Origin of the sequence: Paraburkholderia sp. DHOC27 (genome assembly GCF_003429005.1) — a bacterium.
Lineage (GTDB): Bacteria > Pseudomonadota > Gammaproteobacteria > Burkholderiales > Burkholderiaceae > Paraburkholderia.
This window is the reverse complement of sequence record NZ_QVQV01000013.1, coordinates 109,755-151,574: the sequence shown is the minus strand read 5'-3', so window position 1 is coordinate 151,574 and position 41,820 is coordinate 109,755. Positions and strand designations below refer to the sequence as shown.

Annotated in this window: 40 protein-coding genes and 1 pseudogene; 25 read left to right on the top strand and 16 right to left on the bottom strand. The window is 62.1% G+C overall.

What is annotated here, in order from left to right:
- Positions 1 to 267: 267 nt before the first annotated feature.
- A complete protein-coding gene (locus D0B32_RS31020) occupies positions 268 to 1,044 on the bottom strand; it encodes an enoyl-CoA hydratase (RefSeq protein WP_117338132.1) in 777 nt (258 codons plus the stop codon).
- Between the two features lie 135 nt (positions 1,045 to 1,179).
- Between D0B32_RS31020 and paaN the strand changes: the two genes are divergently transcribed.
- From paaN to paaK, 4 genes are all read left to right on the top strand, one after another.
- A complete protein-coding gene (gene paaN, locus D0B32_RS31015) occupies positions 1,180 to 2,880 on the top strand; it encodes a phenylacetic acid degradation protein PaaN (protein WP_117338131.1) in 1,701 nt (566 codons plus the stop codon).
- A 235-nt stretch (positions 2,881 to 3,115) separates the two neighbouring features.
- The gene (gene paaG, locus D0B32_RS31010) at positions 3,116 to 3,907 is read left to right on the top strand and encodes a 2-(1,2-epoxy-1,2-dihydrophenyl)acetyl-CoA isomerase PaaG (protein WP_117338130.1); all 792 of its coding nucleotides are present in this window, start codon (positions 3,116 to 3,118) and stop codon (positions 3,905 to 3,907) included.
- Between the two features lies 1 nt (position 3,908).
- A complete protein-coding gene (gene paaI / locus D0B32_RS31005; RefSeq protein WP_181969961.1) occupies positions 3,909 to 4,370 on the top strand; it encodes a hydroxyphenylacetyl-CoA thioesterase PaaI in 462 nt (153 codons plus the stop codon).
- Positions 4,371 to 4,474: 104 nt separating this feature from the next.
- A complete protein-coding gene (gene paaK / locus D0B32_RS31000) occupies positions 4,475 to 5,779 on the top strand; it encodes a phenylacetate--CoA ligase PaaK (RefSeq protein ID WP_117338129.1) in 1,305 nt (434 codons plus the stop codon).
- 78 nt (positions 5,780 to 5,857) lie between these two features.
- On the opposite strand, the gene D0B32_RS30995 is transcribed toward paaK, so the two are convergent.
- Positions 5,858 to 7,087, bottom strand: coding sequence for a murein transglycosylase A (locus tag D0B32_RS30995; protein ID WP_117338128.1), 1,230 nt, complete (start codon positions 7,085 to 7,087; stop codon positions 5,858 to 5,860).
- Between the two features lie 110 nt (positions 7,088 to 7,197).
- On the bottom strand, positions 7,198 to 7,572 hold the full coding sequence (gene apaG, locus D0B32_RS30990) for a Co2+/Mg2+ efflux protein ApaG (RefSeq protein WP_117338127.1): 375 nt from the start codon (positions 7,570 to 7,572) through the stop codon (positions 7,198 to 7,200).
- Between the two features lie 209 nt (positions 7,573 to 7,781).
- Here apaG and rpe point away from each other — a divergent pair, with 209 nt between their 5' ends.
- From rpe to D0B32_RS30950, 8 genes are all read left to right on the top strand, one after another.
- Positions 7,782 to 8,471, top strand: a complete 690-nt coding sequence (rpe, locus tag D0B32_RS30985; RefSeq protein ID WP_117338126.1) for a ribulose-phosphate 3-epimerase — start codon at positions 7,782 to 7,784, stop codon at positions 8,469 to 8,471.
- Positions 8,468 to 9,202: a phosphoglycolate phosphatase gene (locus tag D0B32_RS30980; RefSeq protein WP_117338125.1), complete on the top strand. Its 735-nt coding sequence runs from the start codon at positions 8,468 to 8,470 to the stop codon at positions 9,200 to 9,202. The genes rpe and D0B32_RS30980 overlap by 4 nt, the downstream gene beginning before the upstream one ends.
- Positions 9,203 to 9,575: 373 nt before the next feature.
- The gene (gene trpE, locus D0B32_RS30975; RefSeq protein ID WP_117338124.1) at positions 9,576 to 11,069 is read left to right on the top strand and encodes an anthranilate synthase component I; all 1,494 of its coding nucleotides are present in this window, start codon (positions 9,576 to 9,578) and stop codon (positions 11,067 to 11,069) included.
- 13 nt (positions 11,070 to 11,082) lie between these two features.
- A complete protein-coding gene (locus tag D0B32_RS30970; RefSeq protein WP_117338123.1) occupies positions 11,083 to 11,676 on the top strand; it encodes an aminodeoxychorismate/anthranilate synthase component II in 594 nt (197 codons plus the stop codon).
- 17 nt (positions 11,677 to 11,693) lie between these two features.
- Positions 11,694 to 12,725, top strand: coding sequence for an anthranilate phosphoribosyltransferase (trpD, locus tag D0B32_RS30965; protein ID WP_117338122.1), 1,032 nt, complete (start codon positions 11,694 to 11,696; stop codon positions 12,723 to 12,725).
- Positions 12,726 to 12,743: 18 nt separating this feature from the next.
- Positions 12,744 to 13,529: an indole-3-glycerol phosphate synthase TrpC gene (gene trpC, locus D0B32_RS30960; RefSeq protein WP_117338121.1), complete on the top strand. Its 786-nt coding sequence runs from the start codon at positions 12,744 to 12,746 to the stop codon at positions 13,527 to 13,529.
- Between the two features lie 22 nt (positions 13,530 to 13,551).
- Complete coding sequence (locus tag D0B32_RS30955; protein WP_117338120.1) at positions 13,552 to 14,178, top strand: CYTH domain-containing protein; 627 nt, start codon at positions 13,552 to 13,554, stop codon at positions 14,176 to 14,178.
- Between the two features lie 93 nt (positions 14,179 to 14,271).
- Entirely contained in the window at positions 14,272 to 15,111 is an 840-nt protein-coding gene (locus tag D0B32_RS30950) for a uracil-DNA glycosylase (RefSeq protein WP_117338119.1), read from the top strand.
- Positions 15,112 to 15,284: 173 nt separating this feature from the next.
- Here D0B32_RS30950 and D0B32_RS30945 read toward each other — a convergent pair whose 3' ends face one another.
- From D0B32_RS30945 to D0B32_RS30930, 4 genes are all read right to left on the bottom strand, one after another.
- Positions 15,285 to 15,881 carry an FMN-dependent NADH-azoreductase gene (locus tag D0B32_RS30945; RefSeq protein WP_117338118.1) on the bottom strand — a complete coding sequence of 199 codons (597 nt, stop codon included), beginning with the start codon at positions 15,879 to 15,881 and terminating at the stop codon, positions 15,285 to 15,287.
- A gap of 185 nt (positions 15,882 to 16,066) precedes the next feature.
- Complete coding sequence (locus D0B32_RS30940; RefSeq protein ID WP_117338117.1) at positions 16,067 to 17,857, bottom strand: M61 family metallopeptidase; 1,791 nt, start codon at positions 17,855 to 17,857, stop codon at positions 16,067 to 16,069.
- Between the two features lie 87 nt (positions 17,858 to 17,944).
- Entirely contained in the window at positions 17,945 to 18,673 is a 729-nt protein-coding gene (locus D0B32_RS30935; protein ID WP_117338116.1) for a DsbC family protein, read from the bottom strand.
- Positions 18,674 to 18,796: 123 nt separating this feature from the next.
- The gene (locus D0B32_RS30930; protein ID WP_117338115.1) at positions 18,797 to 19,969 is read right to left on the bottom strand and encodes a UbiH/UbiF family hydroxylase; all 1,173 of its coding nucleotides are present in this window, start codon (positions 19,967 to 19,969) and stop codon (positions 18,797 to 18,799) included.
- Positions 19,970 to 20,366: 397 nt separating this feature from the next.
- Between D0B32_RS30930 and ychF the strand changes: the two genes are divergently transcribed.
- From ychF to D0B32_RS30910, 4 genes are all read left to right on the top strand, one after another.
- The gene (gene ychF, locus D0B32_RS30925) at positions 20,367 to 21,461 is read left to right on the top strand and encodes a redox-regulated ATPase YchF (RefSeq protein WP_117338114.1); all 1,095 of its coding nucleotides are present in this window, start codon (positions 20,367 to 20,369) and stop codon (positions 21,459 to 21,461) included.
- A 199-nt stretch (positions 21,462 to 21,660) separates the two neighbouring features.
- Entirely contained in the window at positions 21,661 to 22,554 is an 894-nt protein-coding gene (locus D0B32_RS30920; RefSeq protein WP_117338113.1) for a LysR family transcriptional regulator, read from the top strand.
- Positions 22,555 to 22,701: 147 nt separating this feature from the next.
- On the top strand, positions 22,702 to 23,553 hold the full coding sequence (locus D0B32_RS30915) for an oxidoreductase (protein ID WP_117338112.1): 852 nt from the start codon (positions 22,702 to 22,704) through the stop codon (positions 23,551 to 23,553).
- Between the two features lie 246 nt (positions 23,554 to 23,799).
- Complete coding sequence (locus tag D0B32_RS30910) at positions 23,800 to 24,564, top strand: Crp/Fnr family transcriptional regulator (protein ID WP_117338111.1); 765 nt, start codon at positions 23,800 to 23,802, stop codon at positions 24,562 to 24,564.
- Here the strand turns inward: D0B32_RS30910 and D0B32_RS30905 are convergent.
- Complete coding sequence (locus D0B32_RS30905) at positions 24,539 to 25,195, bottom strand: aspartate/glutamate racemase family protein (protein WP_117338110.1); 657 nt, start codon at positions 25,193 to 25,195, stop codon at positions 24,539 to 24,541. The two genes, D0B32_RS30910 and D0B32_RS30905, sit on opposite strands and share 26 nt — an antisense overlap.
- Before the next feature lie 100 nt (positions 25,196 to 25,295).
- Positions 25,296 to 25,544, bottom strand: a pseudogene (locus tag D0B32_RS30900) (D-xylose ABC transporter ATP-binding protein); the annotation flags it as partial.
- 251 nt (positions 25,545 to 25,795) lie between these two features.
- On the opposite strand from D0B32_RS30900, the gene D0B32_RS32400 reads away from it, so the two are divergent.
- Both D0B32_RS32400 and D0B32_RS30895 read left to right on the top strand, forming a co-directional pair.
- Positions 25,796 to 26,245: a hypothetical protein gene (locus D0B32_RS32400; RefSeq protein WP_147329592.1), complete on the top strand. Its 450-nt coding sequence runs from the start codon at positions 25,796 to 25,798 to the stop codon at positions 26,243 to 26,245.
- A complete protein-coding gene (locus tag D0B32_RS30895) occupies positions 26,246 to 27,001 on the top strand; it encodes a hypothetical protein (protein WP_117338109.1) in 756 nt (251 codons plus the stop codon).
- A gap of 503 nt (positions 27,002 to 27,504) precedes the next feature.
- On the opposite strand, the gene D0B32_RS30885 is transcribed toward D0B32_RS30895, so the two are convergent.
- Together D0B32_RS30885 and D0B32_RS30875 are read right to left on the bottom strand one after the other, a co-directional pair.
- Positions 27,505 to 27,954, bottom strand: coding sequence for a hypothetical protein (locus D0B32_RS30885; RefSeq protein ID WP_117338107.1), 450 nt, complete (start codon positions 27,952 to 27,954; stop codon positions 27,505 to 27,507).
- A gap of 324 nt (positions 27,955 to 28,278) precedes the next feature.
- Entirely contained in the window at positions 28,279 to 28,662 is a 384-nt protein-coding gene (locus D0B32_RS30875; protein WP_117338105.1) for a hypothetical protein, read from the bottom strand.
- A gap of 321 nt (positions 28,663 to 28,983) precedes the next feature.
- Between D0B32_RS30875 and D0B32_RS30870 the strand changes: the two genes are divergently transcribed.
- A complete protein-coding gene (locus tag D0B32_RS30870) occupies positions 28,984 to 29,877 on the top strand; it encodes an NAD(P)-dependent oxidoreductase (protein WP_117338104.1) in 894 nt (297 codons plus the stop codon).
- 113 nt (positions 29,878 to 29,990) lie between these two features.
- Here D0B32_RS30870 and D0B32_RS30865 read toward each other — a convergent pair whose 3' ends face one another.
- Positions 29,991 to 30,959: a glycerophosphodiester phosphodiesterase family protein gene (locus D0B32_RS30865; RefSeq protein WP_117338103.1), complete on the bottom strand. Its 969-nt coding sequence runs from the start codon at positions 30,957 to 30,959 to the stop codon at positions 29,991 to 29,993.
- A gap of 208 nt (positions 30,960 to 31,167) precedes the next feature.
- Here D0B32_RS30865 and D0B32_RS30860 point away from each other — a divergent pair, with 208 nt between their 5' ends.
- The 4 genes from D0B32_RS30860 (at position 31,168) to D0B32_RS30845 (ending at position 36,120) form a co-directional block, all read left to right on the top strand.
- Entirely contained in the window at positions 31,168 to 31,437 is a 270-nt protein-coding gene (locus tag D0B32_RS30860) for a DUF3761 domain-containing protein (protein WP_117338102.1), read from the top strand.
- 272 nt (positions 31,438 to 31,709) lie between these two features.
- On the top strand, positions 31,710 to 33,374 hold the full coding sequence (gene ettA, locus D0B32_RS30855) for an energy-dependent translational throttle protein EttA (RefSeq protein WP_117338147.1): 1,665 nt from the start codon (positions 31,710 to 31,712) through the stop codon (positions 33,372 to 33,374).
- A gap of 241 nt (positions 33,375 to 33,615) precedes the next feature.
- On the top strand, positions 33,616 to 34,743 hold the full coding sequence (locus tag D0B32_RS30850; protein WP_117338101.1) for a DUF748 domain-containing protein: 1,128 nt from the start codon (positions 33,616 to 33,618) through the stop codon (positions 34,741 to 34,743).
- 75 nt (positions 34,744 to 34,818) lie between these two features.
- On the top strand, positions 34,819 to 36,120 hold the full coding sequence (locus tag D0B32_RS30845) for an MFS transporter (RefSeq protein ID WP_117338100.1): 1,302 nt from the start codon (positions 34,819 to 34,821) through the stop codon (positions 36,118 to 36,120).
- Positions 36,121 to 36,190: 70 nt separating this feature from the next.
- Here the strand turns inward: D0B32_RS30845 and D0B32_RS30840 are convergent, their stop codons facing one another.
- From D0B32_RS30840 to D0B32_RS30825, 4 genes are read right to left on the bottom strand one after another with little or no spacing between them, the layout of a single operon-like run.
- The gene (locus D0B32_RS30840; RefSeq protein ID WP_117338099.1) at positions 36,191 to 36,814 is read right to left on the bottom strand and encodes an HAD family hydrolase; all 624 of its coding nucleotides are present in this window, start codon (positions 36,812 to 36,814) and stop codon (positions 36,191 to 36,193) included.
- Positions 36,811 to 37,359 (bottom strand): isochorismatase family protein, encoded by a 549-nt coding sequence (locus tag D0B32_RS30835; RefSeq protein ID WP_117338098.1) that lies wholly within the window; start codon positions 37,357 to 37,359, stop codon positions 36,811 to 36,813. The genes D0B32_RS30840 and D0B32_RS30835 overlap by 4 nt, the downstream gene beginning before the upstream one ends.
- Positions 37,360 to 37,380: 21 nt before the next feature.
- Positions 37,381 to 39,195, bottom strand: coding sequence for an aminopeptidase P family protein (locus D0B32_RS30830; protein WP_117338146.1), 1,815 nt, complete (start codon positions 39,193 to 39,195; stop codon positions 37,381 to 37,383).
- A gap of 20 nt (positions 39,196 to 39,215) precedes the next feature.
- Positions 39,216 to 39,470, bottom strand: coding sequence for a hypothetical protein (locus tag D0B32_RS30825; RefSeq protein ID WP_117338097.1), 255 nt, complete (start codon positions 39,468 to 39,470; stop codon positions 39,216 to 39,218).
- Between the two features lie 197 nt (positions 39,471 to 39,667).
- Between D0B32_RS30825 and D0B32_RS30820 the strand changes: the two genes are divergently transcribed.
- Both D0B32_RS30820 and hemA read left to right on the top strand, forming a co-directional pair.
- Positions 39,668 to 40,375 carry a response regulator transcription factor gene (locus D0B32_RS30820; protein WP_117338096.1) on the top strand — a complete coding sequence of 236 codons (708 nt, stop codon included), beginning with the start codon at positions 39,668 to 39,670 and terminating at the stop codon, positions 40,373 to 40,375.
- Between the two features lie 74 nt (positions 40,376 to 40,449).
- Entirely contained in the window at positions 40,450 to 41,736 is a 1,287-nt protein-coding gene (gene hemA, locus D0B32_RS30815) for a glutamyl-tRNA reductase (RefSeq protein WP_117338095.1), read from the top strand.
- The last annotated feature ends 84 nt before the right edge of the window (positions 41,737 to 41,820 follow it).

Here is a 41,820-nt window from a genome sequence, read left to right as displayed (position 1 = left end):
CCGCATTCACCACCGAAACCGCGCCAACTTCACCACCCCGGCACCGCTTCGTTCTGCGTCGCTGCATCAGCAGCAGAGAAACGAGATTATGAAGAACTTCCGCTTGATCGTCAACAGGTTTTTTTAACTTCCTGAACCCGCCCGATCCGCTGCAAGCCTTGCCACTGCTGGCTCTCCCGCCTCCCGCGCCCGGTTGCCCGAAGCGCGAAAGACCGAGATTCTAGCGAGCCGGGAAGCGCTGCGCAAGCGTTATTTTGGCGACACCATCTACCGATGTTTGAACACGGGTTTGCGCTTTTCGATGAAGGCCGCCATCCCCTCTTTCTGGTCCTCGGTGGCAAACAGCGAATGGAACAGGCGGCGCTCGAACTGCACGCCTTCAGCGAGGGTCGTCTCGTACGCTCTATTGACCGACTCCTTCACCATCATCACGGCGGGCAACGGGAACTCCGCGATCGTTGTCGCGGCGGCTACGGCTTCTTCAAGCAACGAGGCAGCCGGGATCACGCGTGACACCAGCCCCGCGCGCTCCGCTTCTGCAGCATCCATGAAGCGGGCGGTAAGACACATGTCCATCGCCTTGGCCTTGGACACCGCGCGCGGCAACCGCTGCGTTCCGCCAGCCCCGGGCATTACGCCGAGCTTGATCTCCGGCTGGCCGAACTTCGCCGTGTCGGCTGCGAAAATAATGTCGCACATCATCGCCAGTTCGCAGCCGCCACCCAGCGCAAAGCCTGCCACCGCCGCGATGACCGGCTTACGGATCGAGCGCACGATTTCCCAGTTGCGCGTGATGTAGTCGCCCTTGTACACATCCATATAGGTGTACGTGGCCATCATTCCGATATCCGCCCCCGCGGCAAACGCCTTCTCGCTGCCCGTGATGACGATCGCGCCAATGCCGTCGTCCTTATCAAAAGCGCGCAACGCGTCGCCGAGTTCGTCCATCAGCGCATCGTTGAGCGCATTCAATGCCTTCGGGCGATTAAGCGTGATCAGCCCTACCCGCCCGCGGGTCTCGACCAGAAGATTCTCGTAAGCCATGCAGCCTCCTTGGTATGAAGAAAAGGCGTGCGAAAACACTTCGCACTGCCGTCTCGATAATGCTAACATTTCCCAACCAACCGGTCGGTCAATTATTCGGCAAGGTTTCCCTCAACCCTCAGCATCCCTTCCGCCATGACACATCCGTTATTTTCCCAGCACGAAGACACGTTGCAAAAGGCGCTCGCCGCAATTGAAACCCGCGGCTACTGGAGCCCCTTCGCTGAAATGCCCAGTCCGAAAGTGTACGGGGAAACCGCCAACGCGGACGGCGAGGCGGCCTTCAAAGCGCACCTGGACAAGCCCTTCAACCTGGACCAGCCCTCCTCCGGCGAAACAGTCGGTGCGGAGACGTCGCCGTTCGGTTTTCCCCTTGGAATCCGCTATCCCAAATCCGACCCGAACGCCCTGCTCGCCGCCGCGGCCCACGCACAGACCAGCTGGCGGGGCGCCGGACCCAAGGCGTGGATTGGCGTTTGCCTCGAAATTCTTGCGCGCGTGAATCGCGCCAGTTTCGAGATCGGCTACAGCGTGATGCACACCACCGGCCAGGCCTTCATGATGGCGTTTCAGGCAGGTGGTCCGCACGCCCAGGACCGCGCGCTAGAAGCGGTGGTCTACGCATGGGACCAGTTGCGCCGCATCCCCGCTGATGCGCATTGGGAAAAGCCGCAAGGCAAGAATCCGCCACTGGCGATGCAGAAGCGCTATACGGTCGTCCCGCGCGGCACGGGCCTCGTACTGGGTTGCTGCACCTTTCCGACGTGGAACGGCTACCCTGGTCTATTCGCCGACCTGGCCACGGGCAACACGGTCATCGTCAAACCCCACCCCGGCGCGATCTTGCCTCTCGCCATTACCGTGCGCATCGCTCGCGATGTCCTGCGTGAAGCCGGCTTCGATCCCAATGTGGTCACCCTGCTCGCCACCAACCCGAACGACGGCGCGCTCGTCCAGGACATTGCTCTACGCCCGGAAATCAAGCTGATCGACTTCACCGGCAGCACGCAAAACGGCACATGGCTCGAGCGCCATGCCCACCAGGCCCAGGTGTACGCGGAAAAAGCCGGCGTCAACCAGATCGTGATTGACGCCGCCGCTGACATCAAAGCCGTCGCGCGGAACATTGCCTTTTCGCTGGCTCTGTATTCCGGCCAGATGTGCACCGCGCCGCAAAACATTTATGTCCCGCGCGACGGCATCCGCACCAGCGACGGCACTCTCAGCTTCGACGCTGTCGCTCAGGCAATCGCAGATGCTGTGAACAAACTTGTCGCCGACCCGGCCCGCGCCGTGGAATTGCTGGGTGCGATCCAGAACGACGGCGTCGTGCAGCGCATCGGCGAAGCGAACAAGCTTGGCCGTGTACTGGTCGAGAGTCGAACGCTCGAGCATCCGGCGTTCTCAGGCGCTCGCGTGCGCACACCGCTCGTCCTGCAACTGGACGCTGTCAGCGACGCAGCGCAGTTCACCAAGGAGTGGTTCGGTCCGATCTCGTTCGTCATTGCCACGGATTCCACCAAGCAGTCTCTCGAACTGGCCGGCAGCATCGCCGCGGAACACGGCGCGCTGACGCTCTCGGTGTATAGCGAAGACGACGCCGTCATTGAAGCTGCGCACGAGGCTTCGATCCGTGGCGGCGTTGCGCTCTCGATCAATCTGACAGGCGGCGTGTTCGTCAATCAGTCCGCGGCGTTCTCCGACTTTCATGGCACGGGCGCGAATCCCGCCGCGAATGCCGCGCTCGCTGACGCCGCTTTCGTGGCAAACCGCTTCCGGGTCGTTCAAAGCCGCGTTCATGTTGAACCAAAAGCGGCGCCCGTTGCAGTCGGCTGAAAGATATAGGCACCACAAGGCGATTCGTCCTATGCCATTTGGCCGAATGGAATGCGCGAATCGCCCCGGCTACCATGAGACATCGGAGCTGGCTTCGCGCCTCCTCCAGACTCTCAGGAATCCGACATGAATGCCCTTATCTGCGACGCCAGTTGCAATCCCTTCGGCCACGACGGCAATGCATTGAAACCCGGCAAAGTGCAAAGCCATCACCTCGTCATGGAGGAGACATCTGATGCCCTATGAAGCGATACGCGTCGACTTCGACGCTGCGACCCGCGTCGCCACGGTGACGCTAAACCGGCCCGACAAGCTCAACAGCTTCACGCGCGCCATGCATGAAGAACTCAGTTCCGCACTGGGTGAGGTCGTCAGTGCAGGCGCCCGCGCGCTCGTACTGACAGGCGCGGGCCGCGGCTTCTGCGCCGGTCAGGACCTGGCCGATCTGGACTTTACGCCCGGTGCAATGTCAGACCTTGGCGATCTGATCGACAAACACTTCAATCCGTTGATTCGCCGTCTGCAAGCGTTGCCGCTGCCGGTCATCGCGGCGGTGAATGGCACCGCCGCGGGCGCCGGCGCGAACCTCGCGTTAGCTTGTGATCTGGTAATCGCAGCCCGCTCGGCCAGCTTCATTCAGGCGTTCGTAAAAATCGGGCTGGTGCCAGATTCCGGCGGTACGTGGTTTTTGCCCAGACGTGTGGGCATGGCACGAGCACTCGGCCTCGCCATGACGGGCGACAAACTGAGCGCGGAGAAAGCCGAAAACTGGGGACTGGTGTGGCAGGTGGTGGACGACGCCGAGCTTTCGAGCGTCGCGGCCCAACTCGCCACGCACCTTGCGCAACAGCCAACCCGCGCGCTCGCTGCGATCAAGCAAGCCATTCGAGCCAGCGCCACGCAGCCGCTCGATGAGCAACTGGATCTGGAGCGCGATCTGCAACGCGAACTCGGCGCGTCGCACGACTATGCGGAAGGTGTGCAAGCCTTTATCGAAAAACGCGCGCCGCGCTTCGAGGGTCGTTGACATGACCACGCAATCCGCTCGCACCAGCACGATGACACCCGACGAACTGGCACAGGCAACCGCCGCTGCGATGTACGACGCCGACGCCTGCAGCCGCGCGCTCGGACTCGAGCTGCTGGAAGTGCGTCCGGGCTACGCCCGCATGCGGATGACCGTCCGCGCCGACTTCCTCAACGGCCATCAAATCTGTCACGGCGGTTTGATCTTCACGCTCGCTGATTCCACCTTCGCGTTCGCCTGCAACAGCTACAACGTCAACACGGTGGCCTCAGGCTGCTCCATCGAGTTTCTGCGTCCGGTCCGGGAAGCCGACGTGCTGACCGCCGAAGCGGTGGAGCAGACGCTTAGCGGCCGCACGGGCATCTACGACATCCGGGTCACGAACAGCGCAGCCGAAACCGTCGCCATGTTCCGCGGGAAATCCGCACAGATCAAAGGCAATCTGCTTCCTGTGGAAGGCTGAAACCGAACGCGCAGGCGTAGCTCACCGAGCTAACTGGCAACGTACAAGTCCGAACGCGCCGCTCTGAATTCCGCAAAAATTCTGCATAAGCAAGGAGACATTCGATGAATACCACGCTCCCGCTCGACCCTATCGAAACGGCGAGCCGCGACGAACTCGCCGCACTCCAGCTCGAACGGCTCAAATGGTCGCTCACGCATGCTTATGAGAATTCACCGGTGTACCGGCGCAAGTTCGACGAAGCCGGTGTTCATCCCGGCGAAGTGAAGACGCTCGCTGATCTTGCGCGCTTCCCTTTCACGTCCAAGAAGGACCTGCGTGACAACTACCCGTTCGGCATGTTCGCGGTCCCACAGGACCAGGTGTCGCGCATTCACGCTTCCTCTGGCACGACCGGCAAGCCCACCGTTGTCGGCTATACCGCGCGCGATATCGACACGTGGGCGAACGTCGTCGCCCGCTCGATCCGTGCGGCCGGTGCGCGGCGCGGCGACAAGGTGCACGTGAGCTACGGCTATGGCCTCTTCACCGGCGGGCTCGGCGCGCATTACGGCGCAGAACGCGCGGGCCTCACCGTGATTCCGTTTGGCGGCGGGCAGACCGAAAAGCAGGTTCAGTTGATCCAGGATTTCCGTCCCGACATCATCATGGTGACGCCCAGCTACATGCTGTCGCTTGCCGACGAACTGGAACGCCAGGGCGTCAACCCGGCGCAATGTTCGCTGCGCATCGGCATCTTCGGCGCGGAACCGTGGACCAACGACATGCGTAGCGCCATCGAAAAACGTATGGGCATTGATGCGGTCGACATTTACGGACTATCCGAAGTAATGGGTCCGGGCGTGGCGGCGGAGTGTGTGGAAACCAAGGATGGCCCAACTATCTGGGAAGATCACTTTTATCCGGAGATCATCGACCCAGACACCGGCGAGGTGCTGCCGGACGGTGAACTGGGCGAGCTGGTGTTCACGTCACTGACGAAAGAAGCGTTGCCGATCATCCGCTACCGCACCCGCGATCTCACGCGGTTGCTGCCCGGCAGCGCGCGCACGATGCGCCGAATGGAAAAAATCACGGGCCGCAGCGACGACATGATGATCGTGCGCGGCGTGAATGTTTTCCCCACCCAGATAGAAGAACTGCTGCTGAAACAGCGTGCTCTGGCGCCGCACTATCAGATCGTGCTGACGAAGGAGGGACCGCTCGACGTTCTCACCTTGAATGTGGAGCCCTGCCCCGAAACAGCGTCGGAGGCGGCCACGCTGCACACCGCAAAACAGGCGCTCGCGTACGACATCAAGGCACTGATCGGCATTAGCGCCGTGGTCAACGTACTAGCCGTGAACGGCATTGAACGCTCGGTTGGCAAGGCACGGCGCGTCGTGGACAAACGTCGCGAGCATGCCTGACGGATGCGGGCGTCGGTTGCACCACAGCGCCCGCATCGCGCCCGCCGCATCGCACCCTTCGCACAGCACCACACCCAATCACGAATTGGGCAACAACAGCCACATGCGTCCGGCCTGCTTCATCTTCCCGGCCAGATCGCCGGCGTCGTCGCCGAGTCCCCAGAAGTAGTCGGCGCGCACGCCGCCCTTGATCGCCGAACCCGTATCCTGAGCAAACACAAGGCGATTCATCGGCGCGTTGGTGAGCGGACGCGTGGTCTGCAAGAACACCGCCGTGCCCAGTGGAATAGAAGAAGGATCCACGGCAATGGAGCGTTCCGGCGTAAGCGGAACCCCCAATGCGCCGATCGGTCCATCCGCGCCGCCGCTCGGCATGCTCTCCGCAGACGGCATCTCGCGGAAGAATACGAAGCGTGGGTTCGTGTCCAGCAGCGCATCCACCCGCGTCGGGTTGGCGCGCGCCCACGCCTTGATCCCCTGCATCGTTGCCTGAGCGGGCGTCACCTCGCCGTGATCGAGCAGCCAGCGTCCAATCGACTTATACGGTTGATTGTTCGTGCCACCAAAGCCGAGCCGCATCACACTGCCGTCTTCCATCACGACACGTCCCGAGCCTTGCACCTGCAGGAAGAACGCTTCGATCGGATCGTCGACCCACACCAGCTCGTTGCCATTCAGCGCACCCGTTCGCTCGAGCTGTGCACGCACGGGCAAAGCTTCGCCGGAACGATAACCATCCGGCCAGCGGTACAACGCAGTCTGATAGATACCGTGCCGTGTACGCGAGCCACGCAGGAGCGGCTCGTAGTAACCGGTCACGAGACCATCGAGCGTGCCGTCTGAGTTAGCGAACTGAAACGGCGTGAAGTACGCCTCGAAGAAAGCGCGCGCAGCGTTCACATCCAGATCGTCGATTTGCGCCGCTGCTGCGCAGGCGCGTTGCCACTTCGGCTGTTGGGCAAGCCGCGTGCAATTCTGCCGCAATGCCGCGGTTGCGCCGATCAGCGAATCGTCCTGCCAGCCTGGCACCTGTTGCCAGGCCACGGCCGTCAGCCGGGTCGCGGCAATCTGGCCGGGTATCAACGCCGCGCCGGTTGGCGGCGTCGAGGTCCGCACTACACCACCGCCGCCACACGAAGCCAGCAATACCGCGACGCCAAGCGCCCCCAGCCAGCCCGCAGCCTTGCGGACAAACCGCATACAATGTTCGTTCTTGATGGAAACCGCCATGTCTGATCTGTTCGACGAATACCCGATGCTTATCTTCGCGCTGGAAGCGCTGGTCGCGCTCTTCCTGCTCGTCTTCATCGTTGTCTGGACGTCGTCCGGCAAGAAGAAAGCGCTCCGCCAGAAACAACGCGAAGGCAACGCCAAGGCTGAGTAAAGACTGCTAGCGCCGTCACCGGTTCAACGCGGGTTCAATGTAGCGTGCGCGGCATGCGCAGGACGAATTCGGGCACCGGCGCTTCGAAACGCTCGCCGTCTTCCGCAACGCAGAAATACGCTCCGCGCATCGTGCCCACGGGCGTCGCAATGACGGCCCAGCTCGTGTACTCGAACTGTTCACCCGGTTTGAGCAACGGTTGATGACCGACCACGCCTAGGCCCTTCACTTCCTGCTCGTGTTTGTCGCTGTCGGTGATCACCCAGTGCCGTGCAATCAGTTGCGCCGGCACCTGGCCGCTGTTGCGGATGGTCAGCGTATAGGCGAACGCATACTGACGCCGCTCCGGGTCCGATTCGTCGGGCAGGTATTGCACCTGCGACGCTACGCTGAATTCGTACTGGCTCATCCTCGTTCCGATCCGCTGACACGGTCTGGTAAAACGCTGCGCAAGGCCTGTGCCTCAATGGCCTCTGGCTCACGGGCCAAGGCTCTGTCATGGAATGGCATTCTGCGTCATGCGCGGCGGGGCCGCAACCCAACTCTTCGGCTCTCGACAAGGCTCTCACGCCGGCAAACCGTTAAACTAGGGTTTTCCGCCTGCTCCCTGCCCCCGCCATGACGCAATTCCGCATTTCCCCCAGCATTCTGTCCGCTGATTTCTCGCGGCTCGGCGAAGAAGTTCGTGATGTCGTCGCTGCCGGCGCCGACTGGATTCACTTCGACGTGATGGACAACCATTACGTGCCGAACCTCACCATTGGTCCGCTCGTGTGCGAGGCGCTGCGCCCGCATTGCGACGTGCCGATCGACGTGCACCTGATGGTGCGCCCGGTGGATCGGATCGTGCCCGATTTCGCCAAGGCCGGCGCCAATGTCATCAGCTTCCATCCGGAAGGCTCGGACCACATCGACCGCACGCTTTCGCTGATCCGCGATCACGGCTGCAAGGCCGGCCTCGTCTTCAATCCGGCCACGTCGCTGAACTACCTCGATCACGTGATGGACAAGGTGGACCTGGTGTTGATCATGTCGGTCAATCCGGGCTTTGGCGGCCAGGCGTTCATCCCCGAGGCGCTCAACAAGCTGCGCGAGGCGCGCCGGCGTATCGACGCATACAGGGAAAAGACCGGCCGCGAGATTCATCTGGAAGTGGATGGCGGCGTGAAGATCGACAACATTGCGGAGATCGCGGCGGCGGGCGCGGATACGTTCGTGGCCGGCTCGGCCATCTTCGGTCATCACGACTACAAGACCATCATCGCGGAGATGCGCGCTGCGCTGGCTCATGTCGAGCATCGGGCATGAGTGCGAGCGCGACGCCCTCGGCATACGCAGCGCCGCGCTTCACCGGGCCGCGCCTGCTGGGGGCGATCATCGACCTGGACGGCACGATGATCGACACGGCGGATGACTTCACGGCCGGACTGAACGGCATGCTCGCCCAGATCGACGCGGCGGAAACGTCGCGCGAGGAAGTGATGGGTTACGTCGGCAAAGGTTCGGAGCACCTGATCCGCAGCGTTCTGGCGCCGCGCTTCGAAGCCGCGCACGCGCAGGATCGTTTCGACGAAGCGCTCGCCATCTATCAGGAAGAGTACGCAAAGATCAATGGCCGCCACACGCGCCTCTATCCAGAGGTCGAGGCGGGTCTGAAAGCCCTGCGCGAAGCCGGCCTGAGGCTCGCGTGCGTGACGAACAAGCCGCACCGCTTTGCCGTCGAGCTGTTGCAGCAATATGGATTGTTGAGCTATTTCGAGCTCGTGCTGGGCGGCGACAGCCTGCCCAGAAAGAAGCCCGATCCGCTGCCCATGCTGACGGCCTGCGCCGAACTCAAGGTGTCACCGGAGGCCACGGTGGCGATCGGCGATTCGGAAAACGACGCGCTGGCGGGCCGCGCAGCGGGCATGGCAACGCTCACGGTGCCGTACGGCTACAACCACGGCCAGTCTGTACAAACAATAAAATCGGATGGTATAGTTGCCTCGCTGTTGGAAGCCGCCAAGGCTATCGCAACGCACAATTCAACGACTTCATAAGTCCTTCATCCTCATGTTTCTGAACAAAAAACGGAGTCTGAGCAGCATCGACCGGGGAGCCTGGCCCTGGCGTCGCTGGTCGCGCTAACCTCGCCTGAGGTACGCTGAAGCTCGTCTTCGGCACCGTTTTTTGCTTCGCTGCGCTCACGCGCCTTTCCCACTCTGTTTTCGCCGCATCCGGTCAAAGTGATCCATCGTGTTCTGCACGCGTGGAGCGCCGCAACCTTGTATGCGTCGCCGGGAAAGCACGCCCCGGTTGGCCTAATCTTGTCGTTATCACGCCAGACACACGGTTGACCGTCAGCGCCAGCAGCGCAATGCCCCGCTTTGTCCGACGCACGCCGCGCACCGGACCTATGAACAGGATCGGAACATGACCGAACTCGAATTCCAGTCCCTCGCCAACGAGGGTTACAACCGCATTCCGCTGATCGCCGAAGCACTCGCCGACCTCGAAACGCCGCTGTCGCTGTATCTGAAGCTCGCGCAGCCCGAACGCAACGGCGCCAACTCTTTCCTGCTGGAGTCCGTCGTAGGTGGAGAGCGCTTTGGCCGTTACTCGTTCATCGGTCTGCCGGCCCGCACGCTGCTGCGCACCCGCAATGGCGTATCGGAAGTGGTTCGCGACGGCAAGGTGGTTGAAAGCCACGAAGGCGATCCGCTCGACTTCATCCAGCAGTTCCAGAGCCGCTTCAAGGTGGCCCAGCGCCCTGGTTTGCCGCGTTTTGCGGGCGGCCTCGCCGGCTACTTCGGCTACGACGCGGTGCGCTACATCGAGAAAAAGCTCGCCAACACTGCGCCGCCGGACGATCTGAACCTGCCCGACATCCAGTTGCTGCTCACCGAAGAAGTGGCGGTGATCGACAACCTGGCCGGCAAGCTGTATCTCGTGGTCTACGCTGATCCCACCACGCCGGAAGCGTACACGCGCGCCAAGCAGCGTCTGCGTGATCTGCGCCAGCGTCTGCGTACCACCGTTCAACCGCCGGTGACATCCGCCAGCGTGCGCACCGAGACGTATCGCGAGTTTGCGAAGGACGATTACCTCGCCGCCGTGCGAAAAGCGAAGGAATACATCGCCGCGGGCGAACTGATGCAGGTGCAGGTCGGCCAGCGCCTGATCAAACCCTACCGCGACAACCCGCTTTCGCTGTATCGCGCGCTGCGTTCGCTGAATCCGTCGCCGTATATGTATTACTACAACTTCGGCGATTTCCACGTGGTGGGCGCATCGCCGGAAATCCTCGTGCGTCAGGAAAAACGCGGTGAGGATCGGATTGTCACCATCCGGCCGCTGGCGGGCACCCGGCCACGCGGCAACACGCCTGAGCGCGACGCCGAACTCGCCACCGAACTGCTGAACGACCCGAAGGAGATCGCAGAGCACGTCATGCTGATCGACCTCGCGCGCAATGACGTGGGCCGCATCGCGCAGATCGGTTCGGTGACGGTCACGGACAAGATGGTGATCGAAAAATACTCGCACGTTCAGCACATCGTGAGTTCGGTGGAAGGCAAGCTCAAGCCCGGCACGACCAATTTCGACGTGCTGCGCGCCACCTTCCCGGCCGGCACGCTGTCCGGCGCGCCGAAGGTTCGCGCCATGGAACTGATCGACGAACTCGAGCCGGTGAAACGCGGCCTGTATGGCGGCGCGGTCGGTTATCTGTCCTTCACCGGCGAGATGGATCTCGCCATCACGATCCGTACCGGCGTGATCCACAATGGCAATCTCTACGTGCAGGCGGCAGCGGGTGTGGTCGCTGATTCAGTGCCTGAATCCGAATGGCAAGAGACCGAGAACAAGGCGCGTGCGGTATTGCGCGCCGCCGAGCAGGTGCAAGACGGCCTCGATAGCGACTTTTGACCGGAGAAAGACCATGCTGCTGATGATCGACAACTACGATTCGTTCACCTATAACCTGGTCCAGTACTTCGGCGAACTCGGCGAAGACGTGCGGACCTATCGCAACGACGAGATCACGCTCGACGAAATCAGGAAGCTCAACCCGGAGCGTATCTGCCTGTCGCCCGGACCGAGCAATCCGCAACACGCGGGCATTACGCTCGACGTACTGCGCGAATTCTCCGGCACCTATCCGATTCTCGGCGTGTGCCTCGGCCATCAGGCCATTGGCGAAGCATTTGGCGGTCGCGTCGTGCGCGCGCAAACCATCATGCACGGCAAGGTGAGCACGATTGAAACTGACTGCCAGGGCGTGTTCGCGGATCTGCCGAAGCACTTCGTCGTGACCCGCTATCACTCGCTCGCCATCGAACGTGAATCGCTGCCCGATTGCCTCGAAGTGTCCGCGTGGACCGAAGACGGCGAAATCATGGGCGTGCGTCACAAGGAACTGGCGGTCGAGGGTGTGCAGTTCCACCCGGAATCGATCCTCTCCGAACACGGTCACGCACTGCTCGAGAATTTCGTGAAGCAGTCGAAATCGGCGCTCGCGCACCGCAACGCTTGACGAGCCGGGACCAGACCATGTCGATTACCCCTCAGGAAGCGCTGCAACGTACGATTGAGCACCGCGAGATTTTCCACGACGAGATGCTGCATCTGATGCGTCTCATCATGCGTGGCGAGCTGTCGCCGGTCATGGCGGCCGCGATCATCACCGGTCTGCGCGTGAAGAAAGAAACCATTGGTGAAATCGCCGCCGCCGCCACGGTGATGCGCGAATTCGCCAAGCACGTGCACGTGGCGGACAACTCCAATTTCGTGGATATCGTCGGCACCGGTGGCGACGGCGCGCATACCTTCAACATCTCCACTGCGACGATGTTCGTCACGGCCGGCGCAGGCGCCAAGGTCGCCAAGCACGGTGGGCGCAGCGTGTCGAGCAAGTCGGGCAGCGCGGACGTGCTCGAAGCGCTGGGCGTGAATATCGACCTGCAGCCGGAGCAGGTCGCGGCTTCCATTGCCGAGACCGGCATGGGCTTCATGTTTGCGCCGAACCATCACCCGGCCATGAAGAACATCGCGCCGGTGCGCCGTGAACTGGGCGTGCGGACCATCTTCAACATTCTCGGCCCGCTCACCAACCCGGCAGGCGCGCCCAATCAGTTGATGGGTGTGTTCCACGCCGACCTCGTGGGCATTCAGGTGCGCGTGATGCAACGCCTCGGCGCCAAACACGTGCTGGTGGTCTACGGCATGGATGGCATGGACGAGGTTTCGCTCGGCGCGGCGACGCAGGTCGGCGAACTGCGCGATGGCGAAGTGCACGAGTACGAGATTCATCCCGAGGACTTCGGCATGCAGATGGTCTCGAATCGTTCGCTGAAAGTCGCGGACGCGGCCGAGTCGAAACACATGCTGCTCGAAGCCCTAGACAACAAGCCGGGCGTCGCGCGCGAGATCGTCACGCTCAACGCCGGTACGGCACTTTACGCAGCGAACACCGTAGCCTCGATTGCGGACGGCATCCGGCTGGCGCGCGAAACCATCGCGAGCGGCCGGGCCCGTGCGAAGGTCGACGAACTGGTTCGCTTCACCCAGCAATTCAAGCAGTAATTCAGCAGCGAGATATCTATGAGCGACATTCTGGAACGCATTATCGACGTCAAGCGTCAGGAGATTCGCGCGGCGGAACAAAGCGCGCCGCTCGAAGAGTTGCGGCTCGAAGCCTCGGCGCGTGATCACCGCGATTTTGTCGGCGCGTTGCGCGCGAAGCACGCCGCCGGTCAGGCTGCGGTGATTGCCGAAGTGAAGAAGGCGAGCCCGTCCAAAGGCGTGCTGCGCGAGCATTTCGTGCCGGCGGAGATTGCCCGCTCGTACGCCAAACATGGCGCGGCGTGTTTGTCCGTGCTCACCGACGTGCAGTTCTTCCAGGGCAGCGCCGCCTATCTGGAAGAAGCGCGCGCCGCCTGCGACTTGCCGGTGCTGCGCAAGGATTTCATCATCGATCCGTATCAGATCGTCGAGGCCCGCGCGATGGGCGCCGACGCCATCCTGCTGATCGCCGCCGCGCTCGAAACCTCGCACATGCAGGATCTCGAAGCGTTCGCGCATTCGCTCGGCCTGGCGGTGCTGGTCGAAGTGCATGACAAGAACGAACTGGTGGAGGCGCTCAAGCTCAAGACTCCGCTGATCGGCGTGAACAACCGCAATCTGCGCACCTTCGAGACGTCGCTCGAGACCACCATCGGCATGCTGGAGATGATGCCGGACGAGCGGATCGTCGTCACCGAGTCGGGCATCCTGTCACGCGCGGACGTCGAGCGTTTGCGCGCGATGGACGTGCACACGTTCCTCGTCGGCGAAGCGTTCATGCGCGCCGAGGAGCCAGGCGCGGAACTTGCGCGGATGTTTTTCTGAGCTCATCTGGAAAAACATCGTCATGGCTATGGAACACGAAATCAAGCTGGCGCTACCGGCTGACCAGGTGAATGCGGCCACGCGCTGGTTCGTCGCCCGCACGGGTAGCGCAGGACAGCCTGTGGCGCTGGCGAACATTTACTTCGATACGCCTGTGCTTACGCTGGCGCGCTCGAAAAGCGCGTTGCGTCTACGGCATACGCCCGATGGCTGGTTGCAAACGTTCAAGACGGCTGGCGCGGCGAGCGCCGGCATGCACAGCCGGCATGAATGGGAAATGCCGGTGGCGGGTGAGGCGCTAGAAATCGACACGTTGCTGCAAGCGTGTGACGAACCCACGGTGGCGGCGGCACTGCACGCAGCGGCGCCGGACCTGATCGAGCTGTTCCGCACCAATTTCACCCGCACGCTGTGGCAGGTGGCCAGCAACGGCGCCACCATTGAAGCCGCGATCGACCAAGGCGATGTGCTCGCCACCGTGAATGGCGAAGCGCGCCGCGCGCCGATTCTGGAGGTGGAACTGGAACTGAAAAGCGGCGAAGAAAGCGCTTTGCATGCGCTTGCCGAAGAACTGGCGCGTGACGTGCCCGGCCTTGCGCCGGACGACATCAGCAAAGCACAGAAAGGGTATCGGCTGCGCGAGCAATGAATTGCTGCGTGTGCGCTCTATCTGCGTGGGTAGCGCTCCTGTAGCAGGCGCATACCTTGAGCGATACCCCGATTGCTGCGACACTTGCGCGTCATGACATCTGCCACCCGCTCCCGCTCTTCCGCGTCGCAAGCATCGCTGTTCGATGACGATGCACCATCGCACGCCACGCCCATCATGCCAGCCACGTCCGCCACACCTTCGCAATCCACGCCGCCCTCGCTCGAAGCCCAGTTCGACGCGCTGCCGGATGCGTGGCGCGCCCATCTGCGTCCGTTCATTGAAAGCGACGCCTACGCGCCGCTTTGCCGTTTCGTGGATGGCGAGCGCGCCGCCGGCAAAACCGTGTATCCCGCTGACGTTTTTCGTGCGCTACGACTCACCAGCCCGGACGACGTGAAGGTCGTGATTCTCGGCCAGGATCCGTATCACGGCGAAGATCGCGGCACGCCGCAGGCGCACGGACTGGCATTCTCCGTCCCCCCCGCCGTGCGGCCGCCGCCGTCATTGCGCAACATCTTCAAGGAGATCGCAGCGAGTCTCGGCCACGAAGCGCCGCGTCACGGCTGCCTCGACGCATGGGCGAAACAGGGCGTGCTGTTGTTGAACACCGTGCTGACGGTGGAACGCAATTCGGCGGCAAGCCACGCGAAACGCGGCTGGGAGAAGTGCACCGATACGCTGATCCACGAACTCGCGACGCGTCACGACGGCCTCGTCTTCATGCTTTGGGGCGCGCACGCGCAGGCCAAACGTGCGTTGCTCGGCGGCAAGTCGCACTACGTGCTGGAAGCGCCGCACCCGTCGCCGTTGTCGGCGCATCGCGGCTTCCTCGGTTGCGGGCATTTTGCGCTCGCCAATGAATATCTCACGGCGCATCATCGCGCGGCGATTGATTGGCGCTTGCCCGACGAGGCCGCCACGCTGGCTTGATCTGCTTGCCGCGTGCGCCAAGAACTACAAAAAACAAAACGCCACGGAGACACAATCTCCGTGGCGTTTTTCATTGCCTTCTCGTAGTTCGCTGCATCAGACCATGCAGCGGCGCCTCAACGGGCAGCCACCCACATGAACCCAAAGCAGCGAATCAGCAAACCGCGCGCAGCTTACGCAGCGGCAATCGCTTCGCGTGCGCTAGCCAATGCGGCGTTCGCAGCGTCCGGACCCATCGCGAGGCCTTCCGCGTAGATGAACGTGCTGTCGGTCATGCCGAGGAAGCCGAGGAAGGTCTTCAGGAACGGCGTCTGGCTATCGTTCGGCGTGCCGAGGTACTTGCCGCCGCGTGCCGAAACCACGAACACTTTCTTGCCCTTCACGAGGCCTTCGGCGCCGTTCTCGGTGTAGCGGAACGTGATGCCGGCGCGAGCGATGAAGTCGAAATACGTCTTCAGTTGCGACGACACGCCGAAGTTGTACATCGGAGCGCCGATCACGACGATGTCAGCGGCTTGCAGTTCGGCGATCAGCGCTTCGCTTTTCGCGGCGAGGGCAGCCTGTTCCGGGGTGCGCTGTTCAGCGGGCGTGAAGAATGCGCCGAGGATCGCGTCGTCGAGGTGGGGCAGCGGTTCAGCTTGCAGATTACGGACGACGACTTGCGCGCCCGGATGCGATTGTTGCAGTTTCGACGTTAGCTCGTTGAGTAGCAGCGTCGAGTTCGCGCCTTGCGAGCGGGCTGCAGAGTTGATTTGCAGGATCGTGGTCATGGTTGACTCCAAGTGGGGCGCGCTGTCTAGCGCGAGTGGAGCCATTGTGTGCTTTTACCTCGCCGCGAATAAGCCGTGCGGCAGCGAAGGATTGTTGCATGGGTAGAACGATCGACGGCGGCTTGGGGGGTTCTTAAGCGGTTGCGGACGGCCACTTTCTCCGCAACCGCAACCCCTGCCGGGCCTCAGGCAGCCAGCCAGCGCTCGCGCCAGTTGCGCGCGGCGGCGCGTTTGTCCGTCACGCTGAGGAGGTAGCGCGCCACTTCCGGGCCGTCCAGCTTGAGCTGGGCGGTGCGCAACTCGTCGCGCCGGAACGCGTGCACTTCCACCTTCGCCCCCGGCAGATAGCGCGACAGCAGCGCATCGAGATTCGACCCCGTGACACGCAGCCCATCAATGGCGATCAGCACGTCGCCCGCCGAGAGACCGGCCTTCTGCGCGGCGCTGCCTTCATGCACCGCAGCAAGCGTGCAATCCGCGCCGCCGCGCACGCGCGCACCGATGGACGGTTTGCCGTTGCGGTCCGGTTCCGGTGCAAGCGTAATACCGAACGGTTCGAGCAGCGTTTCGAGCGGCAGGTCACGCGTGCTGCGCACGGCATGCTCGAATAGCGCGGCGAGTTCGGCGCCAGTCGCCTCCGCGAAAAGCGCTTCGATCTCGCCCTCCTCGACACCCACCGGCTTGCCACGATAGAAATCTCGCCCGAAGCGCTGCCACAGCAAACGCATCACGTCGTCGAGCGACTTGCGGTTGTTGGTCTGCTCGCGAATCGTCAAATCGAAGGCCAGCGCGACCAGCGAACCCTTGGTGTAGTAGCTGACTATCGCGTTCGGCGCGTTTTCATCCTGACGGTAGTACTTCACCCAGGCGTCGAACGAGCTTTCGGCCACGGTCTGCTTCAGCCGCCCGCTGCCGCGCATCACGCCGCCCACCACCTTGCCCAGCATGCTGAAGTACTCGTCCTGCGAAATCAGGCCGCTGCGCACCAGAATCAGGTCGTCGTAGTAGGACGTGAAACCCTCGAACAGCCACAGCAGCGACGTGTAGTTCTCGCGCGTCAGATCGTACGGTGCAAACGCTGCGGGCTTGATGCGCTTGACGTTCCACGTGTGGAAGTATTCGTGGCTGCACAGACCCAGATAGGTCCGATAGCCCTCGCTCGTCTGCGGACGCCCTTGCACCGGCAGATCGCTCCGGTTGCAGATCAGCGCCGTCGAAGCGCGGTGTTCCAGACCGCCGTAGCCATCGCTTACCGCCTGCGTCATGAAGACGTAGCGGTTGACCGGCGCCTTCTTCGTCTTCGGTTCGAACAGCGTGATCTGCGCTTCGCAGATGCGCTTGAGATCGGTACAGAGACGCGCCATATCGAGCGAGACCACCCGGCCGGCAATCACGATATCGTGCGGCACGCCGTGCGCCTTGAAGGTGGCGAGTTCGAACTCGCCGAGCGTGACCGGATGGTCGGCCAGCTCGTCGTAATTCTGTGCGACGTATTCACCGAAACCGTAACGCTTGGTGCCGCGCGATTCCGGCAACGCCGTGGCAACCCGCCAGCTGCGATAAGCCGGTCCAGCCGGCTTCTGGATATCCACCACGCACTGCGCGTCTTCGTGGCCGACGGCCGCGAGGAACACGCTAGTGCCGTTGAAAAAGCCAGTCGTGTCGTCCAGATGCGCCGCCCGCACCGACATATCCCATGCGTACACCTCGTAGCGCAGCGTCAGCGCGCCATTCACCGGCGCCGCCTGCCAGGTCTGTTTGTCGGTCTTTTCGATGCGTACCTTACGGCCCGCCTCGTTGAACGCGCGCAGCGTCGTAATGTTGCGCGCGAACTCGCGAATCATGTAGCTGCCGGGAATCCACACAGGCAACATGAAACGCTGTCCGGACGGGTCCGGATTGGCAACGGTAACGGTGACTTCGAACAGGTGAGCGGCGGGTTGCTTCGGAACGATGCTGTAGCGGATTGGCTTCATCGGCGGGGTCGAAATAGGGGCGCTGATAGGGAGAGCAGAAACGGCAGGAGGCGCATGATGCGCCTCCTGTCTGACGATACGGAATGCTTAATGGGCCTCGGCCAGTTCCTTGTCGAGCCGGTCGGCGGGCACCGCACCCGGCAGACGGCGGCCGTCCGCCAGGAACACCGTAGGCGTGCCGTCCACGTTCATGGCGCGGCCGAGTGCAAGATTCTTGTCGATGGCGGCAGTGTCGCAGGTGCCGGCGGCAGTCGGCGCCTGACGGTTCTGCATCCACGCTTCCCATGCCTGGGCACGGTCGGACGAGCACCAGATCGACTTCGACTTCACCGTCGAATCCGGCGAGAGCACCGGATACAGGAACGTGTACACCGTGACGTTATCAATGGACTTCAGCGTGGTTTCGAGCTGCTTGCAGTACGGGCAGTTCGGATCCGAGAACACCGCCATCTTGCGGCTGCCATTGCCCTTCACCACCTTGACCGCATTGGCGAACGGCAGGCTGGCGAAATCAATGCGGTTGGTCTCCGACAAACGCGCGTCCGTCAGATTCTTGCGCGTCTTCGCGTCGACGATATCGCCCAGCACCAGGTAGTTGGCGTTGGCGTCGGTATAGATGATCTGCGTGCCGAGATTGACCTCGTACAGACCGTCGATAGGCGATTTGGTCACGCTCTTCACCGTCGCGTCGTCGCCGAGACGGCTTTGCACGGCGGCCTTGAGTTTGTCGGTGGTCTGATCGGCCCGCGCGGAGCAGCCGAGTGTGACAACGGCCACGGCCAAAGCGAGCGCGGCGATACGGATAGGCTTTTTCATACGGAATTCCCTGTTCATTCGATTGCGCCCGGCCCGTCTTGAAGCGTCTTGCTGAGACTGCCGTGCGCACTACGCGTCCATCATACCCGTGTGCCGGACGCCTGGAGCGACCGGCTGCCGCACCTAGCCCAACGCGGCTGAAACCAGCCAGCGTTTGAGCAGCGGCTGCGCGCCGACGAACGACATGCCGGCATTGCGCACGAGGCGCGCCACCGGGCCGGGCACGGAGAAGAGCTTTTGCAGGCCGTCAGTGGCCACCATCAACGCGCGGATATCTTCGCGGCGGGCCCGCTCATAGCGGCGCAGCAGGACGGTGTCACCCAGATCGCGGAAGGCTTCCTTGCCGGCGATGGTCTGCGCCAGCGCCGCGACGTCCCGCAGGCCCAGATTCATGCCCTGACCGGCGAGCGGATGGATCAGATGCGCGGCGTCCCCCACCAGCGCCACGCGCGGCGCGACCAGCCGGTCCACCGTTTGCAGCGCGAGCGGGAAGCCTTTGGCCGGCGTCACGCAATCGAGCGCGCCGACCTGGCTACCGGTGACGCGCTCTACCTCCGCGGCGAGCTGCGCCGGATCGAGTTGCAGCAATTCGTTCGCATGCTCGGTGCGGGCCGACCAGACGAGCGAGACGTGTCCCTCCGGCAGCGGCAGCAATGCGATGATCTCGCCGTCCCTGAACCATTGGTACGCCGTTTCGCCGTGCGGCTTTTCGGCCTTGAAATTGGCCACCACGCCGGTTTGTTTGTAGTCGCGCCGCACCACCTGCGAGCCGATCTGCGCCCGCACCCAGGAATGCGCGCCGTCCGCACCAACGACGAGGTCGGCTTCCAGCACCTTGCCGTTGTCCAGACCGATGCTCGCGCCGCCCGGTTTGACGTCGAGCCCCTGGGCGCGCGTGTCGAGCCATTCGAGGTTGGGCTGGAAGCGCAGCGCGGCGTCGAGCGCGCGCTCGATCAGCGACGATTCCACGATCCACGCCAGTTGCGGCACGGACGCCTGAAACGCGGAGAAATGCAGTTCGGCGTGCGTGTCGCCAAAGACGCGCATGTCGTACACGGGACCGAGGCGGGTGAGGTCGAGCGCCTGCCAGACCCGCAGACGCTCCAGCAAGGCTTGCGAACTGCCCGAGAGCGCGTACACCCGGGCGTCGAACGCCTCGCCGGCGGGCAGCGGCGCGCAGGGTTGCGCGAGCAGCGCCACGCGCAGGCCGCCTTGCGTCAAGGCGAGCGCCGCAGTCTTGCCGACGAGGCCGCCGCCGATCACGGCCACATCAAAGGTCTGGTGGTGTGCAGTCATGCGCTCATTATAGCTGCGGGGGGTCGCGGGGCCGGATCGGCGCGTGCAAACAAAGCGGCCCGAAACGAGCACGATCGAGGCCCGCAGCATGCCCTCCTCGGGCGCTATTCCGTCACGCCCGTTGACCATGCGGCGGTAAAGAGGCTCGCATCGCGACAGGCACCGGCGCGCGGCACAACACACCCAGCCACGAAGCCGACAGCGGACGGGGTTACAATTACGCCTTTCGGTGATCCACGTCACGCACAAGACGTGCCGCCTGCGCTGCACGATGCGCCGAGGTTCCTGCTGCCAGGCCACCTCTGCCGCGATCTGCACGCGCCAGGCAAAAACCACAGGGGCTGTCCGTGCGCCCCGGTCGACAAGCACGTCACCACCTGATTTCTAGAGAAACCCCATGAGCCTCAAATGCGGCATCGTCGGCTTGCCTAACGTCGGCAAGTCCACCCTGTTCAACGCGCTGACCAAGGCGGGCATCGCCGCCGAAAACTATCCGTTCTGCACCATCGAGCCGAACGTCGGCATCGTCGAAGTGCCGGACGCGCGCCTGAAGGCGCTGGCCGAGATCGTCAAGCCGGAACGCATTCTGCCCGCCGTCGTGGAATTCGTGGACATCGCCGGTCTCGTCGCGGGCGCCAGCAAGGGTGAAGGGCTCGGCAACCAGTTCCTCGCCAACATCCGCGAAACGGACGCCATCACGCACGTGGTGCGCTGCTTCGAAGACGAGAACGTGATTCACGTCGCCAACAAGGTCGATCCGCTGTCGGACATCGAAGTCATCAACACCGAACTGGCGCTGGCCGACCTCGCCACCGTCGAAAAGGCGCTGTCGCGCTACTCGAAGGCCGCCAAGTCGGGCAACGACAAGGAAGCCATCAAGAACGCCGCCGTGCTGGAGAAAGTCCGCGCGCAGCTCGATCAGGCCAAGCCGGTGCGGGCGCTCGATCTGTCGGATGAAGAAAAGGCGCTCATCAAGCCGTTCTGCCTCATCACCGCCAAGCCCACCATGTACGTGGCCAACGTGAAGGAAGACGGCTTCGAGAACAATCCGCATCTGGATGCCGTGGCGAAATTCGCCGCGGCGGAAAATGCGCCGGTGGTTGCGGTCTGCGCAGCGATCGAAGCGGAGATCGCCGATCTCGACGAAGCGGACATGGAAGTGTTCCTCGCCGACATGGGCATGGAAGAGCCGGGCTTGAACCGCGTGATTCGTGCGGGCTTCAAGCTGCTGGGTCTGCAAACCTACTTCACCGCCGGCGTGAAGGAAGTGCGCGCCTGGACGATTCACATTGGCGACACCGCTCCGCAGGCAGCGGGCGCGATCCACACCGATTTCGAACGCGGCTTCATTCGCGCGCAAACCATCGCCTATAACGACTACATCACCTACAAGGGTGAACAGGGTGCGAAGGAAGCGGGCAAGATGCGCGCCGAAGGCAAGGAGTACATCGTGCATGACGGCGATGTGATGAACTTCCTGTTCAACGTCTAAGCAAGACCCGGCGTTGCGAGTGTTCATTGGCACTCGCAACGTCTGCCAGCGTCAGGCAATACCCTCCTTCCAGTGAACGCCTGAACTTACAGGCTCCCTCCCCCTCCCGCGCGTTTCACCACCCCGCCGTCAGCCCGTTCGTTGTTTTCGCCTCTAGAATGCAGGGATAATCTGCGTCCCTCTTTCGAACCGTTGCGCGATGAACGATTCCGATCTTTCCGCTCTAACCCTGTTTGCGCGTGTTGCTGAAGAACAGAGTTTCAGTGCCGCCGCGCAGGCGCTCGGCATCTCCAACTCGGTGGCGAGTTATACGATCCGGCGCCTCGAGCAGCAACTCGGCACGAAACTCTTTAACCGCACCACGCGCAGCGTGAGCCTGACCGAAGCCGGGAGCGCCTTTCTGACGCGCATCCAGCCGCTGATGGAGCAACTGGATCTCGCATTCAGCGAAGTGGGCCGCGCATCCAGCGAAACGATGGGCACGCTGCGGCTGAACATGCTGCGCTCGGCGATACCGCTCGTCATCAATCCGATTCTCAAAGACTTTTTGCAGGCTTACCCGGATATCAAGATCGACGTGATATCCGATAACAGTCTGGTGGATATCGCCAGCAAGGGTTACGACGCGGGCATCCGTTACGACAACGTGATGGCCCAGGACATGGTGGCGATACCGGTGGTCAGCGACATGCGCTTTTGCATCGTGGCGTCGCCGGACTATCTCGAAGGCAAGGCGCTGCCGGAGCATCCGCGCGATCTGCTCAAGCACGACTGCATCAATTACCGGAGTGCGGATACCCAGGCGCTGTACCGCTGGGAGTTCGAGAAAGGCGACGAGAAAATTAGCGTGTCTGTCACGGGACGGATCGCCACCAACGACAACGATCTGCTTCTGCAAGCAGCATTAGACGGCCTCGGCTTCGGTTATCTGCAACACCGCCTTGTCGAGCCACACCTGAACAGCGGGCGCCTTGTGAATGTGCTCGACGAGTGGATCCCGCGCGGGGCGCTGTATCTCTACTACTACAATCCAAATGGACTGCCGCGCAAGCTACGCGTCTTCATCGACTTCGTGCGGGAACGGTTGAAGTAACGCCCGCGCGATTATGCGAATTCTTCGCATAGGGCATGCTGACTGAGCGCGTTTTTCATGCGTGACATAACCCCTATACTGATCCGGTGCCATGCCGGGAATCAAGCCGGTGTGCTTAGCAAATCCACATTCTCCAAGGGATAGACGATGTCATCATCCAACACCCCAGTCTGGTTTATCACCGGTTGTTCGACTGGCCTCGGCCGCGCGCTGGCCAGTCTGATCGTTAAGCGAGGCTGGCGTGCCGTGGTCACGGCCCGTGACGTTTCGAGCATTACCGACCTCGTGAGCGGTGCGGAAGATCGCGCCGTGGCACTCGCGCTCGACGTCAATAAGCCCGCCGAGATCGAAGCAGCAGTCGCCGCCGCGCGTGAGAAGTTTGGCCGCATCGACGTGCTCGTGAACAACGCCGGCTACGGCTATCAGAGCACCGCCGAGGAAGGCGTGGAAGCCGAGATCCGCGCGCAGTTCGACGCCAACGTGTTCGGCCTCTTCGCCGTCACCCGTGCGGTGCTGCCCATCATGCGTGCGCAACGCAGCGGCAACATCATCAACATCACCTCCGTGGCGGGTCTGATCGGCTTTCCGGGTTCGGGCTATTACGCCGCGTCGAAGCACGCTGTCGAGGGCTGGTCGGATTCGCTGCGCGCCGAAGTGGCGCCGCTCGGCATTGGCGTAACGTGCGTGGAGCCGGGTCCGTTCCGTACGGACTGGGCGGGCCGTTCGCTGCGTCAGACGATTACGCAGATCGACGACTACGCCGAGACCGCCGGCAAGCGTCATGCAAACACGAAGCAGATGAGCGGCACCCAGGCAGGCGACCCGGTGCGAGCCGGCGAAGCCATGATCGCGATTGCCCGCAATGCCGAAGCGCCGCGTCATCTGGTGCTGGGTGCTTGGGGCTTCAACGCGGTAGTGGACTATCTGCACCAACTCACGAAGGACATCGAGAGCCAGCGCGAGCTGAGTCTCTCGGCTGACTTCGACGGCCAGTCGTAACGCACCAGCCACGCATCCCCCGCAAAGCCCGGCAGAACCTGAGTTCTGCCGGGCTTTGCTTTTTGGGGCCAGCCTGTCCCGGGCCCATCTTCCGCCACGCCGGGCGCCTTCAATTCGCTCGCCAGGGCGTCTCAAGCGCCGCTTTCCCACGATGTGTAGAATGATCCGCACGACATAAAGCGACGCCACGCCGAACATTGCGCCTCGACGCGGCCCGTTGACCAACCAGAGTCAAGGAGACACGCGATGTGGTTCGTCGGCAAAAGCGAGTTGCTGTCGCTGATCCAGCTAAATTGCCTCGATGAGGTAATGCCCGCGTTCAGCGATCACAGGCATCTGCGCAAACACACCACCGTCTACCGCCCGGAAGAGCGCAGCGACTGCGTCTACCTGCTGAAAAAAGGCAGCGTACGGCTCTACCGGCTCACCGAGGACGGTCAGGAAATTACGCTGTCCTTCATCAAGGCCGGGATGATTTTCGGCGACGGCGACGTCCTCAACGAAGCCAACTATTCACACTACGCGCAGACGCTCGCGCCGAGCATGATCTGCTATATCCGCAAGCCGGATTTCAAGGAATTGCTGCGCCGCTACGACGTCATCAACCAGTTCGTGCTGAAGAGCCATTACCAGCGCTGGCAGGAAGCCCAGCGGCTGATCGAGAACCTCTCGCTGCACGACGTGCGCAAACGTCTCACGAATATTCTGACCATGTTCGCCGCGCAGATTGGCTGCGATTTCACCTACCACGACGAACCCGGCGCGATTCTGATCGACCTGTCCATTCCGCAGGACAAACTGGCAGAGTTCATCGGCACGTCGCGCGAATCCGTGAACCGGCATTTCAGCGACCTGAAAGCGGAAGGCTTCGTGGATACGCACGAACGCAAGATCGTGCTGACGCCTGCCTTCGTCGCGCACTATCTCGCGCCACCAGCCGCGAATCAGGTGCTGACGCGTGCGCGGACACTCGCCGCCGAAAGCCTCAAAGCGCCGCTAGTGCGCGCCTGACCGCAGCGACGCCGCTTTGCGGGCTCGACAGCACGGGGACTTTGGTCGGCCCGAGTAGCGGCACGAGACGCGCCATCGAAACCTGCGCGAGCACGACCACATCCACTTCGTCCATCAACCCGAGGATGGTGCGCTTCAGGATGTCGTCGTGACGTGCGGCGTCGCCGGCGAGCAGCGCGTCGAACGCGCCGTCGGCGATGCGCTCTTCCACGGTCACATCGCGGCCCGCTTCGGCGGCTTTCTTGCGAATCAGCCGCACGGTCGGCTCCAGCGTGGTCGATACCGTAGCCACCACGCCCACGCGCGGTCCAATGGCGCTGGCCTCCTCGGCCATCACCTCGTCCACCTTGATGATGGGTGTGCGGATCATGCCGCGCAGCAGATCGGTCGCTTCGCCCACCGACGAACACGCGTTCAGGATCAGATCCGCGCCCATCGACTGCGCGTTCTGCATGTAGCTATACAGACGGCTCGTCACTTCCGGCGTCAGATGCCCGGCGCTGCGCACGTCGTTGAGCAGGCTGTCGTCGACGATGTTGATCACGCGTGCATCGGCGAGCTGTTCCTTGAACTGATCCTTGAGCGGCTGCACCGTCACCGGCCCGGTGTGAATCACGACGATCGTGGTCATTGCACTGACACTCCCTTTGGAAACAAACTTCATTCAGTGGATTGCTTTGCCGGGCAGACCGCGACGACTCGCTGACCCCGCCGTGCAACAGCCGAAGCGCTCACGCCGTGGCCGCCGCCATCACCCGCTCCTGAGTCGCTTCGGCGCGCGTGAGTTCGGCATTCAGACGCCCTTCGCGAACCACCAGCACGCGGTCGCTCACCGCCAGCACTTCCAGCAGATCCGACGAAATCACGATGATGCCAATGCCTTGCGAAGCGAGCCGCGCCAGCAACGCGTGCACTTCTGCCTTGGCGCCAATGTCTATGCCGCGCGTGGGCTCATCCACGATGAGAAAGTGTGCGTTTCTATTCTTGACACCCAGCCGAAACCCCCACGCAAGTCGCCGCCTCAATAAGAGAGGCAAGTGAACGACTAGAAGCGCGAGAAATCGCGCTTTTTTTTCGTCGGTGTGCGCGGTCAGACGATTGTTATGCAAATCGCATAGTCCGAGTATTTTTCAGATTTGACTGATTTGATGCTCTTCAAACGGGTGCTACGTTTTCAATCGCAGCAACGATACATCTGTCAAACAACGAAAACAACGCAACCAGAAAAGCAATGACTAACAGACGATTATTCTTGCGTACCTCTGCATTCTCGCTTGCAGGTATCGCGTCACAGCTGACCCGGGCGGCTCCTGCATCTCCTCAGATTCCGGCGACGGCTCAACGTGGGTACGCGCTAACAAACGGCGCCACGGCGCTAAAACGCGATGATGGAGCGTGGATATTCTGGGCCCGCCTCATCAATTACGATGACCCGACAAGCGATATCGCTGGTGCATTACAGATATCCACCGACAGAGCTTTCTCGCAGCTTATCGACACGGTGTCGCTAACGTTCTCACAATCAAATTCCTTTATTGCCCAGCCGGTTTATTTTCCAAAAATCGGCAATGCACAACTCTATTATCGGTATGTCGTCGGCTCAGGTCCGTCAATTGCACCATCCGTTAGCGCAACGGTGAACTCAATAGCTCCCTGGAATACAGAATCGAAGGCGGAATAAATGGCAAAAGCAGAACTGGTAGTGCAGGTGATGGAAGCAGGCTCGAACAATATGGGAACGTACCAGGCATTAATGGGCGTTGCCCAGAACCCAAATGATTCACTGTCGATCATGCAAACGGGCACCACGCTCGTTGCAACCGTGACCAATGTCACACAAATGCTCCAGCCTATCCGCGTCATGACAAATGGCCTGGTGGCAACAACCGCATTGACCAAAATCATGGTGGACTGGAAAGACCCTAATAAAAAGGTGAATTCAGGCGATGTGCTAACGCTTGTAAGTGCGAGTGGAACAATCGTATTGACTGTGCTGGCACTCGCAGAAATCGGGCCAAGTGCGGCGGCGGCGGTCGGCGCGATCGTATTGGCTGCTGACCTTCAGGCGGCAATGCAGCCATACTTTAACTCGGTAAAGATAATGCTCGGCAATCTTGTCGCAAATCAGCTTCAGCTTACGAAGCCCGCGTCAACCGCGAGCGCATCCCTTTATTGGGGAAGCGCTGGCGTCGGAAATGGTTACAATCTTTATACTTATGACGAGATTATGTTTTCAAAAGGCTTGTTTGCCTGCATGAGCGACCAAGGTGCTTCGGGGGCTTATTTTATTATTTCAGGCTCCCCCGTTCCAGGCAGCCTTACGCCGGTGAGCGAAAGCATGTACAAGGAAAACTACTGTCAATATCTGGCTAAAGAACAGCAGTGGAGTGACATGACTAGCGGCATGCAATACTGCACGACCACAAAATTCCGATAGTCATGATTACGATGCCGCGCTCCATTCGGGCCTCGCTGCTCGGATTCTTAATTGCCTTCCTCTGCGAAGCGATTGTTGTAATTACGATGCTCTGTTATTGCTCTTTATCCTCGGGGGGGCTTCTGGCGGTCTTCGCGTGCCTGATAGCCAACCCACTTGCATTGTATTGGGCGCTCAAACGACAAAGCCGGGGTTACGGGTTACTAAAGTGGATCGCAGCCGGTAGCCTTCTCTGGACTATAGCGGGCGGGGTATATCTCAACGCATTGGGATTGTGGGCCATAGCGCTAATCGCCGCATGTGTATGGGTTCGCGTGATTGCCCTCTTGCTGATGCGTCGCAGTGTAGCAAGACAGTGGATCATCGCGAACGTTACTGGCTCACACTAGAACATGGAGAGCGCAACGTAAAACATTCAAGGTTATTTAAGCCCGCTCTGTGCGGGCTTTTTTGTTTTCTAACATATCTATCAGAAAGTAGGCGCAACGCTAAGCCGAAGACACTTAGGGCTTTAACAGTCGATAGACGGCAAGAGACCTACGCAGCGCCAGAAGTGCCCACGCGTTACCTACCGCAGCAGTACCAAGCAGAACAGTCATGACGACCGCGCTAGAATCCGGGCGTAGCGCTCGAAGGAAAAACACGACTCCGACCAGGATCGAAAACGCGCACATGGCAACCCGCGCACCGGGCGATTCGACGCCGCAAATCTCGCCTGTGGTGTGATTAAGCCACCCTAATAATGTTTGCCAGTTCTCAGGATCACCCAGAACCGCAGTCACGACTGTGCCGTTATCAAGGCGGGGATTGCCCCGTATCACCACGGCATATTGACGCTTTCCCGCAATGGTGACATTGAATGTCAGGCTCTGCGTTGTCGAATTGTATTTGTCTTTCACGGCGACAATGCCGCTAATGTTTTCAAGTGTGACGGTAACGGCGTGGTAAGTCATGTTCGTGGAGCGGCACGGGTAAGCAGGCGAAGCGCTAAATGTAACCTGTCCACCATCTCGTATATTCTTTCGCCGCCTCGCAGCGCTCATCAAGATGAATTCTGATTGTCATCGGATTCGTTGAACCACGAGCGCACGTGACTCATAAGCAAAGATCGCGCATGTGGGGTGGCGCGAAGTCCGCATCAGGCACAATCACCGCATCACCGTAAATCTCCCACGGCACCGCGCCGCCGCACCGCTCGTGATAGAACTTCGTGGCGCACGCATTCACTTGCAATCCCTTTGCCGCGCTAGAGCCACGACACGCGTGCGTGGTCATGCTCACTCGCCATCCGGCAGCGTGGGATCAATGTCTGTCACACCTGAATCGTGTATGGTGAGCCGGCAGTATCGCGTTGCACCGGGCTTCACCACCGCCTCTACATCCTTACGCGGATTTACTCCAGATTTCGCACTTACGATGTGCTCACCGGCAGGCACGTAAAGAGTGGCCCGCTCACCGCTTCGCGCGTCGGCCACCGGCTTGCCGTCAATGCTCATCTTCATGGCAAGCGCGGCACCGATCATCGAACTATCGCGCGTGAAAATCACCGTACCGAAATCCGGGCCTTGCGGCTTCTCGCCGTACGCGTGCGCGCGTTCAGCAGGCACCGCCACCGCGCTTGCACCGGGCGGTGTGGCAGCACACGCGCCCAGGAATACCATCGCAGCCAGTGCCGCACAGCACGCGCAACCGTCACGCGCTCGCCGTCGATAACTGCCTGTTCGCCTAGCTCGATAGCAATGCGATGCGCACCATTCGCCATGTTCCGATCAAACTTGTGGCTCCGGCTGACGTAAGGTGTGTCCTCTGTCAGCAGAGCGCCGCCGGAAACTGTGACGGACGTCATACAAACGTATTGGGGTTCTCCCGAGGTTAGCGGACGCGGCTGTCCGACTATGACGTTCGTCACAGAAACGCAGGACCGGAAACGTCTACGATGAGATAAACCCCGATTCACCTGAACCTGACAAGGAGCAAGGCAGATGACGAAGCGAGTGATTGTCACCGGCGGTAGCGGACTGGCCGGCAAGTGGGTGGTGGAAGACCTCGTGGCGCACGGTTACGAAGTGCTGAACCTCGACCGCGTGCCGATGGCGAAGCAGACCGCCCGCACCTTGATTACGGACCTGACGGACGCAGGCCAGGTGTTCAACGCACTGGCTTCGAGCACGACGCCGAAGGAGTTCGACGCCGACATCGAACCGAAACCCGTCGACGCAATCGTCCACTTCGCCGCCATTCCGCGCATTCTCGTCACGACCGACAACGAGGTGTTCCGGATCAACGTGATGGGCACGTACAACGTGCTCGACGCGGCCTCTAAATATGGCATCAAGAAGGTGATCCTCGCTTCGAGCGAAACGACCTATGGCGTGGTGTTCGCGCATCGGCACCGCGACCCGGCGTACTTCCCGCTGGACGAGAACTATCCGGTGGATCCGATGGACAGCTACGCGACCTCGAAGGTCATCAACGAAGTGACGGGCAAGGCCTTCCACGCCCGCACCGGCGCGGACATTTACTGCTTCCGGATCGGTAACGTGCTCGACCCGGGCGATTACGCCAAATTCCCGACGTGGTTGAAAGATCCGGCACTGCGCAAGCGCATTGCGTGGAGCTATATCGACGGCCGCGATCTGGCGACCGCGTGCCGCCTCGGTATCGAGAAAGATGGCCTCGGCTTCGAGGTGATGAACGTGGCCGCCGACGACGTTTCATCCGATCTGCCCACGGCCGAACTGCTCAAGCGTTTCTATCCGGACGTACCGGTGAAAAAGCCGCTCGGCGAGTTCGAAACCTTGCTGAGCAACGAGAAGCTCAAGCGCCTGCTTGGCTGGCAGCAGCAGTACCGTTGGCGCGATCAGGTTGCCAAGTAACGCGCTGACGGCGATTTGCTGATTGCGTAGATGACCGATGCCGCAGTGGGCGCACTGTCGCATCGGTTTTCAGAACCGTTTCGCAAACGCCCCTGGCAACAAACCGCATGCGCTCACCTCTCTGCTTTACATTGCAGCGGCAAACTCAAGGCCGCACGAACCGGCACCATCGTAGCGGGTGAATCCGCCAGCACTGCGTCCATTCCAAGGCAAGCCGCCGCGCGATAGTCGGCGGTATTGTTCACCGCGATCGCCACGAGGTACACACCCGGATTCTTGCGGAAACACGCCACGCTAGCGGGCGTCCACGGTGTGGCATGCACCTCCGAGCGACCTTCGCCTAAGGTGAACTGTTCGGTGACGGTCACATCACGATGAAACTCGAACGCCGCCAGTGCGTTGCCAGGCGGCGGATCGACACAGCCGCCGCCGAGCAGAACGCGCATGAGCCGGGTCCGGGTTGCATCGCGCGATTCGAACATCTTTGCCTGCGGGTAAGCGGCGAAGCTGCGCTGGTAGTCGGTTTCCGTGGAGTAGATCATCACGCGCGACCACGCATTCTCTTCGGTGAGCACCTGCGCAACCGCCCGCGTCTGTGGCTCAGCGGGCAGCGCTTTCATGTCTAGCACGACCGGCGTGTTCACTGGAATGGCACGCAAGACTTCGCGTAATGTGGGGATGCCCACCGGATGCCGACGGTACGGATAAGCGTCGACACCCTGCCCGTCTCTCTGACGGAACGTCCAGCCCGCATTGACGTTCGCCAGTTCCGCCGCCGAATACGTTGATACCGCTCCCTTGGCGTTCGTCAAAGCCGACAGATCCGCCGGCCGGTACAGTACCGGCACGCCATCCTTGCTCAACTGCACGGTCAACCAGATTGCATCGGCATGATGCGCGAGCGCAAGGCGCACCGCCTCCTGAGTGTTTTCAGGCGCGTCACCCGTGCCGCCGCGATGCGCGATGATGCGCGGCAACGCGGTGACCGCGCCCGCGCCAGGACTCACAGACTGCGTTGCGCAACCCGCCAGCCACACGGAGAGAAGTGTCATCAAACAGGCCAACCACATCGAACGAGGCATCTGGACTCCTGACTAGTACATCTGCAAACCGGACCTCCGTGGTACGGTTCGCCGGCCTCGAAACACGCCGCCGGCATGCGATCCGTTCAATACCAAAGCGGACGCGCAACCGGCCAACCATTTTCATTTATCGTCTTTCCTTTCCATGACAGGCATCACTCACAGGCATCACTCGAGCCGCCGTCCGCAGTTTTCGAGCGCCACCGCCATGATCGTTACAGGCGTCACCGCGTTGCTTTTCGCAGCCGCACCGGCCTTTGCATACGTCGGACCCGACTCGACAGCCGACGAAGCCAATCTCAGCAACCACCGCGCGTACATCAATCATGGCGGCCAGTTGGTACACGCGCCGGCCCGCTCGCTCTCCGGCGAGGTACCTGAGGGCGCTACGGCCCGTTGCCGCGACGGCTCTTACAGCTTCAGCCGGCACCACAGCGGCACCTGTTCGCGGCATGGCGGCGTGGCAGCATGGCTCTGAGCCGGGCTGGATCCTGACATCCCAGTGGCGCCGGGGCGTCATCTCACCAGAGACTAACCCCGGCGCGCTGCCACGGGAATATGCCGTTCGGCCGACTGACTGCGCCGCCGCGCCCCGAAGTACAATGACACCTCTTCCCGCCCCGCGCGCTGCCACGTCGACTGTCTCGGCGACACGCCCGCTGCGGCCGGGAGCCGGCAACACCGGATCCCCATTCACCCCACGACCGCTCGCCCCCGGTGGCCGGCGGCGTCAACGTCTACTGCAAGCAAATGGCCCAATACGTCTTCACCATGAACCGGGTCGGCAAGATCGTGCCGCCCAAGCGTCAAATCCTGAAAGACATTTCGCTGTCGTTCTTCCCCGGCGCGAAGATCGGCCTGCTCGGTCTGAACGGCTCGGGTAAGTCCACGCTGATCCGCATCATGGCAGGCGTCGACAAGGACATCGAAGGCGAAGCTACGCCCATGCCGAATCTGAACATCGGCTACCTGCCGCAGGAACCGCAACTCGATCCGCAAAAGACCGTGCGTGAAGCCGTGGAAGAGGGTCTCGGCGAAGTGTTCGGCGCGCAGAAGAAACTCGACGAAATCTACGCGGCCTACGCAGAGCCGGATGCCGATTTCGACGCGCTCGCCGCCGAGCAGGCCAAGTACGAAGCGATCCTCGCCACCAGCGACGGCAGCGCGGAGCAACAGATCGAAATCGCTGCGGACGCGCTGCGTCTGCCGGCGTGGGACGCGAAGATCGAGCATCTGTCAGGCGGTGAGAAGCGCCGCGTCGCGCTGTGCAAGCTGCTGCTGGAAAAGCCGGACATGCTGTTGCTCGACGAGCCGACCAACCACCTGGACGCGGAGTCGGTGGACTGGCTCGAACAGTTTCTGACGCGCTTCCCGGGCACCGTCGTCGCGGTCACCCACGATCGCTACTTCCTCGACAACGCCGCTGAGTGGATTCTCGAACTCGACCGCGGTCACGGCATTCCGTGGAAGGGCAACTACAGCAGCTGGCTCGACCAGAAGGAAGAGCGCCTGAAGCAGGAAGAAGCGTCGGAGTCCGCGCGCCAGAAAGCCATCAAGAAGGAACTGGAGTGGGTGCGCCAGAATCCCAAGGGTCGTCAGGCAAAGTCGAAGGCGCGTATCGCCCGCTTCGAGGAACTGAATAGCCAGGACTACCAGAAGCGCAATGAGACTTCGGAAATCTTCATCCCGGTTGGCGACCGCCTGGGCAATGAAGTGATCGAGTTCAAGAACGTCAGCAAGGCTTATGGCGACCGTCTGCTGCTCGACAACGTCAGCTTCAAGATTCCGGCTGGCGCCATCGTGGGCATCATCGGACCGAACGGCGCGGGTAAGTCCACGTTGTTCCGCATGCTGACCGGCAAGGAACAGCCGGATTCGGGCGAGATCGTCCAGGGGCCGACGGTCAAGCTGGCTTACGTCGATCAGAGCCGCGATGCGCTCGACGGTTCGAAGACCGTGTTCGAAGAAATCTCCGGCGGCGCGGACGTGCTGACGGTGGGCAAGTACGAAACGCCGTCGCGTGCGTACATTGGCCGCTTCAACTTCAAGGGGGGCGATCAGCAGAAGATCGTCAGCAACCTGTCGGGCGGCGAGCGCGGGCGTCTGCATCTGGCCAAAACGTTGATTGCGGGCGGCAACGTGCTGCTGCTCGACGAACCGTCGAACGATCTGGATGTCGAAACCTTGCGCGCACTCGAAGACGCGTTGCTGGAATTCGCCGGCTCCGTGATGGTGATCTCGCACGATCGCTGGTTCCTCGACCGCATCGCAACGCACATCATCGCGTTTGAAGGCGATTCGCAAGTGACGTTCTTCGACGGCAACTACCAGGAATACGAAGCGGACAAGCGCGCACGTCTCGGTGAAGAGGCCGCACGTCCGAAGCGTCTGCGTTACAAGCCGATCGCACGTTGATGTAAGCGATCAGCGTCGCGCCGCTCGATGAGGCGCATCGCGAGGTGCGCCGGGCTTTGCGAGCCGAAACACATGAGCGGGTGGCGCGCTCACGCGCAGCACGAAGCACGTTGAGGTACACGTTAAAGTGCGCTTGATGCAAGTTCACTGCGTACTGCAGGTGGGCGAGGCCTCGCCCACCTGTTCAAATAACCGATAAGCGGCAAGCTGCGCGGCCGAGCGCAGATACGAGGAGGCATGCATGGCGATGTCGATTCCGAAACGCGTGGCCATTGCCGTTGGCGCCATTGTGCTGGTGCTGGTGGTCGTCGTGCTCGGCGGTCTCTACTTCGTGCAATTCGAAGTGAAGCAGCGGGTAACCGCCGCGTTGGGGCCGCTTGGCAGCGCCGATAGCATCGACGTTGGCCTCACCTCGGTTCGCCTCACCAACGTCCTCCTCAAGCCGCCGCCCGACTGGCCCGCGCCCAATGTGCTGCACGCCGATCAGATCACGATCGTGCCGGACATTCGCGATCTGCTGCAACGGCGCATTCACATCCGCTCGGTCACCGTGAGCGGCTTCGACCTGACCGTGGTGCGGACCGCCGGCGGTTCCATCGACATCCTGCCTAACCTGAAGGAATCGCTCAACCGTCCAGACAACGCCACTCCCGCCAGTGTCGGCAGCCCAACCGTGCCGCGCGAAAAGCTGATCGACCACATCGGATTCGAGCATGGCACGTTCGAGTTCTACGATTTCACGGTGAGCAAACCCGCGTACAAGGTGTCGGTCACGAACGCGGTTGCGAGTGTCGACCATCTGCACCTGCCGGCGCTGACCGAACCGACTTCGGTGGAGGTCAACGGCTCGATCGCCGGTCCGCAGCACACCGGCACGGTCTCGTTCGGTGGCTGGATCAAGATTGCCACCAAAGACTCGCAAACCACGAGCACGCTGCAAGGTGTGGACATCGTGATGCTCGACCCTTATCTGCTCAAGAAGACCGGTGCCAAGGCCGAGATCACGGGCGGCACGGTGGACCTGACGGTTCAGTCCACCGTCACCAACTATCAGTTGCACGCGCCGGGCACGGTCGTCTTGCACAACCTGCAACTCGCCGACACCGGCAACCCGCTCGACACCTTCCTCTCCATTCCCACCAAGCTGGCGGTTGCGGCGCTGAAGTCGCGCAAAGGCGACATCACGGTGCATTTCGTCCTTGAAGGCAATCTGCGCGATCCGAAGTTCTCGGTCAACGACAACTTTTTGATGAAGCTCGGCACGGGCTTTGCGAAGTCCACGGGCGTGAGCGTGGAAGGCGTCGCGAAAGGTGCGGGTGATACCGTAAAGGGACTCGGCAACGCGCTGAAGAATCTGCTCGGACAGTAGCGCGGGAACCACTAGACCCGCTCGAGTATTTGCAGCATCCATCCATAGACTCAAAAGAGCACGGAGGAGACACCCATGCAGGCAAAGACACCACGCTTACGGCGCATCCAGTGGGTCGCGGTCATGTTTCTGACGCTGGCCGGCATCGTCAACTATCTGGACCGCAGCACGCTTTCCATTGCGAATCATTCGGTCAGCGGCGAGCTTGGGCTATCCGCCTCGCAGATGGGCTTGCTGCTGTCGGCGTTCTCGTTTTCCTACGCATTCTCGCAATTGCCGATGGGCGCGCTGCTCGACCGCTTCGGCGCACGCATCATGCTCGGCATCGGCATGCTGGTGTGGTCCGCTGCGCAGCTTTTTGGCGGCTTCGTGCACAGCTTGCAGCAGTTCCTCGTCGCGCGCATCTTCCTCGGTATCGGCGAAGCGCCGCAGTTTCCCGCCGGCGCCAAAGTGGTGAGCGAGTGGTATGCGCTGCGTGAGCGCGGCAGGCCCACCGGCATTTTCACGACCTCATCGACCATTGGACCGGCGCTCGCGCCGCCTATCCTCACCGGTCTGCTGCTCGCATTTGGCTGGCGCTGGATGTTCATCGTGATGGGCGTGATGGGAATCGCGGTGGCGGTGGCCTGGTATCTCGTCTATCGCAATCGTGGGGAAGTCGTGCTCGGCTCCGAGGAGCTCACGCATCTCACGGAAGAAGAGCCCCACGCGCGCGTCGAGCGGCGCATGACCGGCGCCGAGTGGCGCGGCCTGTTCGCCTCGCGCACCACCTGGGGCATGATCTTCGGCTTCATGGGTGTGATCTACATGGTCTGGCTGTACCTCACCTGGCTGCCTGCGTATCTGGAACACGAACGGCATCTGTCGATTGCGAAGACCGGCTGGATTGTCTCGATTCCGTATCTGTTCGGCACGCTTGGCATGCTGTCGAGCGGCTTCGTCGCCGATGGCTTGATGGAGCGCGGCATTGCACCGATCCGCAGTCGCAAATGGCCGATCTGTACCGGCCTGATTTTCGGCGCCGTGTTCACGGTGCCCGCGGCCTATACGCCGAACATCACGATGGCGATCGTGTATCTGTCACTCGCCATGTACTTCGTCAACATGGCAAGCGGCGCCGCGTGGGCGCTCGTCAGCGTGGCCGCGCCGCGGCATCTGGTGGCGTCGCTCGGGAGCATCCAGAATTTCGGTGGGTACTTTGGCGGGTCGTTCGCGCCGTTCATCACCGGCGTAGTGGTCGATCAGACGCACTCGTTCGTCGACGCGTTTCTGATCAGCGCGGCGGTCTCGTTTGCGGCCGCGCTCGTGTACATGTTCGTGGTGCGCGAGCCGATTGCCGAGCGTGCGGAAACGGCTGCTGCGACAAGAATGGCGTGAGATCCCGGTTTGATGGGCACCCGTCTGACGGTGCGTGACGCCCGCAAGCACGGCGAGCGCCTCACTCCTCTCAGACGGGCAAGCTTAGTTCGCGCAGCCGCGCCTCGGTCTGAGCCGCCGACGTGTGATGCACGCCATGCCAGCCGAGCGCATTGGCGGCTTGCACATTCTTCAGGTTGTCGTCGATGAACACCAGTTCGTGCGCTTCGATTCCCGGCAGTTGCGCGGCAATCCGCTGATACATCTCGGCGAAAATCGCAGGGTCCGGCTTGGCGAGCTTGACGCGGCCGGACACCACGATGTCCCTGAAGCGTCGCAGCACCGGAAAGTTGTCCCACGCGTACGGAAAGGTCTCGGCCGACCAGTTGGTCAGACCGAACAGCGGCACATCGGCCGCCTCCAGCTTTTCCAGCGTCGCCACGCCGTCTTCCAGCACGCCGCCAATCATCTCGTGCCACCGTTCGTAGAAGGCGCGAATCAACGCTTCGTGGTCCGGGAACTTCGCAATCAGTTCAGCCGTGCCCTCGGCGATCGTCTGACCGCCGTCCTGGCGCACGACCCACTCCATCGAACAGACATGCGTGAGGAACCAGCGCCGCTCGCTTTCGTCCTGAATCAGATGCCGGAACAGATACTCAGGACTCCAGTCGATCAGCACGCCGCCGAAATCGAACACGACCGCCTTGATGGTCATGCGAACTCCGTGGCGAGAACCTCGGCGAGCGGACGGACCGTGACCGGATTGCCCTGCAGCGAGGAAGTGTTCCATACCCAGTTGTGATGCTCGACGATCTGCGCAGGCGTGAGGCCGGGCCCCGCTTGCGTGGTGTGCAGGTCAGAGATGACCGTGGTCTTGTAGCCGAGCAGGGCCGCGCTGCGAATGCTGGTGTTGATGCAGTACTCGGTGGCGAAACCGCACACCAGCAGACGGTCGACGCCAAGTGCGTCGAGTTGCGCCTGCAGCGACGTCTTGTGAAACGAATCGCCCACCGACTTGCGCAACAACCGGTCGTCGTCGGTCCGCACCAGCGAATCCGGCAGTTCCCAACCCTCGCTGCCATACTCGACTTCATCGCCCGGTTCTTCGTGCTGCACGATGAACACCGGCACGCCGCCAGAGCGCGCTGCCGCGGTCAACCGGTTGATGCCGTCGATGACCGCATCGCCGCGATAAGCCGCGTTGGGCCCCGAGAAAAACGCATGTTGCACGTCGACCACCACCACCGCCACGCCAGCCATGTCCCGAACTCCCAGGGTTGTTTAGACCGCTTGCGTCCGCGTCTCCAGCCAGGTCTTTGCTTCACCCGACACATGCGGCGCAATCCGTGTACGCACCATCTCGTGATACGCATTCAGCCATGCACGTTCGTCGCTGTTGAGCAACGAGAGTTCAAAGCAACGCGTGTCGATCGGACACAGCGTCAGCGTCTCGAACTTAAGGAAATCGCCGAACTCCGTCTTTTCAGCCGCGCGGTTCAGCACCAGATTTTCGATCCGCACGCCCCACTTGCCCGGCCGGTAAATGCCAGGTTCCACCGAAGTGATCATGCCCTCTTCCATCGCCGTCCACGGCTCTGCGGCGGCGTAGTGCGAGATGACCTGCGGTCCTTCGTGCACGTTCAGGAAGTAGCCGACGCCGTGGCCGGTGCCGTGACCGTAGTCGAGACCCGCTTCCCAGATCGGCGCGCGGGCGATGGCGTCGAGCATCGGCGAACGGATGCCGCGCGGAAACTGCGCGCGCGACAGCGCCATCATGCCCTTGAGCACCACCGTGCAATCGCGCCGCTGTGCATCGCTCAACTCGCCCACCGGCACGACGCGCGTGATGTCCGTCGTGCCGCTCAGGAATTGCGCGCCCGAGTCGATCAGCAGCAATCCGTTGCCTTCGATCCTCGAGTGCGAGGCCGGCGTGGCGCGGTAGTGCGGCATTGCGCCGTTCGCGTTGAAACCGGCAATGGTCGCGAAACTCAGCGAGACGAAATCCGGACGGCGCGCCCGTGCCTCGGTGAGGCGTTCGTCAATGGTGAGTTCAGTGATGGTCTCGCGGCCCAACGCGCCTTCGAACCACGCGAAGAACTCGGCGAGCGCCGCGCCGTCCAGTTCCATCGTGGCGCGCACATGTTCAGCGTCCGCTTCCGTCTTGCGCGATTTCAGGAAGGTGGACGGGTTCACCGCTTCGACGACCTTCACCGCGGCCGGGACCGATTGCAGCAGACCGAACGTGATGCGGCGCGGGTCGATCAACAGTGTCGAGCCGCCCGGCAAAGCCGCCAGCGCGGGCGCCGCTTTGGCATACGGCTCGACATGGATACCGTCAAGCGCCAGCGACTCGCTCAGCTCGCGCGACACCTTGCCCTCGGCGACGAACAGCGACACGCGTTCGAGCCCGATCAGCGCGTGCGCGACGAACACCGGGTTGTAGCTGACGTCAGCGCCGCGCAGATTGAACAGCCATGCGAGATCGTCGAGCGTGGAAACGAAATGCCACTGCGCGCCCTTCTCCTGCATGGCGCGGCGGATCTGGTCGAGCTTCTCGACACGCGCGACCGTGGCATGCGGCGCGGCGTGCTCGAACACCGTTTCGGTGGGCAATTCGGGGCGCTGGGGCCAGACCGCGTCGAACAGATCCACGTCCGTGCGCAGCTTCACGCCGCGCGCGTTGAGCGCCTGCGTCAAGGCACGCGCCGCGGCCACACCCAGCACCGCGCCGTCCACGCCCACCGTGCCACCCGTGACGACGTTCTGCGCCAGCCATTCGAAATGCGGCAGCGATTGCTGACCCGCCATCATCTTCATCAGTTGCACGCCCGTGCCGGCCAGTTGCGCGTCGGCCTGCTCCCAATAGCGGCTGTCCGTCCATAGTCCGGCAAACGTGTCGGTCACGATCAGCGTGCCGGCCGAGCCGGTGAAGCCGGACAGCCATTGCCGCCCTTGCCAGCGGCCCGGTAGATATTCGGATAGATGGGGATCGGCAGACGGCACCAGATAGGCGGCGAGGCCCTCGCGCTTCATCGCGCCACGCAGGTGAGCAATACGCTCAGGAATGGAAGAGGTCTCGGGAAGTCGGGCATTCATCAGATTCACCTGCAAATTGTTCAGCGACGGGACAGCAAGCCGACCGTCACGGCAACAGCAATTAGCGCAAAAGCCACACACACCGGCCATTCGAGCGTATCACCATCATGGAATAAACCGGTTACATTGCCGGCCATCCGGGCGACGGACGCGCCCAGTACACCGACAAGCAGCGCCACCCAGAAGCGCGCGCGGCTCGAACGCCGCAGCGGGTGGAGCCACCAGCCCGCCAGCCCGATCACCAGGCCCAGCAAAATCACGCCTGGCCAACCCATCAGGGCCGGTCCTGGCCAAATTTCAGACTGGTCTCATGGGCGCGAGAGACACGGGAAGCTAGCATTTTTATCTCGTTAACTATAAAGGTCAGCACGGCGCTTTCCGCGTAGCGGTTGAGTTTAGGGGCCGGGGTCACATTTAGGCAAGCCGTAAGCTTCGCCGCTCCCCTGCCCGCCCGGCTGAAAGCCCGTTCCCCATGCGAATTGCCCTCATCGAGCCGGACCTGCGTCACGCGGAACTCGTCGGCCGGCTCGTCTTTGCCGGCGGCCATGCCTGTCAGCATTTCACCGCGAGCGCGCCGTTCCTCGCCAGCGCCACTCACCAGTTCTTCGATCTCCTGCTGACCGACCGCTGGGCCGGCGATCACGCGGCCGAAGACATCATTCCGAAGGCGCGCAGCATCCTGCCCAGCCTACCGGTCATCATGCTGATGTCCGCGCCGCGCGAAAGCGAGGTGGTCGCCGCCCTGCACGCGGGCGCCGACGACTGCCTCGCGAAGCCCGTGCGTGGCCCGGAGATGCTGGCGCGCATCGACGCCCTGCTGCGCCGCGCCGGCCTGCGCCGGCCGCCCAACCGCCGGCTCGACACGTTCGGCAACTACGTTTTCGACGCTGCGCAGCTTACCGTGACTTTCAACGGCCAGACAGTGGCATTGACCCCAAAGGAATTCCGCTTTGCCTTGCTGCTGTTCACGAACGCGTCGCGGCCGGTTTCACGGGCACATATTCTCGAAACCGTCTGGACGCGTCCACGCGACGTCAGATCGCGCACGCTCGATACCCATGCCTCGCGGGTGCGCAGCAAACTGCAATTGCGTCCGGAACACGGCTATTGCCTGACCCCGTTATATGGGTTCGGCTACCAGCTGGACGCCATCCCCGCGGAAGCCCGCGTGCAGGGCTGATCCGCCCAATAGCCCACCCTGAATGAAGAAATCGCGAAAACGCTATAATATTGGGCTAAACCATAGCCCCGCACATGCAGCTTCTAACGATCGGAATCAATCACCACACCGCGCCCGTCGCCTTGCGCGAACGCGTGGCGTTTCCGCTCGAACAGATCAAACCTGCCCTCGCGACCTTCAAGGATTTGTGGCTCGGGGCCGCCGCCCGCAGCGCCCCTGAAGCGGCCATTCTCTCCACCTGCAACCGCACCGAGCTGTATTGCGCGACTGACGATCAGGCGGTGCGCGAAGCGGCTGTCCAATGGTTTTCGCAGTATCACAAGCTGTCCGTCGAGGAACTCGCGCCGCACGTCTACGCGCTGCCGCAGTCCGAGGCCGTGCGTCATGCGTTTCGTGTGGCGTCGGGGCTGGATTCGATGGTGCTCGGTGAAACGCAGATCGTCGGACAATTGAAGGACGCGGTGCGCACGGCCTCCGAGGCTGGTGCGCTCGGCACTTACCTGAATCAGCTTTTCCAGCGTACCTTCGCGGTAGCCAAGGAAGTACGCACGACCACGGAAATCGGGGCGCAATCTGTTTCGATGGCGGCGGCGGCGGTCCGGCTCGCCCAGCGCATCTTCGACAAAGTGGCGAACCAGCGCGTGCTGTTCATCGGCGCGGGCGAAATGATCGAACTCTGCGCTACCCACTTCGCCGCCCAGCAGCCGCGCGAACTGGTGGTCGCCAATCGCACCGCCGAGCGCGGCACGCGGCTCGCCGAACGCTTCAATGGCCGTGCCATCCCGCTGGCCGATTTGCCGGCGCGCATGCACGAATTCGACATCATCGTGTCCTGCACCGCGTCCACCTTGCCGATCATAGGACTTGGCGCGATGGAGCGGGCCGTCAAGGCGCGCCGCCACCGGCCGATTTTCATGGTCGATCTGGCCGTGCCGCGCGATATCGAACCCGAAGTCGGCCAGCTCGAAGACGTTTTTCTCTACACCGTGGATGATCTCGGCGCCATCGTGCGCGAAGGCAACGCATCGCGTCAGGCGGCGGTCGCGCAGGCCGAAGCCATCATCGAAACGCGGGTGCAGAATTTCATGCAGTGGCTCGACGCGCGCAGCATCGTGCCGGTGATCCGCCACATGCATACCCAGGCCGACGCGCTGCGCCGTGCCGAAGTCGAACGCGCGCAAAAGATGCTGGCGCGCGGCGAGGATCCCGCTGCGGTCATCGAAGCGCTCTCGCAGGCGCTCACCAACAAGCTGATTCATGGCCCGACGCACGCACTGAATCGCGCCAGCAGCGAGCACCGCGATAAGCTCATCGAACTGATGGGCGGCTTCTACAAACATTCCGGCCACTCGGAACGTTAGCGGCGCTGCCGCCGCGCAGCCCGGCCCGCGCAGTTTGACCGCGTAACGTGCCAGGCCCGCGCCCTCCAGCCAGGGCACGCGCCC

What these genes read in the sequence shown, in the direction of transcription:
- D0B32_RS31020 (WP_117338132.1), bottom strand. Translation starts at nt 1,044, where the DNA reads ATGGCTTACGAGAATCTTCTGGTCGAGACCCGCGGGCGGGTAGGGCTG.
- paaN (WP_117338131.1), top strand. Translation starts at nt 1,180, where the DNA reads ATGACACATCCGTTATTTTCCCAGCACGAAGACACGTTGCAAAAGGCG.
- paaG (WP_117338130.1), top strand. Translation starts at nt 3,116, where the DNA reads ATGCCCTATGAAGCGATACGCGTCGACTTCGACGCTGCGACCCGCGTC.
- paaI (WP_181969961.1), top strand. Translation starts at nt 3,909, where the DNA reads ATGACCACGCAATCCGCTCGCACCAGCACGATGACACCCGACGAACTG.
- paaK (WP_117338129.1), top strand. Translation starts at nt 4,475, where the DNA reads ATGAATACCACGCTCCCGCTCGACCCTATCGAAACGGCGAGCCGCGAC.
- D0B32_RS30995 (WP_117338128.1), bottom strand. Translation starts at nt 7,087, where the DNA reads ATGAAGACGAGCAGGAAGAGCGCGACCAGCGCTTCCAGCGCGAAGATA.
- apaG (WP_117338127.1), bottom strand. Translation starts at nt 7,572, where the DNA reads ATGAGCCAGTACGAATTCAGCGTAGCGTCGCAGGTGCAATACCTGCCC.
- rpe (WP_117338126.1), top strand. Translation starts at nt 7,782, where the DNA reads ATGACGCAATTCCGCATTTCCCCCAGCATTCTGTCCGCTGATTTCTCG.
- D0B32_RS30980 (WP_117338125.1), top strand. Translation starts at nt 8,468, where the DNA reads ATGAGTGCGAGCGCGACGCCCTCGGCATACGCAGCGCCGCGCTTCACC.
- trpE (WP_117338124.1), top strand. Translation starts at nt 9,576, where the DNA reads ATGACCGAACTCGAATTCCAGTCCCTCGCCAACGAGGGTTACAACCGC.
- D0B32_RS30970 (WP_117338123.1), top strand. Translation starts at nt 11,083, where the DNA reads ATGCTGCTGATGATCGACAACTACGATTCGTTCACCTATAACCTGGTC.
- trpD (WP_117338122.1), top strand. Translation starts at nt 11,694, where the DNA reads ATGTCGATTACCCCTCAGGAAGCGCTGCAACGTACGATTGAGCACCGC.
- trpC (WP_117338121.1), top strand. Translation starts at nt 12,744, where the DNA reads ATGAGCGACATTCTGGAACGCATTATCGACGTCAAGCGTCAGGAGATT.
- D0B32_RS30955 (WP_117338120.1), top strand. Translation starts at nt 13,552, where the DNA reads ATGGCTATGGAACACGAAATCAAGCTGGCGCTACCGGCTGACCAGGTG.
- D0B32_RS30950 (WP_117338119.1), top strand. Translation starts at nt 14,272, where the DNA reads ATGACATCTGCCACCCGCTCCCGCTCTTCCGCGTCGCAAGCATCGCTG.
- D0B32_RS30945 (WP_117338118.1), bottom strand. Translation starts at nt 15,881, where the DNA reads ATGACCACGATCCTGCAAATCAACTCTGCAGCCCGCTCGCAAGGCGCG.
- D0B32_RS30940 (WP_117338117.1), bottom strand. Translation starts at nt 17,857, where the DNA reads ATGAAGCCAATCCGCTACAGCATCGTTCCGAAGCAACCCGCCGCTCAC.
- D0B32_RS30935 (WP_117338116.1), bottom strand. Translation starts at nt 18,673, where the DNA reads ATGAAAAAGCCTATCCGTATCGCCGCGCTCGCTTTGGCCGTGGCCGTT.
- D0B32_RS30930 (WP_117338115.1), bottom strand. Translation starts at nt 19,969, where the DNA reads ATGACTGCACACCACCAGACCTTTGATGTGGCCGTGATCGGCGGCGGC.
- ychF (WP_117338114.1), top strand. Translation starts at nt 20,367, where the DNA reads ATGAGCCTCAAATGCGGCATCGTCGGCTTGCCTAACGTCGGCAAGTCC.
- D0B32_RS30920 (WP_117338113.1), top strand. Translation starts at nt 21,661, where the DNA reads ATGAACGATTCCGATCTTTCCGCTCTAACCCTGTTTGCGCGTGTTGCT.
- D0B32_RS30915 (WP_117338112.1), top strand. Translation starts at nt 22,702, where the DNA reads ATGTCATCATCCAACACCCCAGTCTGGTTTATCACCGGTTGTTCGACT.
- D0B32_RS30910 (WP_117338111.1), top strand. Translation starts at nt 23,800, where the DNA reads ATGTGGTTCGTCGGCAAAAGCGAGTTGCTGTCGCTGATCCAGCTAAAT.
- D0B32_RS30905 (WP_117338110.1), bottom strand. Translation starts at nt 25,195, where the DNA reads ATGACCACGATCGTCGTGATTCACACCGGGCCGGTGACGGTGCAGCCG.
- D0B32_RS32400 (WP_147329592.1), top strand. Translation starts at nt 25,796, where the DNA reads ATGACTAACAGACGATTATTCTTGCGTACCTCTGCATTCTCGCTTGCA.
- D0B32_RS30895 (WP_117338109.1), top strand. Translation starts at nt 26,246, where the DNA reads ATGGCAAAAGCAGAACTGGTAGTGCAGGTGATGGAAGCAGGCTCGAAC.
- D0B32_RS30885 (WP_117338107.1), bottom strand. Translation starts at nt 27,954, where the DNA reads ATGACTTACCACGCCGTTACCGTCACACTTGAAAACATTAGCGGCATT.
- D0B32_RS30875 (WP_117338105.1), bottom strand. Translation starts at nt 28,662, where the DNA reads ATGGTATTCCTGGGCGCGTGTGCTGCCACACCGCCCGGTGCAAGCGCG.
- D0B32_RS30870 (WP_117338104.1), top strand. Translation starts at nt 28,984, where the DNA reads ATGACGAAGCGAGTGATTGTCACCGGCGGTAGCGGACTGGCCGGCAAG.
- D0B32_RS30865 (WP_117338103.1), bottom strand. Translation starts at nt 30,959, where the DNA reads ATGCCTCGTTCGATGTGGTTGGCCTGTTTGATGACACTTCTCTCCGTG.
- D0B32_RS30860 (WP_117338102.1), top strand. Translation starts at nt 31,168, where the DNA reads ATGATCGTTACAGGCGTCACCGCGTTGCTTTTCGCAGCCGCACCGGCC.
- ettA (WP_117338147.1), top strand. Translation starts at nt 31,710, where the DNA reads ATGGCCCAATACGTCTTCACCATGAACCGGGTCGGCAAGATCGTGCCG.
- D0B32_RS30850 (WP_117338101.1), top strand. Translation starts at nt 33,616, where the DNA reads ATGGCGATGTCGATTCCGAAACGCGTGGCCATTGCCGTTGGCGCCATT.
- D0B32_RS30845 (WP_117338100.1), top strand. Translation starts at nt 34,819, where the DNA reads ATGCAGGCAAAGACACCACGCTTACGGCGCATCCAGTGGGTCGCGGTC.
- D0B32_RS30840 (WP_117338099.1), bottom strand. Translation starts at nt 36,814, where the DNA reads ATGACCATCAAGGCGGTCGTGTTCGATTTCGGCGGCGTGCTGATCGAC.
- D0B32_RS30835 (WP_117338098.1), bottom strand. Translation starts at nt 37,359, where the DNA reads ATGGCTGGCGTGGCGGTGGTGGTGGTCGACGTGCAACATGCGTTTTTC.
- D0B32_RS30830 (WP_117338146.1), bottom strand. Translation starts at nt 39,195, where the DNA reads ATGAATGCCCGACTTCCCGAGACCTCTTCCATTCCTGAGCGTATTGCT.
- D0B32_RS30825 (WP_117338097.1), bottom strand. Translation starts at nt 39,470, where the DNA reads ATGGGTTGGCCAGGCGTGATTTTGCTGGGCCTGGTGATCGGGCTGGCG.
- D0B32_RS30820 (WP_117338096.1), top strand. Translation starts at nt 39,668, where the DNA reads ATGCGAATTGCCCTCATCGAGCCGGACCTGCGTCACGCGGAACTCGTC.
- hemA (WP_117338095.1), top strand. Translation starts at nt 40,450, where the DNA reads ATGCAGCTTCTAACGATCGGAATCAATCACCACACCGCGCCCGTCGCC.